Here is a 54707-nt window from a genome sequence, read left to right on the forward strand (position 1 = left end):
CATCCCTGCCGCGGCCTTTTATTTTGAACCGCATTATTTCCCATAAAAATTCAGGGGAATTTAATCCAATTTTAGAGGACCACTGGTTAGCTTGCGGCATTACCGATCCGGGCTAATGGGGGCCGCCAAATGTCTTTCAGCATACGTAATATACTTGTGGGATTTTTTCTGCTCGTCGGCATCGCGCTGGCGGGCTTCGTGGGCAATGGCATGTTGCAGTCCGTGCAGCGTGCCCGCAGCTTTTCGGAGGTGGCGCAGCTCGTTTCGCTGGACAGGCTGCTTTTCAACGCCTTGCTGAACTTTCGCAGTGAACGCGGCAACAGCGCCTCGGCGCTGACGGTCGACCCGGCGAAGACGGCCAGTACCATCGCCAGCGTGCAGGCGTCGCGCCAGAAGGTGGATGCCGCCATGGGCGCCTTTCTCGAACAGTCCGCCACGCTCGATCAGGCTGGCCTCAAGGCCCCGCTTGCCCGCGTGAAGGATGTCTACACGCAATTCCTGGAGCTGCGCAAAAAGGTTGACGCCAACGTGACCCTGCCGCTCGACCGTCGTGAAAACGGGCTGGACAAGACCGTGCTGGCGCTCGGCCAGGATTTCCTGACGGCGCTAGAAGCGGGCTCGACGGCGGTGGAAGGTGAGGTTCGTTCGCTGGACCAGAGCCTGACCGGCCTCATCCAGTTGCGGTCCTATGGCTGGTCGGCGCGAGCGCTCGGCGGCAGCGCCACCGTTGTCATCAATGCGGTCGTGGCCCAGCAGCGGCCGCTGACCCCGCAGGAAACCCAGCAGCTTGGCAATTTCGATGCCGGCGCGGCTTTTGCCTGGAAAGCCACCGGCGACCTCGTCGCGCATGAATCGACGCCGAAGGCACTGAAAGATATCTATGCCGTTGCCGACAGAACCTATTTCAAGGGTGATTTCGTCGCGCAGCGCGCAAAGCTGATCGACGATCTGAACAACGGCCGCACGCCAAACTTCACCATCGATACATGGCGCAATACCGTCACCGAAAGCCTCGATACGGTTGCGAAAATCGCCTCTGAAGCGATGGATGTTCTCAACGCCAATGCCGAAAAGGCGAGACAGGACGCCTTTATCGGCGCGATGATCTATCTCGCCGCGTTCATCCTCACACTTGGCATCTGCATTCTCTGCCTTGCCGTCATCGTCGGCCGCGTCACCCGTCCCATCAGCCGCCTGACAAATGCGATGATGGAATTGTCCACCGGCAACCTGACCATCGATGTGCCCGGCGCAAAACGCGGCGACGAGATCGGCGAGATGGCCCGCGCCGTGGAAATCTTCCGCGAGGCGGCCGTCCGCAACAGGCAGCTGGAAGCCGACGCCGTCGCCAACCGGGAGCAGGCCGAACGCGACCGGGCCGAACTGCAGCAGCGTGCGGAGGCGGAGGCCGAAGAGCGGCTCAATCAGGCGACCGGTTCGCTGGCCGGCGGTCTTCGCCGGCTTGCCTCCGGTGATATGGTCTGCGAGATCGCCACGCCGTTCGCACCGCAATTCGAGGCGTTGCGGCACGATTTCAACAGCTCCGTGCACCAGCTGCGCGAGGCGCTCAGCAGCGTCGGCCAGTCCGTGCAGACGGTGAATGGCGGCGCTCACGAGGTGTCGTCGGCCTCCGACGATCTTTCCCGCCGCACCGAGCAGCAGGCCGCTTCTCTCGAAGAAACCGCCGCTGCGCTGGAAGAGATCACCGCCAATGTTTCCGCCACCTCCAAACGAGCGAGCGACGCGCGCGACACGGTGCGTGAGGCAAGGACAAAGGCCGATCTTTCCGGCAAGGTTGTGCGCGATGCTGTCGCCGCTATGGAGCGCATCGAACATTCCTCGCGCCAGATCGGCCAGATCATCGGCGTCATCGACGAAATCGCCTTCCAGACCAACCTTCTGGCGCTGAATGCCGGCGTCGAGGCGGCACGGGCGGGCGATGCCGGCAAGGGCTTTGCCGTCGTCGCACAGGAAGTGCGCGAACTGGCGCAGCGCTCCGCCAACGCCGCCAAGGAAATCAAGCAACTCATCACCGCGTCAGCCGTTGCGGTGGGTGAAGGCGTGAAGCTGGTGGCCGATACCGGCGTCGGGCTCTCCGAGATCGAGCAGCTGGTGCTTTCCGTCAACAGCCATATGGACGCCATCGCGACCGCAGCACAGGAACAGTCGGCCGGCCTTTCCGAGGTCAACACGGCCGTCAACCACATGGATCAGGCCACACAGCAGAATGCCGCCATGGTCGAGGAAATGAATGCGGCGGGTGCCGGCCTGGCGCAGGAATGCGCCAATCTCCAGGCGCTGCTGGCACAGTTCCAGCTGGGTCAGCAGACTTCTGCCTTGCGGGAGACGGCGCGGCAGATGCAGCGTGCTGCAAATCCGGTCCACGCGCCCGTCGCACCGGTCACTTCCTCCCCCAAAGCCCGCCCGGCTGCCGCCCGTGGCAATGCGGCGCTGGCCGTGAAGGGTGACGACTGGACGGAGTTCTGAAAGCGGGGCTGTCTCAGTTCCGTCATGACGGAAGAAGAGTATCATGAAGCCCGCGCCGGAGACCGGCGCGGGCTTCACCGTTTCCGCGCATCCGGCAGCGCAGCGGCAAGCGCCCGCAGCGGCGCCGTCATGTGTTTGTCTCTCCGCATCGCCAGCGCGATCCGCCTTTCAAGCGGCGGTTCGAGCGAGCGGTGTCCGAGCCCGGACGCCGCATCTTCATGCTCCATCGCCATGCGCGGCACGATGGCAATGCCAAGGCCCGCGCCCGCCAGTTTCTTGATGGCCTCGACGCTGCCCAGTTCCATGGCGGGCTGCACGGTGCGGCCGCTCACCGAAAACCATTGATCCACCAGCCGGCGCGTATTGCCGCCCTCGTAAAGCAGCAGCGGCCGCGCCGAAAGCGTCTCGGCGTTGAGCACCGTTGCGTCAGAGACGGAACCTTGCGGGAAAACCGCGACGAGTTCGTCGAGATGGATGTCGCGAATATCGAGGCTGCGGCCACTGGCGGGCAGGGCCACCACCGCCGCATCGATGGTATTGGCCTCCAGAAGCCGGAGGATATCGTGGGTATTGCCGGTCTGCACAACGATCTCGATGCCGGGCATGGCCTGCCGGATTTTGCCCAGCACCGGCGGCAGCAGATAGATGCAGGCGGTGGCGCCCGTGCCGATTCGCAGGCTTCCTGTCGCTCCGCTGCGGTGCGGCGCAACCGTTTCGATCGCATGCGCCACCTCTTCGGATATGCGCCTTGCATGGACGAGAAAATCCCGCCCTGCCGCCGTCGGCTGCGCCCGCCTGCCGACCCGCTCGATCAGCCGCACGCCCAGTTGTTTTTCCAGAAGCTTTATATGCAGGCTGACGGCTGGCTGCGTCAGCCCGGCCTTGTCGGCGGCGGCGGAAAAACTGCCGAGATCGGCCACATCCATGAAGCTGCGCAACTGCCGCAGGTCGAGGTCCATCATCAAAGAAAACCTTATCGTTTGTATAAGATAGATAATCTTTATTTTGGCTGCGTCGCAATGCACAATGAGGATGTGAATGATCCGCAGGACAAAAGAATGACCCTTTCCACCGTTTCCAGCCTTTCAATCCGCCCCTGTGAGGAGGCAGATATTCCAGCCATCACCGAAATTTACCGGGATGCCGTATTGTATGGCCGCGCCAGCTTCGAGATCGATCCGCCTGATGTGGAGACCATGGCCGAGCGTCGCCGCCTGCTGGTGGAGGGCAACTATCCCTATCTCGTCGCGGAATGCGATGGAACGATAGCCGGATATGCCTATGCCGGCGCCTATCGCGCCCGCCCGGCCTATGGCGCGACGCTCGAGGATTCCGTTTATATCGATCCGGCCATGAAGGGCATGGGCATCGGCCGCAAACTGCTCGATGCGCTGATTGCGGAAGCCACCGCGCGCGGCTTTCGGCAGATGATCGCCGTCATCGGCGACAGCGCCAATGCGGCTTCAGTCGGCGTGCATCGCGCTGCCGGTTTCGAACTTGTCGGCACGTTCAAGTCCATCGGCTGGAAACATGGCCAATGGCTGGATACGGTGCTGATGCAGCGCTCGCTGGGCGAGGGCGATACCACGCCGCGTTTCTGAACGATCAGGGTTTCGTGGAACCGGGGATTTCCACCTTCAGCGTGTCCCCGGCAAGCTCGCTACCCAGCTCCACGGCCTTGGTTTTTTTGTCGTAAACGCAGATATGGCTGACCATCGCATCCGTACCCTTCGCTTTGCCGGTCAGGATGGCGAGACCGTAATTTTCGCTACCGACAGGATCGACCACCGCCTTGGCATCCTCGATCATGTCCTTGGCTCCGGCTAGGCAGGCTGTCTGCACATCCGCCACGAATTCCTTCCAGGCATCGTCCGAAGATGCGGCGGCCGGCAGGGCGAGGGAGGAGAGGGCGGCGGCGAGAATAAGGGGACGGATCAAAGCGCGGGTCATGGAATTTCCTTCCTGCAATCTCGGCAAAAGCGAACCGATAGGGTGGAAAACGGTACGCCGGGGTTGTGAAACAAATATGGTGGCTGCCGGTGCTGGAGGAATTTTCCCCTTTGGCGGAACATTTTGATATTTCACAGGTTGCCCAAATGGAGCTTCGCTCCTATGGTCCGCTCACACGGTTTCTAGGAGCGGTAACCCGCTGCAAAAAGGAGTAAAAACCATGGCCTTCGAACTTCCTGAACTCCCCTACGACTACGACGCGCTTGCACCCTACATGTCGCGCGAGACGCTCGAGTTCCATCACGACAAGCACCACAAGGCTTATGTCGACAACGGCAACAAGCTGGCTGCCGAAGCAGGTCTTTCCGACCTGTCGCTCGAAGAAGTCGTGAAGAAGTCCTTTGGCACCAATGCCGGTCTCTTCAACAACGCCGCGCAGCACTACAACCACGTCCATTTCTGGAAGTGGATGAAGAAGGACGGCGGCGGCAACAAGCTGCCGGGCAAGCTGGAACAGGCATTCGCCTCCGATCTCGGCGGCTACGACAAGTTCAAGGCAGATTTCATCGCTGCCGGCACCACGCAGTTCGGCTCCGGCTGGGCATGGCTCTCCGTCAAGAACGGCAAGCTTGAAATCTCCAAGACCCCGAACGGCGAAAACCCGCTGGTTCACGGCGCAGATCCGATCCTCGGCGTCGACGTCTGGGAACACTCCTATTACATCGACTACCGCAACCTGCGTCCGAAGTACCTCGAAGCCTTCGTTGATAACCTCATCAACTGGGACTACGTCCTGGAGCGTTACGAAGCCGCTGCCAAGTAAGGCTTGGCGAACGGAATTTTTCAAACACCCGGCCTTTGTGCCGGGTGTTCTGCTTTTGGCATGTCGCGCGTTGTCACAAGCCTGTCATCAGCCGGGTTTATCGCGGCGCATCATGACTGAAAAAACCACGCCTCTCTTCTCCTTCGGCATTGTCGCCGATCCCCAATATGCCGATGCCGATCCGCGCCCGGAGATGGGTCGTTATTACGCCGAGAGCCCGAAAAAGCTCGCAGACGCGATCGACGCCTTCAACCGCGAGGAATTGGCCTTCGTGGTAACGCTCGGCGATATCATCGATCGCGGCTTCGACAATTTCGACGCGATCCTTGCCGTTTACGACGGGCTTCGACACCGCTCGGTCCTGCTGCCTGGCAATCACGATTTCGCCGTCGCCGCCGAGCATTTGCCGGCTATCCACGCCCGCCTCGGCATGTCCGCCCCCTGGCATGATTTTTCCATCGGTGATATCCGCTTCGTCGTGCTTGACGGCAACGAGGTCAGCCTGTTCGCGCCGCCGCCTGGCGATCCGCGACGCGCGCTTGCCGCAGACCGGCTGAAGCGCCTCAACGATGCGGGTGCCATCAATGCGCAGGACTGGAACGCCTCGCTTGGCGACGAGCAGTTCGAATGGCTGCGGGAGGTTTTGCAAAAGGCGGATGCGGCGGGCGAAAAAGTGATCGTTCTCTGCCATTATCCTGTCTATCCGGAAAACGCCCACAACATGTGGGACGCGCCGCGTATCCTTGAGCTTCTCGGCTCCCACCCGTCAGCCGTCGCATGGTTCAACGGCCATAATCACGAGGGCAATTACGGCCTGTTGGGCAATACCCACTTCGTGAATTTCAAGGGCATGGTCGATACGCCTGACCAGAACACCTTCGCCATTGCAGACGTCTTTGCCGACCGCATAGCGATCCGCGGTTTTGGGCGTGAGGAAGACCGCATTTTGGCCCTCTAAACCGGGCCTTGGCTTCTCCAATCGGCAACTGCGTGGGGGAATACGCCGCGCCGCTTGCTTTCAGCCAATTATTCTCATTCAGCCTGCCGTCAGAGTGAGGCCCTAGAGCCGGGGGGTGACCTGCATTGTCACCTCGTCTTAGGCTTCTGTTTTCACGATGGAATTCACTGCAATGTGACTTCTTTTCGCCATCCGGAAAGGGCATCCTCGCGCCGTTCCATCTAGCGCCCGGTGTCCCGGCCGGAATCAAGGAGAGTTGCATGAAACTGAAAACCATCACGGCGGCCATGTTGTTCGGCTGTCTTTGCGCCGGAGCGGTCTACGCTGCCGGCGAAGTCGAAAAACGTGAAGGCATGATGAAGCAGATCGGTGGGGCGATGGGTTCGCTTGCCGCCATCTCCAAGGGTGAAAAGCCCTTTGACGCCGATACCGTCAAGACTGCCGTAACCACCATCGGCGCCAATGCCAAGGCTTTCCCGGACCAGTTCCCCGTCGGCTCAGAGACCGGCAGCGCGGCTGCTCCCGCCATCTGGGAAAACTTCGACGACTTCAAGGCCAAGGCCGCCAAGCTCGGCACGGATGCGGACATGGTTCTCGCCAATCTCCCCACCGATCAGGCCGGCGTCGCCACCGCCATGAAGACGCTCGGCGCCGATTGCGGCGCATGCCACCAGACTTATCGTCTGAAGAAGTAGTCGCAGCACTTTGAAAACGCCGCTTCCCGGCGGCGTTTTCTCAAGGCACGAAAGACATCTGACCGGATCAGGTGAGAATGGGGAGAGGGGCATGTCCTCCATCTGGACGAAACTCGTCGGCGGGGCCGTCGTCGCGGCCATTGGGGGCTACGGCATTTTCGCCTGGGTTACCGCGCCGCAACGGCAGGCGCCGAGCCATTGGGTGAGCCTGGGCGAACCGGATCTGGCCAATGGCGAAACGCTTTTCTGGGCGGGCGGCTGCGCAAGCTGTCATGCAGCACCCGACGCGAAGGGCGAGGCGCTGTTGACGCTTTCGGGCGGGCAGGCGCTGAAAAGCCCCTTCGGCACCTTCCATGTCCCCAATATTTCCTCCGATCCACAGCATGGCATCGGCGGCTGGACGCTGGCGGAATTCGGCGATGCGATGACGCGCGGGGTGGGCAGGAACGGCGAACATCTCTATCCGTCCTTTCCCTACGCCTCCTATGCCCGCATGACGCAGAAGGACGTCAACGATCTCTTCGGCTATCTGAAAGCCCTGCCGGCCAGCCAGAACGATGCGCCGGATCACGAGTTGCCGTTCCCCTTCAATCTGCGCATGGTGCTGGGCGGCTGGAAATTCCTTTATTTCGACCCCTCGGCGCGGCCCCGCGTCGAGCTTGCCGATGCCAATGCCGAATTGCTGCGCGGCCAGTATCTGGTGGAGGGGCCGGGCCACTGCGGCGAATGCCACACGCCGCGCAACGCGCTTGGCGGCTTCCTGAAAGACAAGTGGTTGGCCGGCGGCCCCAATCCGGAAGGCGAGGGCCGCATTCCCGACATTACCCCCGGCTCGCAAAGCATCGGCAGCTGGGCCAAAGCGGATATAGCCAGCTATCTGGAAACCGGCTTCACCCCGGAATTCGACAGCGTCGGCGGCTCGATGGTCAAGGTGCAGCAGAATATGGCGCATCTGACGGCCGAAGACCGCGATGCGATTTCCGCCTATCTGAAGGCCATACCGGCGCGGTAGGGCCTGATACCTCTCCTCCGTCATCCTCGGGCTTGACCCGAGGATCCACCACCACGCCAGCCCATGGATCCTCGGGTCAAGCCCGAGGATGACGAATGAGAGGTGGGTAAGCGCCATTGACTCCCGGCCCCGCCCATCCGATAACATGTCCGTGATGGTTCCTTCCGGGCGTTCCGGAAGGTGAAAAGGGAACACGATAGGGAGAAATCCTCATTCGTGGCTGCCCCCGCAACTGTGAGCGGAGAGCCTGAAACGAAATGCCACTGGCAAGCCATCTCGCCTCCATCAAGGGTGAGGGCGATGCCGGGAAGGTGTTTCAGGTTTTGACCCGTAAGCCAGGAGACCTGCCATCGCGGAAATATCCATGCCGGCGGGGTGTCCGGAAGAGCGGAATTTCAGGGTGGCGGGATCGACGCCTCCCTGTATCAGTCTCGTATCCCCGTGGTGAAGTATATCGCATGCGGTCCTGCGGCTTTGCCGTTCGGCCGCATCTAAAGGCGCGGGGTCGCGCCGGGAGAGGGGTCACCATGTCCACCAACCTGAATACGGCCAATTCAGCCGTTTCCGTAAAAACAGCCAGCGTCGCGCAGTCGCTGACAGCGATCGTGCTTGGCCTGTTCGTCGTCGGTTTTGTCGGCTTTTCCCATGTGGAAGCCGTTCACAATGCCGCGCATGACACGCGTCATGCCAATGCCTTCCCCTGCCATTGAGGGGAAACGGCATGTCATTTTTTCGCAATATCGTCTTCACCGCCATTCTCGTCGGTATTGTCGGCGGTTTCGCTGTTTCAGCCATGCAGGCTGTCGGCACCACGCCGCTCATCCTTCAGGCGGAAACTTTTGAAAGCGCTGGCGAAGCGCCGCACAGCCATGATGCGCCGGCGCCTGGCGTTGCGGCTCCCGCCCATGAGCACAATGACGAGGCCTGGGCGCCGGCCGATGGCTTCGAGCGCACGGCCTATACCGTCGCCGCCAATGTCTTGACCGCCATCGGTTATGCGCTGGTGCTGACCGGCCTCATGTCGCTGCGTGGTGCCGATACCGGCTGGCGCGAAGGCCTTCTCTGGGGCGTTGCGGGTTTTGCCGCCGTCATGCTGGCCCCGATGATCGGCCTGCCGCCGGAACTGCCGGGCAGCCCGGCCGCCGCCCTTGAGGCGCGCCAGATCTGGTGGCTCGCCACCGTTGCCGCAACCGCGGGCGGCATTGCGCTGATCGCGTTCCGCCGCGAACCGTGGGCAGCTCTGCTGGCGATGGTGCTGATCGTCGCGCCGCATGTGGTGGGCGCCCCCCTGCCGCCGGAAGGCGAACATGCGCTGGCGCCGCTGCCGCTGGAACGTCAGTTCATCGTTGCCGCCACCGTCACCAGCTTCGTCTTCTGGGCACTTCTCGGCACGTTGAGTGCGTTTTTCCTGAAGCGCTTCCAAGAGGCTTGAAACCATGCAGGACGCAGCGGAATGGAGTGAGGAGCTCGATGCGCTGCGTTTTGCCGTTCCCGGCCACGGCGCTTTCTGCGCCGTGCATCGCCTTGCTTTCAAGGCGCTCCTCGGGGCAACCCCGGGGCGCGAGGCGGCTCTCTCCTGTTTTCATGAACACCAGGCTGCTTTTATCGCTGCTGCGCTCAGTAAGATAAAACGCTCGAATTTGCCCGCGGGTCGCAGCCTGCATCTGAACAGCCGCGATATTCGCCGTGCTATTGCCGGTGAGGGCAGGGAGCCATCGGCGCGTGTGTGCAGGGTGTTGGATCGGGGTAATGAGTGAGGTGCAAAGACGTTCGTATTTTGCACTACCTGTGCCAGTCACAGGAATCCAGTCGACGCGCGTCTGCGCGACGAGAGGAGTCCTTTCAGCCCAAGGCCTTGGGCCGACGATATTCGCGTATGCCTCACCGATGCTCCGCCGCAAAAACCTGAAGTTCCGCCTCGGCTTCCGGACCAAAGAGGCCGAGGTGTTTCAGGATTTCCACGGCGAAACTGACCGGCGCGCTGCCGGGTGCCGTGACGATGCCACCATCGCTGACCGCTTTGGGCTGATCGCGATAATGCGCCTCACCGCGATAGGCCGGATAGGCCTTGTGGGATGCCAGTGCATTGCCGGTATGGGCGATATCGTTAAGAACACCCGTGCCGCCGAGCGCACTTGCCGCCGCGCAGATGCCGGCTACCAGCCGGCCCTTGTCGCGAAACCGGTGCACCAGCCCGCCAAGATCGACAGCATTTCCCTTTTCCCAGCTGAGACCGCCGGGAATGACGAGCGCATCGATGTCAACGGGATCGAGCGCGTCATAGGATGTGTCCGGCGTCACCTTCAGCCCGCCCATCGACGTCACCGGCCCACCATCAGGGGTGGCATAGACGATTTCGACGCCGAGATAGCTGCGAGCTGCGGCGGCAAGCAGCGCCGGCTCCCAGTCGGCAAAATCCTGCGCGAGCGCAATGGCGATCCGTGTCATGACCGTCTCCGTGGGTTGAAATCAGGCGATGGACTGCATGTAGCGCATGCCGGTAACCGGCCGCGGCGCGAAATCCATGTTTTCGTAGAAACGATGTGCCGCCACATTGCCGGTCGTGGCGCTGACGGAAAGATAGTCGCAGCCGAGACGCTTGGCGATATCGCGGGCGCGGGAAACCAGATGCTGGCCGGTGCCATGGCCGCGATGGCCGTCACGCACGAAGAGATGATGCAGCTCCAGTCCGCGTCGGCCTTCCTGCGCCCTGTAGAGCGGCAGAAGCAGGGCGTAACCGATCAGCGCGCCATCGGCTTCGGCGACGAGACCATGCACCCAGGGCAGGGCGCCGAACAGGTCGCGCTCAAGCTTCGCCGGCGTGATCGCCGCCGCATCGCCATGGTAGGAGGCAAGCAGCGTGATCATCTCGTTGAGTTCGGGCAGATCGGTCTTGCGCGCGCCGCGAATGATGACGACGGGCGGTCTTTCCAGTGTCAGGGAGCTATCTTCGGTCATTTTTTCGGTCCTTTGGTCTTATCGGTGCCGTCAGGACGTTTGAAAACAACAAAGCCGCCTGACGGCGGCTTGTTGACAATATGATCTGTCGAGCCGCCCTTAGAGGAAGGCCCAAAAATACGAGCAGGAGATGGGTGCGCGTTCGTTGATCATGGGAAATGCAATGCGCTCGAATCCGTCATCTGTCAAGCCCGGTTTTTGGCTCAATGCTCACCCTCGCACATGCCATGGTTGGAAAGCGCGCGGATGACGTAGCAATCCTCGATCGAATGGCCGTGGCAATGGGAGACGATGCGTTCGAGCTCGTGTTCCAGCTTCTTCAGGCTGGCAATCTTCTCGCGCACGTCAGCAAGATGTTCGGCGGCGATGCGATCCGCACCCTCGCACGGCATTTCCCGGTGCTGACTGAGCGCGATAAGTTCGCGAATGGCATCAATGTTGAGGCCGAGATCGCGCGCATGGCGGATGAAGGTCAGCCTTTCGAGGTCGGATTTCTCGTAACGGCGCTGGTTTCCCTCCGAACGATCCGCCTCGCGGATGAGGCCCATCTGCTCGTAATAGCGGATCGTCGGCACTTTCACGCCGGTGCGTTTCGATAGTTCACCGATGGACAGCATGGTCTTCTCCATATCTCCAGTCTCTAGAGATATGGCTTTTTCGCGCCCGGTTCAATGGCCTCAAGTGGCGTCGTTGACGCCAAGAGCATGGGCCAGCGCCTTCAGAATCTGCGATTCGAGGCTTGCCATGTCCGGCTGGGCGGAAGCGGCCACGTCAGCATTGGCGCCAGTTGCGGCGGAAGCGCCGCTGTCCATGTTCCAGAGAGCAGCGGCCAGGCTGGCGGAGGCACCGGCAAGCGGGGCTACGGCAGTGGCGACATTGCCTGCCACCGAAATGGCGCGATGGGCCGCCCGCGTCAGCTCCTGCAAAGCCTCGGTTGTGGACTGGCTCTCCCGGTTGTGCGCAGGCGCGATGCCGCGGACCGGAGAGGCGAAATTGATGCTGCTGGTTGCTGCGATAGTCGTCATGACTGTGAGTCCCCTAGTTCTGATGGGGCATTTTTAAGGTCCGAAACATTCCCGAAGATTGCGTCATGCACGCCTTGTGCAAAAATTAGACGCAATATAGTATACCCCCCTATAGTATATGAGGTGCACATGTCCCACACGATCCGCAACAAGGACAAGCTGCTGGCCCGCATCCGCCGCCTGAAAGGGCAGATGGAGGCGGTGGAACGCGCATTGGACGAGGCCAAGCCTTGCGGTGAGGTGCTGCAATTGCTCGCCTCCGTGCGCGGCGCGCTTTCAGGCCTGACGGGGGAGGTGATGCAGGAGCACCTGCACGAACATGTCGTTCATGCCGAAAATGAAGACGAGAGGGCGCGGGCGGCGGAAGAGCTGGCCCAGGTACTGAAGACCTACATCCGGTAGGTCGACGCAGGCCAGCAGAACGGAAAAAGCCGGCACAGCTGAGAAGCGCCGGTAGAGTCGAGAGAGGATTGAGCGACATGACGACGACTTCCGAGCCTTTCGCCACGGCGGAGCATCACCATATTTATCTTGGCCAGAATCATGAGCGCAATGAAAGGCGCGTCTGGATGGTCATTGCATTGACCACCGTCATGATGGTGGCGGAGATTGTCGCCGGTCACTGGTTCGGCTCCATGGCGCTGACGGCTGACGGATGGCACATGTCCACCCATGCGGGCGCGATGCTGATTTCGGCGCTCGCTTATCTCTATGCAAGGCGCGAGGCGCGCAATCCCCGCTTCAGCTTCGGCACCGGCAAGTTCGGCGATCTCGCCGGTTTCGCCAGCGCCGTCGTGCTCGCCGTGGTGGCACTGCTTATCGCGGTTGAAAGTGGCCTGCGCCTCGTCAGCCCCGTCGAGATCGATTTCAACCAGGCGATTCTCGTTGCCGTCATCGGACTTGTCGTCAATCTCGTCAGCGCTGTTCTGTTGAAGGATGACCATCACCACGATCATGGTCACGGCCACGGCTCGCATGCCCATCACGACCATGGCAGCCATGCCCACCACGATCACGGTTCGCATGCGGAGCATGGTATAAAGGGCGGGCGGGACAATAATTTGCGCGCCGCCTATCTGCATGTGCTGGCGGATGCCCTGACCTCGGTCCTTGCCATCGTTGCACTGCTGCTCGGCAAGTGGAACGGCTGGAACTTTCTCGACCCGTTGATGGGTATCGTCGGTGGTCTGGTCATCGCCCGCTGGTCATGGGGGCTCATTCGTTCCACGGCAACGACGCTTGTCGATGCGGTGCCGCTGGCGGACGACCTGCCGCAGGAAATCCGTGAAAGTGTGGAAACGGAAGAAGATCGTATCACCGACCTGCATGTCTGGCAGGTAGGCCCCGGCCACCATGCGGCCATTGTGGCAATCCATTCGCGGGCGCCGAAAGCGCCGGCCTTTTATAAGCAGAAACTTGCCGCCATACATGAACTGTCGCATGTGACGGTGGAGGTCAGCCCGGCAAGGGCCTGATTGGAATCGCCTATTCGGTATATTCCGAATAGGCGCTGCGCACCCATTCAGCTTGGGCTTCCGCCGTGTCTTCGGCGGAGGCCGCGACCGTCTCCTGATAAGCGGGCGCGCTGCCATTGCCCACGGCCCACAGAACATTGGCCAGCGACTGGGAAAGAATGGTGCTGGAAACGGTGGGGTTGCCGGGGCCGCGCTTCACGGCCTGCTCTTCCGGCGCACTTTGCGCGCTGCCAGCTTTTTCGATGTCGCGGATGCGACCCTGATAATTATATCCGCCAATATTGCTTTCGATCTGCATGTCGATGATTCCGCGTTCAAAAGTTAACGAATGGTTAACGGCGGCAACTTGTCCGAAGCTTGCGCTTGCTGCGTTGCAGCGATCGCCGAGGGTTGACAGCCGGCGAAGTAGTGCTTCGTTTTTGCATGGAGGGGGCGGGGCGTGCGAGGATGCAGCAGCCGTTTATATACGAGACGAGGCAGGATCACATGGGTGCCGAAAGGCCTGCCTCACACTCCACGTCATCCTCGCCTCAAGGGCGAGGATGACGTGGAGAGTTTTAGAACTTTATAGACAGGATCAAGCGGATCACACCGTTTCCTTCTGCACCGGAGCAACGGGCTCCGGTACCTTCTCCGGTTTATCCGTCGCCTTCACCTCCACCTCAACCGTCGCCACCGTCTCCTGCTGCGCAGGCGTCACCATGGCGGCCACCAGCGTGTCGAGACCGATGCTGCCGACCGGCTTGCCGTCCTCATCCACCACATGGGCCTGGGTTTCATTGGCCTCCGACATGTCGCGGGCAATGGTTTCCAGCGTCGCGTTCTCAGGCACGGACATGCCTTCCGGCTTGCTGTCCAGCGGCTCCATCACCGTCGTCGCCTGCAGCACGCGGCTGCGATTGACGTCGCGAACGAAGTCGGAGACGTAACCATCGGCCGGTGAAAGGATGATGCTCTGGCCGTCGCCCTGCTGCACCACTTCGCCGTCTTTCAGGATGGCAATGTGGTCGCCGAGCCGCAGAGCCTCGTCCAGATCGTGGGTGATGAACACCACGGTCTTCTTCAACTCCTGTTGCAGATCGAGCAGCATCGTCTGCATATCGACGCGGATCAGCGGATCGAGCGCCGAATAGGCTTCGTCCATCAGGAGAATATCGGCGTCATTGGCAAGCGCGCGGGCAAGGCCGACACGCTGTTGCATGCCACCGGAAAGCTGGTTCGGATAATAATCCTCGTAGCCGTCAAGGCCGACACGATTGAGCCAGTAACGGCCTTTCTCTTCGCTCTCCTTGCGCGGCATGCCCTGGATGTCCAGGCCGTAAACGCTGTTTTCCAGCACTGTGCGATGCGGCAGCAGGCCGAATTTCTGGAACACCATCGCCGTCTTGTGGCGGCGGAATTTCCTGAGCGCCGACGTGCTCATGCCGCAAATGTCTTCGCCGTCGTAGAGAACCTCACCGGCGGTCGGGTCGATCAGCCGGTTGATGTGGCGGATCAGCGTCGACTTGCCGGAACCGGAAAGCCCCATGACGACGGTGATCTTGCCGCCCGGCATGGTGATGTTGATGTTGTTGAGACCGAGTACGTGGTTGTGTTTGTCGTTCAGCTCGACCTTGTCCATGCCTCTTCGTACCGCTTCGAGATATTTCTCGGGATGCTTGCCGAAGATCTTGTAAAGGTTGCGGATTTCGATGCTTTTAGCCATGGGAGACCTCGCGGTATTTCTGCAGGCGTTTGCCGAAAGCCTGGCTCGCCCGGTCGAACATGATGGCGATGGCGACCAGAGCGAAACCGTTCAGGAAACCTACCGTGAAGAACTGGTTGTTGATGGCCTGCAGCACGTTCTTGCCGAGCCCGCCGACACCGACCATGGAGGCGACGACGACCATGGCGAGCGCCATCATGATAGTCTGGTTGATGCCGGTCATGATGGTGGGCAACGCCAGCGGCAGCTGCACATTGAACAGCTTCTGGCGGTTGGAGGAGCCGAAGGCGTCCGCCGCTTCCAGCACTTCCCGGTCCACCAGGCGAATGCCGAGGCTGGTCAGGCGGATGACGGGCGGAATGGCGTAGATCACCACTGCGATCAGGCCCGGAACCTTGCCGATGCCGAATATCACCACCACGGGGATGAGATAAACGAAGCTCGGCATGGTCTGCATCACGTCCAGCACGGGGTTGATGAGGCGCTGAAGGCGTTCCGAGCGTCCCATCAGGATGCCGAGCGGCAGGCCGATGACGATGGCGATCAGGGTGGCGATGGCGACGATGGACAGCGTTGTCATCGCGTCGCGCCAGAGGCCCACTGCGCCGATCATCAGCAGCGACGCCGCGGTACCGGCGGTGATCTTGATGCTGCGACCGGCGAAATGCACAATGGCAAGAATGACCAGCATGGTGATGATCCACGGCGTCTGAATAAACAGCCGCTCCGAGGAATTGAGGAAGAGTTGCAGCGGATGCACGACGACGTCGATTGCATCGCCGTAATTGCGCACGAGATCGCGAAAGCCGTCATCGATGGTCTTGCGTGCCACACGCATGGTTGAATTGTCGATGGCGGGGAACTTGCAGAGCATGTCCGGCAAGTAATTGCAGAGGGCCATTATTGTTGTTTTCCCTATGGGTTTTGGGGGATGGGTGGTGGAGGTTGGAGTGCGCGGGCACCCCCCTCTGTCCTGCCGGACATCTCCCCCTCAAGGGGGGAGATCGATCTGCGGCAAGGTCTCGCCCATCTCGATGGTTGAGGATGAAGCGGTGAAAGCGCGCCCAGCCGATCTCCCCCCTTGAGGGGGAGATGCCCGGCAGGGCAGAGGGGGGTAAGCGGCTTGCGCCAACCCCGCCAGCAATCACATCGAAGCCTTGATCTTCTCGACCACCTCGGCCGGCACCCACTTTGTCCAGATGTCCTCATGGTTCTCGAGGAAATATTCCGCGCCGTCCTCGTTGGTGCCCTGGTTCTCATCCATCCAGGCGAGGATTTCGGCCACCGTCTTGTTGTCCCAGCTGCGGGCCTTGATGTAGTCCAGAGTCACGCCGGCCTTGCTTTCGAAGTCCTTGGTGATGACGGTATAGACATCGGCCACCGGATAGGCGTTGACCTTGGGGTCGGCGCAGTCGACCTTCGCCGTGCATTCGTCGAAATGGGCGCGGTCTAGTTCGACGCCATCGTCCAGCTTCACCATTTCGTATTTGCCGAGAATGGCGGTGGGCGACCAGTAATAGCCGAGCCAGCCCTGCTTCTTTTCAAACGCATTGGCAATGGAGCCGTCAAGGCCAGCGGCCGAACCGGTGTCGACCAGCGTGAAGCCCTTCTTGTCGCCTTCGCGCGCCTTGTAGAGATTGGCGGTCGTCACCTGGCAGTTCCAGCCGGAGGGGCAATTATGCACGGCGCCCTTGCTGGCGTCTTCAGGCGCCGGGAACAGTTCGGGATGTTTCAGAGCATCCTCGACGGTCTTGATGTCGGGGTGTTCGTCGGCGATGAATTTCGGGATCCACCAGCCTTCGATACCGCCATCGGTGAGAATTTTCGAGGCTTCGATCAGCCGGCCTTCCTTGACGGCGGCATTAAGCGGCTCGCGCACGGCATTGACCCACAATTCGGGCGCCATGTCCGGCTGGCCCTTTTCGTTCATTGAAGCGAAGGTCGGCATGGTGTCGCCGCTGACGACATTGACCGTGCAGTCATAGCCGTTTTCCATGATGAACTTGTCGACATAAGCCGCGACGCCGGCGGATGCCCAGTTCATTTCGGCGATGGTGACGCTGCCGCACTCTTCGGCGGCATTGGCGGAATGTGCTGCACCGGCAGCGATGGTAAAGCCCGTTACGAGAATGGTCGAGGCTAGGAGTTTCTTCATGGTGTAAGACCCCCAAGTCTGATGCAGTGTTTTCAGTTGGCAAAGCGGGAGCACTGCAAAGCCCGGATTGCCAAGGGCGAACTGACATAGCGCGTGAAAAAGCCGAAAATTGACGGCAAGAAGAATAACCGCAGAACACGCTGCGGAATTGCCGCAAGAACAACGGCGAAAATGCGCATGAATATGTCAACGGTCGGCATAATACGGCCAAAAAGTGATATTGCAACGCAAAATGGCGCATCGCAGCCATGCGTTCGATTTTTGGAGCGTTTTTTATTTGGTGTAATACATGGAATATATTCTAATTTTTTAGAAATATATTACATATTTCAGTATGGCGAAATAAAAATCCCGGTGGAATCAAGTCGGAATTCAAGGAGAAAATAAAGTCGCGATTTTGTGGAAAAAATATTCGGAAAGAGGGTTTGTGAAGGTATTTTTATGCTGTTTCGGTGCGGGCGGCGGCCCTGTCGCCGCCCGACCACGGTCAGATGTCAAACAGCGTCCTCGCCGGCCACCTTCAGCGCAAAGGCATATTCGAAGGCGATTTCCTCCAGCCGCTGGAAACGCCCGGACTTGCCGCCATGGCCTGCCGCCATGTTGGTCTTTAGCAGGATGGGCGCTTCCCCTATCGTCTTTTCGCGCAGCTTCGCCACCCATTTGGTCGGTTCCCAATAGGTCACGCGCGGATCGGTGAGACCGGAAAGCGCGAGAATTGGCGGGTAGGGCTTAGCACCCACATTGTCATAGGGGCTGTAGGCGGCGATCCAGCCATATTCCTCCGCCGATTCCAGTGGGTTGCCCCATTCCGGCCATTCCGGCGGTGTCAGCGGCAAAGTGTCATCGAGCATGGTGGTCAGCACGTCCACGAAGGGAACGGCGGCGATGATGCCGGCGAATTTTTCCGGCGCCATATTGGCGACCGCCCCCATCAGCATGCCGCCGGCCGAACCGCCTTCGGCGACGATGCCCTGATAGGAGGTGAAACCTTCCTGAACGAGATGATCGGCAGCGGCGATGAAATCTTTGAAGGTGTTCTGTTTGGCTTCCATCTTGCCGGTTTCGTACCATTCGAAACCCTTGTCCTTGCCGCCGCGAATATGGGCGATGGCATAGATGAAACCACGGTCGGCGAGCGACAGCGTGGTGGTGGAAAAGGAGGCGGGGATGGTGATGCCGTAAGCGCCGTATCCGTAGAGCAGGCAGGGGGCGGAACCGTTAAGCGCCACATTCTTGCGATAGAGCAGGGACACCGGCACCAGTTCGCCGTCATGGGCAGGCGCCATGATACGGCGGGTGATGTAATCGTCCGGATTGTGGCCGGAAGGCACTTCCTGCGTCTTCAGCAGCGTGCGCTCGCGGGTCACCATGTCGTAGTCGAACAACTGGCTCGGCGTCGTCATCGAGGAATAGGAGAAGCGGATGACATCGGTGTCATATTCCGCCGCGCCATGCAGGCCGAGAGAATAGGCCTCCTCGGCAAAGGCGATGGAATGTTCCTCGCCGGTGCGGCGATCGCGGATGACGATGCGTGGCAGGCCGTCGCGGCGTTCCAGCCAGATCAGGTGGCGGGCATAGGCGTCGACGGAGAGGATGAGGCGGCCCGGCTCGTGGGGCACGACTTCTTTCCAGTTTTCCTTGCCGGGTGCGGTGACGGGCGCTTCCACGATGCGGAAATCCTTGGCGTCGCCGTCATTGGTGAGGATGAAGAACACATCGCCGCCTTCGCACATCGAATATTCGACGCCCTCTTCGCGCTCCGCCACGACAGCAGGCTCGGCGGTCAGGTCTTTCGTGGAGAGAATGCGATATTCGCTGGTCTCATGGTCGTGAATGTCGATGAAGATGAAATCGTCGAGCACGGATGCGCCGACACCCATGAAGAAGCCGGGATCCTTTTCCTCATAGACCAGCCGGTCGGCCGATTGCGGCTCGCCGATGATATGGTGGAAGACCTTGGAGGGGCGGTGGTTCTCGTCCTGCAGCGTATAAAAGAAGCTCTTGCCGTCGGGCGCCCATGCCCCGCCGCCGCCGGTATTTTCGACGACGTCGGCAAGGTCCTCGCCGGTCTCGAGGTTGCGGATGCGCAGGGTGAAATATTCCGAGCCCTTGTCATCGTAACCCCAGATGCCGTGGCTATGATCGGAAGACTGGTCGAGACCGGCAAGACGGAAATAATCCTTGCCCTCCGCTTCCTTGTCGCCGTTCAGCAGCACATGTTTTTCGCCGCCGCCGCGCGGGGTGCGGAAATAATGTGGCTGCTCGCCGCCGGTCACGAACAGGGTGCCATAGGCGTAAGGACCGTCATTGACCGGAACGGAGGAATCGTCCTGCTTGATGCGGCCCTTCATTTCGTTAAACAGCTTTTCCTGAAGCGCCTTGGTGTCGCCCATCGCTGCTTCCATATAGGCGTTTTCCGCTTCCAGATGGGCGCGGATGGCGGGGTCGAGAATGGATGTGTCCTTGAACATGGCCTGCCAGTTATCGGCCCGGAACCAGGCGTAATCGTCGGTGCGGGTAATGCCGTGATGCGTATCCTGAACGGGCCTTTTTTCGGCGGTCGGGGCGGCGGGCAGGTTCTTGAAAATCGGCAAGGGAAACTCGCTTTCCTGTAAAAAATCTTGGGCGGCACCAAGATGTAGAGCGGGCCTTGCGGCCGATCAAGTTTCAAATCTCCACAGGCGGAATGCGGCTCGGGCACAATTTTGTCAGCTTTCGATCACATTTTGGCAATATCCGGCAAATCAGCGATGATGGATGCAGGCTGCCCGGCCTGCCGCCCACCACAAGAACAAACGAAAAAACTGACAGGACCCCATGCGAAAGCTTCTTCCCGCTGCCCTTTCTGCCTTTTTCCTTGGCTTGCAGACCTTCACCCCCGCTTTTGCGATCGATGCCAGCGTCATGCGGCAGTTGAACGCGCTGGCCCCCGAGGAGCGGCTGGAACAGCGCTGCGATATCGAGGCGATGGAGCGCATCGCAACGGAGCAGAAGGGCATGAAACCCGACAAGGTCATCGCCTATACTTTCGGCGATCCGGAAGTGGGCAAGAACTCCATCAAGGCGCCCGGCGCAGTCTTCAGGAGTGCGGGCGAATGGTACAAGCTGAAATATAAGTGCCAGCTCAAGAGCGACAGTCTCAGCATCCAGTCCTTCGACTACCGTGTGGGCGACAAAATTCCCGAACAGCAGTGGAAGAAGTTGTATCTTTATGACTGAGCACGGAATTTTTCGATTTCAGGTCAGCCTTTAACCGCCGCTTTTGTTGCGGCCGTGCGGCCGGCTCTGTAACCCTGACTTCCGATCGAAGTGAGGGACATGGACATGGCGAGACGATTCAAGGGGCTTTCTGCTTTTCCGATCACGCCCGCCGATGAGGCCGGGCGGGTCGATGTCGAGGCCTTCTGCGCCCTGATCGAGCGGCTGGATGCGGCGGCGGTCGATTCCGTCGGTATTCTCGGCAGCACCGGCATCTATATGTATCTCACGCGTGAGGAGAGGCGCCGTGCCATCGAAGCGGCCGCCGCCATCCTCAAGGGCAAGCGCATATTGATGGCAGGCGTCGGCGCCTTGCGCACCGATGACGCCGTGGCGCTGGCAAAGGATGCGGAAGCCGCCGGCGCCGATGCGTTGCTGCTGGCGCCCGTGTCCTACACGCCGCTGACGCAGGAAGAGGCCTATCACCATTTCGCTGCCGTGGCGGGTGCGACGGCGCTGCCGCTCGCCATCTACAACAACCCGACGACCACGCGCTTCACCTTCAGCGACGAGCTTCTGGTGCGGCTTGCCTATATCCCCAATATCCGTGCCATCAAGATGCCGCTGCCGGCCGATTCCGATTATGCAGGCGAGCTTGCGCGGCTGCGCCCGAAGCTGGGGCAAGATTTCGCCATCGGTTACAGCGGTGACTGGGGCTGCGCTGACGCCACGCTTGCCGGCGGCGACGCCTGGTACAGCGTGGTCGCCGGCCTGCTGCCGGTTCCAGCCCTGCGGCTGATGCGGGCGGCTCAGGCCGGCAATGCGGAAGAGGTCAAGCGGATCGAAGTGGCCTTCCAGCCGCTCTGGACGCTGTTTAAGGAATTCGGCAGCATTCGCGTGGTTTACGCCGCCGCCAACATGCTGACGCTGACGGTGAGCGAACCGCCCCGGCCGATCTTGCCGCTCACCAGCGCCGAACGCCAGCGGGTGGAAGAGGCGCTGGAGGCGCTGTCTGCGCTGGAAACCGCGCCTTAATTCGGGCGCTTTGCGGGCGGATTGCCAGCTCTTCACACTCCGGAACACAAAATGCTGCGTCGCCTCTTCATCGCCACCCTGTTTTTCTCCGCCTCATCCGTCGCCTTTGCGGGAACCGGCCTTGTCGAGCCGTTGCTGAAAATGTCGCCGCAGCATGACGGCAAGGTGCGGGTGGCGATGACGCTGGACGCCTGCATGGGCAAGACCGACCACCGCATCCTCGATACGCTGGTGAGGGAGCGCATTCCCGCGACGATCTTCGTCACCGCCCGCTGGCTGAAGCATAATGGCGAGGCGCTGGCCGTGCTCATGGCGCATCCGGATTTGTTCGAGATTGAAAATCACGGCGAGAATCATGTGCCGGCAGTGGACAAGCCGGTTTCCATCTACGGCATCGCCGCCGCCGGCTCCGAAGCGGCGGTCGAGCAGGAGGTGGAGGGCGGCCGTCAGGCCATCGTCGCCGCCACCGGCCTCCAGCCGCAATGGTTCCGCGGTGCGACGGCCAAATATACCAGCTCCTCCATGGCCACCATCAACCGGCTGGGCATGCGGGTGGCCGGTTATTCCATCAATGGCGATGGCGGCTCGCTGCTGGGTGCAGCCATGACGGCGAAACACATCGCTTCGGCAAAAGATGGCGATGTCATCATCTCCCACATCAACCAGCCCACCCATGAGGCGGGCGAGGGCGTGGTGAAAGGGCTTCTGGCGCTGAAGGCGCGGGGCGTGATTTTTTCACGGCTGGACGACCCGTCCTTCGCGCCGCCGGTGAATTGATCCGCAAGGTCGCCGCCCGTTTCTTCTCCCCGCCGGGGAGAAGATGCCCGAAGGGCAGATGAGGGGGCAAGCTCCCCGCATTTTTCCACCGTCGCCCCCTCATCCGGCGCTGCGCGCCACCTTCTCCCCGGCGGGGGGAAGAAATATGCCGCACCGGCTCACCTCACTGAAAGCAGCCGTCGTCAGGGCTGAAGGATGAAGATACATCCTTCCACATCCATGCCTGTTTTTCGGCGGCGCGGGTCAAAAAATTGCGCTAGCATCCTCCCCATGATGCTGTTCAAACGCCCCGATACCGAAACGCTCTATTCCGCCCTTGTGAACAAGGACCCCGCCTATGAGGGCGTGGCCTATGTGTGTGTGACGTCGACGAAGATTTTCTGCCGCTTCACCTGCACGGCGCGAAAGCCGAAGATCGAAAACTGCCGGTTCCGCGAGACCATCGCCGAATGTCTGGAGGCGGGTTTCCGTCCCTGCAAGCGCTGCAAGCCGATGCTGTCCTATGGCTCCGCCGACGAAACCGTGACGTCGCTGCTGACGGCGCTGGAAAGCGACCCGGCGCGGCGCTGGCGCGAGGAGGATGTGGTGGCGCTCGGCCATGATCCTTCCACCGTGCGCCGCACCTTCAAGCGCCGTTTCGGCATGAGCTTTCTGGAAATCGCCAGATTGCGGCGGGTGGGCGGTGCGGCGGAGAGCCTCGCTTCCGGCGAAGCGGTGATAGGCGCCCAGATCGACGCCGGTTATGAATCCGGCAGCGGCTTCCGCGCCGCCATCAACCAGTTCTTCGGCTCTTCGCCCGTCGCGATGAAGGGCAAGGGGTTCTTGAAGGGCGACTGGATCGATACGCCGATCGGCCCGATGCTCGCCGTCGCTGACGATCACGCCCTGCATCTCCTCGAATTTGCCGACCGGCCGGCGCTCGCCGCTGAATTGAAGCGGCTGAAGACGCGCACCGGCGCGGATATGGTGCTTGGCCGAACGGCCGTGACCGGCCAGATCGAAGCGGAACTCAAGGCCTATTTCGCCGGTCATTCGGCTGCCTTCAAAACGCGTCTTGCCGGCCATGGCACACCCTTCGAGCGCGATGTCTGGCGCAACCTGCGGGAAATCCCGGCGGGCGAGATCGTCAGCTATTCCTCGCTCGCAACCGCCATGGACAGGTCATCCGCCGTACGTGCGGTCGCGCGTGCCAATGGCGCGAACCAGATCGCCATTGTTGTGCCGTGCCACCGTGTGCTGGGCGCCGATGGCAGCCTGACTGGCTATGGCGGCGGGCTGTGGCGCAAGAAATGGCTGATCGAGCACGAGCGCCGCATGGCGCAGACGCTCCGCGGCGTGCAAAAAGTTCCGCTCGCCTCCTGATGGCGCCGAAGAAGAGGCTAGTCGGGCAGGTTCGGCACCACCCGGCGGGTGGGGAAGAGTTCGCGTGTCACCGTCATGGCGATCAACGATAGCGGCAGGGCGAGCATCGCGCCGGCCGCCCCCCACATCCACGTCCAGAAGATGATCATCACGAAAACGAGGAAGGGATTGATTTCCATGTTACGGCCGACGACAGCCGGGAAGGCGAGGTTCTCCATCAACAGGTGAATGGTGAAGAAGGCGCCCGCCGGCAGCAGCGCGAGGACCATGTTGTCATGGGTGATGATGCCGGCGACGGTGAGCGATATGGTCATGAGGGTAATGCCGAGAAACGGCACGAAGCTCGAAAGGAAGGCAAAAAGACCCCACAATAGCGGCATGGAGAGGCCTCCGAGATAAGCGATCACGATCATGGTGACGCCAAGCGCGGCGTAGATCAGGCTCGCCGTGGCAAAATAGGTGCCGAGCACTTTTTCCACCGAGCCGATGATGCGGATGGTTCTAAGTCGCTGATGGCGCGCCGGGAAGGCCATGATGAGGGCCTTGCGCAGCCGCAGGCGGCTGTAGAGAAACATCAGGAGCGCCGCAAGGAAGATCAGCCCCTGCACGATCGCGGGCGTCACGTTCGCGCCAAGCAACGAGATGATTTCGCCGCTACGCGACAGCAGCGATTCCATGGACATGGAGCCCATGCTGAAGGTGGCCGCAGAAATATTCAGCCACCTCATATTTTCGAAATAGGGCAAGAAGCGATCAATGGTCCGCTCGATCAGGGCTGGGCCCTCCGATGCCAGTTGGGAGACCGGGTCCACCAGCGAATTGACCACGAAGAAAATGACGGCGGCGACGAGTGTGGACAGGATGATGGCGACGCCTGCGCCCGGGATGCCGTAGGAGGCCAGTTTCTCGGCCGAGACGCCGAGGATCATACCGACGACAACCGCCATCACAACAGGCATCAGGATCATCGACAATTCATGGATGACCGCCATGGACACGATCAGGAAAATGCCGATGATCGACCAGGCAACGAAGACATCAAGCGCCTCTCGTCCGAGCGGTTGCTGGCTGCGCGCGTCATCGCGCTGCGAAACCGAAGCCGGTGTCGCAAGTGGATCGGCCTTGTCCAGCAGCAAGGCCGCAGTGTCGGCGAGATCCGGCTTGGCGTTCTCATTCATCGAACTATCCCCCAATAAGGTGGCTAACGTCCGACAAATCCGGCGGTTCCGGGGCGGCACAAATTTCTGCCGCCCCTGTTGTGTTTATGCGGAAAGCTTCAGCCCGATGCCCCACGGATCCTTCAGCGCAATGCCGTCGCTTTGCCGCTCTGTGGCGATTTCCAGCCGGTCGAGCGCGGCAATCGCCGTCCCAAGCGCAGCCGGCTCGTTAAAGGTCAGCGAATAGCCGGAAAGACCGGTCATATTGTCCTTGCGGGCGGCCGCACCCCGGCTGTTCCAGATATTGGCGGCGACGTGGTGGTGATAGGCGCCCGACCCGAAGAAGCTCGCGCCGGGATAACGCGCCATGATCTTCAGCCCCAGCACATCCTGATAAAATTCATCCGCCTGCGGAATATTGCCCACCTGCAGATGGATATGGCCGATGGCTGTTCCTGCCGCCGCACCGGTAAAGGCCGTCTTCGGCGCGCTGTCGTAAAGCGCCTGAAGGTTGAGGCCGAGGGTGGCCATTTCCACCGTGCCGTCCTGCTGGTAGGTCCATTCGTCCGGCGAACGGTCGCGGTAGACTTCTATGCCGTTGCCTTCCGGGTCGGCAAGATAGATCGCCTCGCTGACCAGATGGTCGGACGCGCCCTGAAACTGGACATTGTTATGGGCGGCATGCGCCAGCCAATGGGCCAGATCGTTCCGGCTCGGCATCAGGAAGGCGGTGTGGAACAGGCCCGCGGCGTTGCGCGGCGCGCGTTGCGCCGTGCCGGAGGTGGAAAGTGTGAGAAGCGGCTGGCCGCCGACACCCAGCACTTCGCCGCTCGGGTTGTTTTCAAGAACGGAAAGACCGATGATCTTCCGGTAAAAATCCGAAACGCGCGGCAGATCGTGAACGACGAGATGCGCCTGGCCGACATAGGCCGGCCGCGTCAGGGCGAATTGTTTGATTTCACTCATCATGATCTCCATATTGAATCCGAAGCGCCCTGGGGCGGATCGGTCGCCGAAATTATCGGCCGACGCCGCTTTGCGGCGTTTGTCGAAGGCAAATATGGGCTGGTTTCGTCGTTCAGCAAAGATCGTCGTCTGGCGATTGACCGTCCACTATTCGTTGACAATGCCCCGCTCCTGCCCGGCTCCGGCTTTGACTTCGATCAAGGTGAAGGCCGCGCCAACGGGGAATATAAGCCTAGTCCGACACGCCAAACGGCGGATCAAGCCAAAGGAGACAGCCATGTACAAGAAGATCATCGTACCGGTAGACCTCAGCGCCACCGACAAGGGCGAAAAGATTCTCGAAAAGGCCAAGGCGCTTCTGGATCCCGATGGCGAGATCGTTCTCATCAACGTTGTCGAGGAGCTGCCGGGCTATATGGCGATCGACCTGCCGGTCGACCTGATCGAAAACGCCATCAAGGACGCCAAGACCAGGCTTTCGGATATCAAGACCAGGGCCGGTTTCAAGGGCAGCCAGGAAATCCGAAGCGGCGCGCCCGCGCGCGAAATCATCGCCGCCGCCGAGGAACACAAGGCCGACCTCATCATCATCGCGTCGCACACGCCGGATTTCAGCAATTATTTCATCGGCGCCACCGCCGACCGCGTGGTGCGCCACGCCAAATGCTCGGTGCTGGTCGACCGATAAAAGCCTGACATTTCAGGGTTGCGGGCGGGTTTTCCGTCTGGAAATGCGACGATGCAAGAAGATCGGCTGGAGGAAAAAACATGAATGTCGAAACTTACGAGAAAATCCTGCGAGACCGCCAGCGCGAGCTTTATCGCCGCCTGCACAAAATCGAGGCCGATTTCGAAGAGCCTCGCAATCCCGACGACGAGGATCGCGCCACCGAACGCAGCAATGACGAGGTGCTGGACGAACTGGGGCAGGTGGGTCAGGACGAGCTGCGCGCCATCGACGCAGCCCTCGACCGTATCGCCAGCGGCACCTTCGGCACCTGCGTCAAATGCGGCAAGAAGATTTCGGAGGATCGGCTGAAGGCGGTGCCATACACGCCGTTCTGCCAGGAATGCGCTGCGGCTTTGTGATTGCGGCTAAAAAGGATTATTGGGTGGTACGACATCACGGCAGGTTTCTTCTCCCCGCCGGGGAGAAGGTGGCCCGAAGGGTCGGATGAGGGGGCAAGCTCTCCGGATATCTCTACCCTCGCCCCCTCATCCCGCTGCCGCGACCTTCTCCCCGGCGGGGAGAAGAAACAAGCGGCGGTCGCTCGCTACACCGGTACAGGCCGAAACAAGACCTCTCCTTTCGCAACAACGCCGAACGCAATTTGATCGCCGTTAACCGGCCGCTGTCTTGTTCCTGTCTAATATTGTCTCCATGCTTTGGTGAAAGCACGCAGACGGGATTGGACGAATGAGCGAGATGTGGCGGTTCGGGCGCCAGTATGATTTTCACGAGATCGTCGCCGATGGCATCGTCCACGGTGTCGGTATCGTATTTGCGTTGGTGGGTGCCACGGCGCTGATTTTCTACGCGACCGCCTGGGGGACGCTCAGCGCGATCGCCGCCGCGTGGATTTACGGTCTCGGACTTGTCGCCTGCCTCTCCGTGTCCTTCACCTATAATATCTGGCCGCACTCAAGGGTAAAATGGTTCCTGCGCCGGCTGGATCACTCGGCAATCTTCATCCTCATAGCCGCCACCTACACGCCATTCCTGATGCGCGGCATTCACGATCCGCTGATCGCCGTCATGCTGGGGCTGATCTGGCTTGCCGCCATCTGCGGCATCCTCCTCAAATGCCTGTTTCCCGGCCGCTACGACCGGGTCGCCATTGGTCTCTATCTTGCCATGGGCTGGAGCGGCATCATGGTGGTGGAACCTTTGTCGTCGCACCTCGCCCCCGTCACGCTCTGGCTCATCGTCGCCGGCGGCGTCATCTATTCGCTCGGCGTGATTTTCCATGTCTGGGAAAAGCTGCGCTTCCAGAATGCCATCTGGCACGGTTTCGTCGTCTCGGCAGCCGCTGTCCATTATTTCGCCGTTGTCACCGCCTTCAGCCTCGTCCCGATGGCATCCTGACGCCCTTTTTTTGACGGGGTAAGCAAGGCGCTGGACATTGCGCGGCGTCATCCCTTAAGGCTCGTCAGAGGAGCAGCCGTCTTTTGCAGCCGCTCATCTAGAAATATGAGGGCGAAGCAATAATGAGCGTGGAACTGCGCGACGCGACCGTGGACGATCTCTCCGGCATCATGGCGATTTATAACGATGCGGTGGTGAACACGACCGCGATCTGGAATGAGGTCGTGGTCGATCTGGAGAACCGCAAGGAATGGTTCGCAGCCCGCACATCGCGCGGTTTTCCGGTCATCGTCGCCATCCTCGACGGCAAGGTCGCAGGCTACGCTTCTTATGGCGACTGGCGCGCTTTTGACGGTTATCGCCACACCCGCGAACATTCGGTCTATGTTCATAAGGATGCGCGCGGCCACGGCATCGGCAAAAAGCTGATGCAGGCGTTGATCGATCATGCGAGCGGCAACGACGTGCATGTGCTGATCGCCGCCATCGAGGCGGAAAACATGGCCTCCATCCGCCTGCATGAAAGCCTCGGCTTCCGGGTCGTCGGCCGGTTCTCGGAAGTCGGCACCAAGTTCGGACGCTGGCTGGATTTGACGTGTATGGAACTGAAGCTGGGCTGAAAGCTGAAGGCCAGCCATGGATCGGGCTTATGCCGCTTGTTTCTTCTCCCCGCCGGGGAGAAGTCCGCGGCAGCGGGATGAGGGGGCGAGCTCCCCGAAATACGGCAACGTTACCCCCTCATCTGACCCTTCGGGCCATCTTCTCCCCGGCGGGGAGAAGAAACTCGCGGCACGGTCTTGCCGCTCAAACCGGCTCGAACACCATCGAATGGCCGTTGATGCAATAACGCAGGCCGGTGGGCTTCGGGCCGTCCGGGAAGACGTGGCCAAGATGGCCGCCGCAATTGGCGCAACGGATTTCCGTGCGCACCATGCCGTGGCTGGCGTCGCGATGTTCCGTCACCGCGCCCGGTTTTACCGGCTCGAAATAGCTCGGCCAGCCGCAGCCGGCATCGAATTTCGTATCGGAGAGGAACAGCGGCTCGTCGCAGGCCGCGCAGCGATAGAGGCCCTTCTGGAATGTATCCCAATAGGGCCCGGTGAAGGCGCGCTCGGTGCCGTGTTCGCGCAGGATGCGATATTGTTCCGGCGTCAGCTGCTCACGCCATTCGGCATCGGTCTTTTTGATCTTGGGGGATGTCAGATCGCTCATGGAATGATCCTTTCTTTGCGTCTCAGATAGTCATCACCGCCGCCGATTGAAAGGGGAACGACGTCATAACGCGTTCGTTATGGGACGGGAGTACCGATTTGGGTTGAGAAGGGCGTGTCTATGCCTTAACTGGAAAATCGATTTGAAAGAAGAACGCCATTTATTGGCGCGCAGGGATGGGGTATATCCCGGGAGACGTGAATGACATCCGATGTCACGCCGCTGACATTCCTATCGCTTTTTCTGCCGTTTCTGGCAGCGCTCGCTGCGCCGGCCCTGGTGAAACGGTTTGGCCACAATGCGGCATGGGTTCTGGCGATTGCGCCTGCTCTCGCCTTTGCGCATTTCGCGCTGATGCTGCCGCAGATTGCGGCAGGCGGGGTGGTGACAGGCGGTTATGCCTGGGTGCCGAGCTTCAATCTCAGTTTTTCCTGGTTCATCGACGGCCTGTCGCTGACTTTCGCGTTGCTGATCACCGGCATCGGCCTGCTGATTGTGCTCTATGCTGGTGGTTATATGAAGGGCCATCCGCAGCAGGGCCGGTTCCTGTCCTTCCTGCTGCTCTTCATGGGCGCGATGCTGGGCGTCGTCGTTTCCGACAGCCTGCTGATGCTGTTCGTCTTCTGGGAACTCACCTCCATCACCTCCTTCCTGCTGATCGGCTTCGATCATGAGCGCGCCGCCTCGCGCCGCGCCGCGTTGCAGGCGCTGGTGGTGACGGGCGGCGGCGGTCTCCTGCTGCTCGCAGGGCTGATCTTCATCTGGGACATCAGCGGCATGACGCAATTGTCGATGCTGGTGCGCGGCGGCGATGTCTTGCGCGACAGCCCGTTTTATCTGGCCGCGCTGCTTCTGGTTCTCGGCGGGGCCTTCACCAAATCGGCGCAGTTTCCCTTCCATTTCTGGCTGCCCAACGCCATGGAAGCGCCCACTCCGGTTTCGGCCTATCTGCATTCGGCGACCATGGTGAAGGCGGGCGTCTATCTCTTGATGCGGCTAAACCCGGTGCTCGGCGATACCGCCGCCTGGCAGATCCTGCTGCCTTTCTTCGGCGGGCTGACCATGCTTATCGGCGCGCTGCTGGCCGTGCGCCAGACCGATCTCAAGCTGATGCTCGCCTATACCACGGTGTCGTCGCTCGGCCTTTTGGTCATGCTGACGGGCTTTGGTTCCGCCCATGCCATCGAGGCGGCGGTGCTTTATCTGGTGGCGCATTCGCTGTTCAAGGGCGCGCTGTTCATGGTCGCCGGCATCATCGATCATGAGACCGGCACCCGCGACGTCACGAAGCTCGGCGGCCTGCGAAAAGCCATGCCGATCACCTTTACAGCGGCGCTGGCGGCTGCGATTTCCATGGCCGGCCTGCCGCCCTTTTTCGGGTTTCTCGCCAAGGAAGAGATCTATTACGCGCTGGCGCATGGCAATCCGCGGGCCGTGCTGTTCACCGGCATCGCCATCCTCGGCAACGCGCTGATGTTCGCCGTCGCCTTCGCGGTGGCGCTGAAACCCTTTCTCGGCAAGCCGGTGAAGACCCCGAAACACGCGCATGAAGGCCCGCTGTTGCTCTGGCTAGGACCGGCGCTTCTGGCGCTGAAGGGGCTGACGATCGCGCTCTTTTCCGGCGTCGCGCACTTCTATGTCTCCACGCCGATGGCGAGCGCCATCGCCGGTGAAGCGCGCCCGGTGGAAATCTCGCTCATCCCGCATATTGGCGTGCCGCTCGGCCTGTCGCTGCTGACGATCGCGCTCGGCATTGCTCTCTATGCGCAGCTTTCCACCGCCCGTGGGCTGATCGACCGCACCTTCAAGGCGTTGGGGGCGGGGCCGGACAGGGGCTTTGACGTTTTCATCGACATGCTGGTGAAAGTCTCGTTCCACATCACCCGGCTCATTCAGCCGGGTAGGCTGGAGTTTTACGTTACCGCCACTTTCGCCGTCATCGCCGCCGTGCTGCTTGTGCCGCTGTTCCTTTATGGGGAGTTGCCGTCCATGCCGTCATGGCCGCACGATATGCAGGTCCATGAACTCACCTTCATCGTCATTGCCGTGGCGGGCCTCATCGCGGTGCCGACGGCGTCGAGCCGGCTCACCGCCATCATCGCGCTCGGCATTCAGGGCTTTGCGGTGGCGGTCATTTTCCTGCTGTTCGGCGCGCCTGATCTCTCCTTCACGCAATTCATGGTCGAGACGCTTTCGGTGGTCATTCTGACGCTTGTCATGACGCGGCTTCGCCTGTCGCCGTCAGACCATCGCGGCCTTGGCCAGAAGCTGATGGACGGCACCATCGCCATCGCCTGCGGAACCGGCTTCGCTTTGTTCCTGATGCGCGCGACGCAGGCGAGCTTCGACAACCGCCTGACGGACTTCTACAACACCTATTCCAAGGCCATCGCCCACGGCGCCAATGTGGTCAACGTCATCATCGTCGACTTCCGCGGCACGGATACGCTCGGTGAAATCGCCGTCGTGATGATAACGGGCCTTGCCATCCTTGCGCTGATCCGCATCCGTCCGGCCGCCGCCGTCAAGGGACCGGCCAGAACCGCGAAGAAGAAAGGAGCGCGGGTATGAACACGCTCATTCTGCGCACCGTCACTCCCGTTGTCACCAGCCTCATGGTGCTGTTTTCCATCTTCGTGCTGTTGCGCGGCCATAATGAGCCGGGCGGCGGTTTCATCGGCGGCCTGATTGCGGTCTCGGCGCTGGCGATCTACGGCATCGCCTATGGCGTGACCGCGGTTCGGCGCGCCATCGTGTTTCATCCGCTCGCCATCGCCGGGGCGGGGCTGCTTTTGTCCATGCTGTCCGGCCTCGTTTCCATGGCCGCCGGCGTGCCCTTCATGACCGGGCTCTGGGTCTATCCGAGCCTTTTCGGTGTCGAAATTCCGCTCTCCACCGTCATGTCCTTCGATATCGGTGTCTACCTTGTCGTGGTCGGCGCCATCACCTCCATCGCACTGGCGCTGGAAGAAAGGGAAAGCGACTGATGGAAGCGGTCTTCTCCATTCTCGTCGGCATCTTCTTTTCGGTGGCGATCTACCTCATGCTGTCGCGTCACAGCATCCGCATGCTGCTCGGCGTCGCCATTCTCGGCAATGCAGTGAACCTCCTGCTGTTCACTGCGGGCAGGCTGACGCGCGAAGTGCCGCCGATCATTCCGCCCGGCATGGACACGCTGCCCCCGGGTGCGGCCAATCCGCTGCCGCAGGCGCTCATCCTCACGGCAATCGTCATTTCCTTTTCTTTCTTCTGTTTCCTTCTGGTGCTGACCTGGCGTGCGTTTCAGGAATTGCAGACCGACGACACGGACGAAATGCGCACCGCAGAACCCGCAGGCGAGCCGATGCCGCCGCTCGGTTATTGAGCGGCGAGGCTGAGACAACATGGCATCTTCCACCACTTCCGCAGTCACCGATCTTTCCGCAGCGCTCGTCACGACGCCCGTGCCGCTCACCGACTGGCTGATCATTCTTCCCATCGCGCTCTGCATTGGCGCAGGCGCGGTGCTGATGATGATGCGCCACGCCATCCGCCACCACGCGACCGTCGCCATAGCGGCGCTGTTCCTGCTGGTGCTGCTCGACGCCGCGCTTTTGTGGAAGGTCGCCGCTGAAGGCCCGTTCACCATGGTGATGGGCCGCTGGCTGCCGCCCTTCGGCATTGCCTTTACCGCCGACCTGACGGGCGCGCTGCTGTCGCTTGCGGCCGCCATCGTGGCGCTTGCGGGCGCCATCCATGCTGGCGCGGATATCGATGCCAGCGGCAGGCGATACGGTTTTTATCCCTTCCTGATGCTTTTGATGGCCGGTGTCACCGGCGCGTTCCTGACCGGCGACATCTTCAATCTCTATGTCTGGTTCGAGGTGCTGCTGATCTCGTCCTTCGGTCTCATCGTGCTCGGCTCGACGCGCGAGCAGATCGACGGCGCGCTGAAATACGCCATTCTGAACCTCATCGGCACGACGCTGTTCCTGATCACGGTCGGTTATCTCTACGCCATCTTCGGCACGCTCAACATGGCCGATATAGCCCGGAAGGCGACGACGCTGCGCGACGCAGCGCCGCTGATGACGCTTGCGAGCCTGTTCGCGCTCGCCTTCGCCATGAAAGCCGCGGCCTTTCCGGTAAATTTCTGGCTGCCGGCCTCCTATCACACGCCGCGGATCGTCGTGTCCGCCCTGTTCGGCGGCCTGCTCACCAAGGTCGGCATCTATTCGCTGCTGCGCGTCATGGTCATGCTGTTTCCGGTCGAGCGGGAAGAACTCAGCATCGTCATCGCCATCTCGGCGGCGTTGACCATGGTGCTCGGGGCCATGGGCGCGCTCGCTCAGAACGATATCCGCCGCATGCTCGGCTATATCGTCATCTCGGGCATCGGTTACATGATGGCCGGTATCGCCATCGGCACGCCCTCCGGTGTGTCCGGCGCAATTTTTTACGCGCTGCACTCCATGGTGCTGATGACGGCGCTCTATCTTGCCGCCGGCCACGCCGCCCGCCTTGGCGGAGGTTTCAGCCTCACCTCACTCAGGGGCCTTTACCAGCAGGCTCCGTGGTTTTCGGCGCTGGCGCTGGCGCTGTTCTTTGCCGGTTCCGGCCTGCCGCCCTTTTCCGGCTTCTGGCCGAAGGCGGTGCTGGTCAAATCGGCGATCGATATCGGCGCGTGGTGGCTCGCCGGCTCCATCCTCGCCTCCGGCTTCATCGCCACCATCGCTTTCGGGCGAATCTTCCTTTTGTGTTTCTGGCGTCCGGTGGCGGCATCCTCAGGTCAGTCGTCCCTGCCGCAGGCGCCACCCTCGGCAGCGCCGTCTTTTACGCCGCTGGTGGGTCTGACGTTGCTGGTGGTATTCTTCGGCCTGTTTCCGGAAAGCCTGCTCAATCTCAGCCAGCAGGCGGCCGCAGGCCTCGGTGACCCGCGGGCCTATATCAACTCGGTCTTTTCCGAAGGGGGCAAACCATGAGCCTCTATGTCGTACAACTGCTTTTCGTCGCCGTATGGCTCGCTGTCACGGGCAGCGTCAGTCTGGCAAACATCCTGTTCGCCCTCGTCGTTTCGACGCTCGCGCTTGGCATCATCCGCCACCAGCTTCCCGCCGGACGTAACCACTGGCTGAGGTTCGCCCGTATGCTGTCGCTGGTGCTGCTGTTCTTCAAGGAGCTGGCGCTCTCCGCATGGAAGGTCGCCATGCTGGTGACGCGGCCGAAGCTCGACGTGCAGCCCGGCATTTTCGCCTATCCGCTGACGGTGACGACGGATTTCCAGATTACGCTGCTCGCCAACCTCATCACGCTCACGCCGGGCACGCTTTCGGTCGATGTTTCGGCGGACAGAAAAACGCTTTACGTGCACGCGATTGACTGCAGCGATGTCGAGGCCACGAAAAACGACATCCGCAACGGCTTTGAAAAAAAGATCATGGAGGCGTTTCAAATATGACGCCAGAACAGACAGTTTCATTTGCAACTATACTTGCATCGGTTGTTCTGTCGGCCGCCTTTTTGCTGACAGTATATCGGGTCGTCGTCGGCCCCACCTTGCCGGACCGTATCGTTGCGCTCGACATGCTGGTGGGCATCGCCATCGGCTTCATCGCGGTCATCGCCATCCGCACCGGCTTCAATCTTTATGTCGACATCGCCATCGCGCTCGGGCTGGTCGGTTTTCTGGCAACGGTGGCCTTCGCCCGCTTCGTATTGTCCCGGGGCCTGGACGAGCGGCGCGGGCCGACGACGGTTCTCGACGGTGAAAGGGCATCTGAAGTCGTTGAAAAAACGATGAAAAAAGGTGTTGTAGGCGGAAAGGGAAAGGGCCGGCGAGGATGAATTGGGTTGTGACTATTTTCGTTTCAGTGCTGCTGCTCTCGGGCGCCATTTTCTCGCTGATCGCGGCAATCGGACTCAATCGGCTGCCGGATGTCTATACCCGCATGCATGCGGCTTCCAAGGCGGGAACGGTGGGTTCCGGCCTGCTGCTTCTGGCGGTCGGCATCCATTCCATGGAAATATCGACGCTGGCGCGGGCGCTTGCCGGTTTCTTCTTCTTTGTCCTTACAGCGCCGGTCTCGGCGCATCTTCTTGCCATGGCCGCTCATAAGGCAGGTTATCCGCTTGCCGTTAAATCGTTAGTTGATGACATGAAGAAAATTTCAAGTTGAAAATACCCCCAATAATTGGGGGTATTCATTTTCAATTGCTACTTGGTCTAGTATTTTATTACCCGTAATTTTTTGTATTCCGATTAGACTGTTTTGAACTGAAAAATCCGCAATAGGAATTTGACTTTTGCTGTTTTGCTGTTATCCAAATTAAGTGTAAAATTGCTAGTCGCAATTTGCATCTAGCCTCTTCATAGTCGGCATAGGCATTTTATTAATGTCTAATCTATGGCCCGCCGGGCCATTGCTGCCCATGTCGCGGGCCATACGTTGAATCTCGGACCAATTCGTTTCCGGTTTTCGCTCGAAATCTAGGGGTAGGTTTCATGTTGGTTTCAACAAGGCGAAGGTGGGGCACCGGGTAACTTCACATCGCTCGATGCGGCGTTTGCCCGCGTCAGGGGATCAATAAACAGGAGATACTTAAATGACGGAAACTGCATACGGTAACGCCCAGGATCTGCTGGTCGAACTGACGGCGGATATTGTGGCTGCCTATGTTAGCAACCACGTCGTTCCGGTAACTGACCTTCCCGGTCTTATTTCGGATGTTCACACGGCGCTCAGCGGAACATCGGCGCCGGCGTCGGTGGCGGTCAATGTCGAAAAGCAGAAGCCTGCCGTCTCCGTCCGCAAGTCGGTTCAGGATGACCACATCGTCTGTTTGGAATGCGGCGGCTCGTTCAAGTCGCTCAAGCGGCATCTGACGACGCATCACAGCATGACGCCGGAAGAATATCGCGAAAAGTGGGACCTGCCGGTCGACTATCCGATGGTTGCGCCCGCCTATGCCGAAGCCCGCTCGCGGCTCGCCAAGGAAATGGGTCTCGGTCAGCGCCGCAAGGCCAGCCGTTGATTTTAACGCGGGTCTGCGGGGGGTGTTTCTTCTCCCCGTCAGGGAGAAGGTGGCCCAAAGGGTCGGATGAGGGGGCAAGTTCTCCGCATAATCTGTACCCTTACCCCCTCAACCTGCTGCCGTGACCTTCTCCCCGGCGGGGAGAAGGCGGCAGTGGGCATTCGCCCGCTCCCCATGTTTCCTTAGAAACTGTCTTTACATCACATGAATATCCAGCCGGTCCGTAGACCGGCTTTTTTATTGTCGCTTCGAATCTTGGTGAGGAAAAAAATCCTTTATAGAAGACCTCATTTCTAAAAAATATAGAACTATATCAGAGGCATGTTCTTCTTCTGCAAATTCACGCTTCCCCACGTGCTTCCTCAGGTGTATGAATTAATTCCTATTCGTAGAGGAGTTGCATATGCCGTCGGATACTGTGTTTCTGCCTGTCGCCGCGCGGCCTTGCGTGCGGGTCGGTGATCGTCCTTTTCGTCATTGGCCGTCTGCGGCGGGGCGGGAGGAGATTTCCCGTCTCTGCCGTCTGGTACGGCAGCTCACCGGCGAGATGGTGCAATTGACCGGCGACCGAACGCTGGTGCGCCGCGACAGCCGGCGCACGGAATGCCACATCCGTCAGATTGCCATGTATGTGTGCCATGTGCAGCTGGGCATTCCCATGTCGGATATCGGACCCTGTTTCGGCCGGGACAGGACGACGGTGGGCCATGCCTGCCAGGTGGTGGAGGACCGGCGTGACGAACCGGCATTCGATGAGTTCGTCGCCGCGCTGGAGCGGCTTACCGGCAATATCTTCAATGCGATGAAAGGCGCCCGGGATGAGTGAGGAAAAAAGCGCCCCGATCTCCCCCCAGAACCCACATCTCCTGCGGCTGCTGCGTTGCATCGCCGCGGGCGCGGTGGAGATGTCGCAGGAGGGTGGCGACATCGTCCTGCGCCGGGTGCGGGCAGGCCATCCTGTGTTGCGGTTTTCGGCCGCGACGGTGCGGTTTGCCATTTCTTCCGGGCTGGTCGAGCAGCGGGAAAACACCCTTTCCGCCGCGCCGCCGCTCGCTTCCTGGCTGAAACGTGCAATGGCGAAAGACCGGGATGAGGTTTTTCAGGACCAGCACCGGCATATGCAGACGGTTATTGTGGATGTCGGCGAAGGAAAGCAGCCGGCCCGGCGCAATCTCAACAGCTCTCCCCTGACCAGCCTTGCAAGGCTGAAGGAACGGGACGGTGCGGCGTTTTTCCCGGCGGATGCTCTGGGGGCGGGTGAACGCCTTGCCGCCGATTTTCATCGCGGCCATCTCAATCCGAAGGTAACAGCGACATGGGAGCCGAGAATAGCGAACCGCACCAAAGGTGAGGCGGGAGGGGCGCTCGATCTCACCGAGGCGGCAATGGCCGCAAGAACGCGGTTTTCCCGCGCGGCCGATGCGATGGGGCCTGAACTGGCGGGCGTCGCCATCGATATCTGCTGCTTCGAAAAGGGGCTGGAGACGGTGGAGCGCGAAAGGCAATGGCCGGCGCGGTCGGCAAAACTGCTGCTGCGCGCAGCACTGCTGGCGCTTGCCCGCCATTATGCGCCGCCTGCGGCCCGCGCGGGCAGGAAGGAACACCATTGGGGCGATGCGGATTATCGCCCGTCGATGACGAGGTGAAAGTCAGGCCGCCAGCAGCCGGGCTTCCTCGCGGATGCGCTTGATCATGGAGCGCAGGCCGTTGGCGCGCTGCGACGACAGATGTTCCACCAGCCCGATCCTGTCGAACACCTCAATCGCGTCGAGATCGGCGATTTCGGAGGCTCTCTTGCCGGAATAGACGGCGAGCACGATGGCGACGAGGCCGCGCACGATATGCGCATCCGAATCGCCTTCGAAGGTCAGGAGAGGGTCTTCGGCGCCATCGCTATGGCTGACGAGCCAGACCTGGCTTGCGCAGCCATGCACCTTGTTCTCGGGCGCGCGCTTGTCTTCCGGCAGATCGGGAAGCGCCTTGCCGAGTTCGATGACATAGCGATAGCGATCCTCCCAGTCGTCGAGGAAGGCGAAGTCGTCAAGGATCGTTTCGAGAGAGGCCATTTGCGCGCCGTATCATCCATCATTGCAAGGTGTTTGCTAGGATATAGGGGAAGTGCGGCCGGTTTTGAACCATGGACCATGAAAAAGCCCACGGAAAACAGGTTTCCGTGGGCAAGTCAGGCAGGCAATCGGCAGCCGGATATTTTCGGCTGCAAAAAGGGGTTGTGGCGCGCTGGCCGGCAGGGATCAGGGCGCAGGGCGCTTCTGCGGCAGGGGAATGACGGTGCCGGTCTTCAGCATGTCGGTATCCTTCGGAAATTCGACGCTGACGACCGGGGCTTCGGCCAGTTTTTCGGTCTCGGCCGCGAGTTCAGCCGCGGGAGCGGGCTTGTCGCCGGAAGCGAGCTGCTTGTCCAGCAATTCATAGGCGACCTTCGCCCCTTCCTTTGCCCTCTCGCCGAGCGCATGGAAAGTTTCGGCGCCCTTGACGCAGACATCGGGCTTTTCGATGCAGATCGCGCTGACATAACGATAGGCTTCACCGGCGGCCGAAACGGCGCTGGGAATATCGAAGGCCGAAGGTTCCTTGGCCGGATCGTTGCTGCTGCCGAAATAGGACAGCGCCACCAGCACCAGCGAAAACCAGAATGTTCCCTTGATCAGAAACCACATTGTCAGACACCCTGCCAGATGATCTTTGTTTTCTAAAGCCCCGCCCGGTTTCGGGTCATCGGCCTTTGTCCCGTTTTTCGGGCTTGTGAAGAAGCTACAGGCGACCGGCGAACAGCCGATTGCAAAAAGCGACGCAATTTAATTCAAATTGTACCTATTCTCCTCGTATCGGGACGCCTGCCGAGAATTCATTCGAATTTTAACAGTCGATGTTAAGCATAATTGCGACAGAGGCCGCACGTTCCGGGCGAAAGCGGCGCACGGCTTTGCCACAAAAGTTAACATGATGGCAAAAATGAAGCGAAATCCGTCGCTTACCCGTCATTAACCATGATTGGGAAAGCTTCGAAGAAATGCCCCGTAATGGGACTGCGCAGCATTTGACGGGCCTTTGAGGCCATTCTTTTTATCCATTCCTTAAGCCGCCGCCTTCTATTGTCGGAGCCGTTAGAACCGCCTCAGGGATTCGGTGTTGGTATTGCGTAATATGAGAGAAAAAGCGGTCGCATTGGTCGACCATGCCGCAGGCAGATGGCTTGCGCGCATGGAAGAGGACACCGAAAGGCGCGCCGGAACCGTTGCGCGCCTGCGCTGGCTGATCGCCTTCAGCGCCGTCGGTCTTGTGGTGACGCCGGCCCTTTTCAGCCTTGTCGTCAGCCCCGCCATCGCACTGCCCATTGGCGCTGCTCTGGTGCTGGCGCTGTTTCTGGCTGCCGCCGCACTTCTGATCGCCTTTTCACACTCCGCACGCGGCGCATCTTCTCATTCGGTCTCGCCGGTGCACGACGACCTTATCACGGCATCGCAGGTGCCGGGCCTCGTGTTGATGATCGGTGAGACCGGTTTCGTCGAGCACGTCTCCGGTCGAGATCTCGCGGCGTTCCCGAACGACCTCCAGGCCAGCAAGGGCCATGTCCTCGTTGAATACGTCCATGTTTCCGACCGCATCGAACTGATGCAGGCTTTCGACATGTTGCGGCAGGGGGAGGACAGGGCGACGGTGGAACTTCGCTTCGAGACCGGCGCGAAGTCGCGTCAGGCGCAATTCATGCACGGCCGCATCGAAATGACGGCCATTCGCGGTTCAACGGGCCGCCTGCGCCGTATCGTCGCCCAATTGACCGATGTTACCGATATGGTACGCCTGCGCCGCGATGTCGCCCGCAAGGCGGCCGAGGCGGAATCGGCCAATGATGCGAAATCGCGTTTTCTCGCCGCCGTCAGCCACGAGCTGCGCACGCCGCTCAACGCCGTCCTCGGTTTTTCCGATATTCTGGCCGGCGAATATTTCGGCCGGCTGGAGAACGACCGCCAGCGGGAATATGTCGGTCTCATCCGCCAGTCGGGTGCGCATCTTCTCTCTGTCGTCAACACCATGCTCGATATGAGCAAGCTGGAAGCCGGCCGTTACGAGCTGATGATGGAAAGCTTCCCGATTGCCGAGACCATCTCGTCCTGCGAGGCGATGCTCAGCCTGCAGGCGAAGGAAAAGGGTCTGACTTTGACCAGCCGCATCCAGCGCGGTGTCGGCGAAATCTCGGCCGATCAGCGCGCCATCCGGCAGGTTCTGATCAATCTTGCCGGCAACGCCATAAAATTCACCGATGCGGGTGGTGTGGTGTCGATCGACGCCGCGCGTGAGGGCGCGATGTTGAAGCTGACGGTGAGCGACACCGGCATCGGCATCGCTTCCGACAAGATCGAATTGCTGGGCCAGCCCTTCATGCAGGTTCAGAATGAATATACCCGTCGCTATGAGGGCACGGGTCTGGGATTGTCCCTGGTCAAGGGGCTTGTGGCACTGCATGGCGGCACTTTCGCCATCGCCAGCAAGCCCGGCGAGGGAACGGTCGTAACGATCACCCTGCCTGCCGACGGTTCGGGCATGGCGGGTGGCGGCGAAAGCGCCGAAGCCGAAAGCATGGTGGAATTTCCGCCCCGCATCCGGCAGCTCGGCGATATGGCCGCAATGATGAAAAAGGATGGTGACAATGGCCCCGCGAAAGCGAAAACCGCCTAAGAAAACAACGGCCCAGATTGGCGCCGGGCTTGTTTCCTTGGTGGTTTCTGCCATCGGGCGAGAAATCCTGCGCCGTCCGAAACTGGTGGGCGGCTCAGGCGCCTTTGCGGTCGTCTTCGGTTTTGTCGCCGCCAATGCGCTCTGGTATCAGCCGGGCGTGCACCCATCGCCTTTCCTGCGCACGCGTGACGCGGAAAACCCAAATGGCATTGCCGGTTATCGCCCGGCCGAGCATCTCGGCGTGCAGGGCAATGTCACCACCTTCCGCATAGAACGACCGGCGGAGACGCAAAACGCGCAGCAAGCGACGGCCGAAACGCCGGCGCAATCCGTCGCAGAAAGCCAGAAGCCGCAGCAGATCGTTGCCGATATTCAGACAGAACTGAAGAAACGCGGGCTTTACGAAGGCGAGGCGGATGGCCGCATGGGCCCACGCACCGCCGCCGCCATCATGTTCTTCGAGGAAACGCTCGGCATGGAACAGACCGGCGAGCCGACGACCCGGGTGCTGGCGGCGCTGAAGATCGATGGCGCGACCGTTGCCGCGATCCCGAAAGACCGGCCTTCCGACACCAGCGGCGGTGGAGTGGAAATCGACCCGGTCGCGGCCGCCATCCGCAAGGCGGAGAAGCCGCAGGTAAAGGCCGAACCCGTTTCCCTTAATAGCACGTCCAAGCCTGCCAGCCGGGATCTCATAGCCAGGATACAGCAGGGGCTGATCAACATCGCTTATGCCGATGTGAAAGTGGACGGTGTGGCCGGCCAGCAGACCCGTAATGCTATCAGGGCGTTTGAAAAACATTATCGCCTGCCGGAAACCGGCGAGCCGAGTGAGGTCGTGCTGAAGAAGCTGAAGTCGATCGGGGCGCTTTAGATTTGAGCTTCCGGAGGGTTGACGACGGACCGAAGGTGCTTGGGGCTTTACCCCCCTCTGCCCTGCCGGGCATCTCCCCCTCAAGGGGGGAGATCGATATGCGGCAAGGTCTCGCCCATCCCGACGCTTGAGAATGGAGCAGTGAAAGAGCCTCCTGCCGATCTCCCCCCTTGAGGGGGAGATGCCCGGCAGGGCAGAGGGGGGTGAAGCCCCGCGCACCATCGCCCCTTAAATTCAACATTGCGAAGCACGCCCACCATTTCCATCGAAAGCAACCCCATGCGCCTCAAATCCGAAATGTTCGTCTCAGCCCTCATCCGCCGCGTCTTCGCCGCCGGCGGATTTGCGGCTGTCGAAAAGAAGGGGGCGGAGGAGGCGGGGGCGATCTTTATCCGCCAGCGCCTGCGTGATGGCCGCGAGAACCTCTATGGGCCCGCGCCGCAAAGTTTTGCCGATGATGAGGACATCCGCGCCGAGCGCCGTTTCGAAACGCGTCTTGCGGGTGCGGATGGCGAGGAAAGTGCCGCTCTTCTTGAGAGGGAACGACGCTTCGACAGCGACCTGTGGGTGGTGGAGATCGAAACCGATGAGATCGGGAGCCTGCTGACGCTGGTTGATGGGCCGAAGGCCTAGAATTGGCCGGCGATGGCCCGCCTCTTCAATCCGTGAAGGCGCAAGGCCAGACCTGATTATCCTTGCGTCCCGGTTCTTTGCGCAGACGGTGTGTTGTGGCCCGGTCGTTCGCGGCCATGCGTATAGCTGTCGGCCCGCCGCCAGCTTTCCAGCCGCTCTTCGCATTCCACGATGTCGAGACCGTCGAGCAGGGCTTCGGCACGGTTCATATCGCCTGCGGCGGCGGAAAGATGCGGATAGAAACATTGCAGCACGAAAGCCGCCTCGGAGAATTCCATGCCAAGGCCGGTCAGCGTCGTTGCCAGCTGCGCGCCTGATATATCGAGCATGATGCGCTCCGACAGCCAGTAGCTGGAGGAGAGAGAATCCGCCAGCGTCACCGCGAATTGCCGGGCGTTGCGCTCGCGGGCGAAACGCACCAGCAGCGCTTCCTGCACCTCGCTCAGCCGGCGAAGGCCGAGAACGTCGCTTTCCGGGCGGTTGAGGTGATGCGCCATCTGCTTGATCCGCTGGCGCATTTCCTCTTCGAGCGCGGAGGCGGCGGCGATGTTGTCCGTCTTTTCTTCCGCTTTCGGCTCTTCAGGGCTTTCCGCCGCCTGCGGTTCGGCAGCCGTCGTCTGTTCATCCGGCCGCTTCAGATCTTCGGCGTGACGCAGCCCGACAAGCGCGTCGATGACGGTGGGGGAAAGGTCCTCGCGGCGCACGATGGCGCGCGCATGCGCCGCCCCTTGCGTGCGGGCAATGGTGATCAGCGTGTCGTCATCGAGGCATTTGGAGGAAATGAGGAATGGCGCTGCAAGCGAAATCGGCTGGCAGGCGATGAAGAAGGCGACAGCCGAAGGCACGCTCGGATGCTGCGAGAGCGCGGCGATCGCCTCCCGCTTGGCTTCATCGGTGGAGGCGTTGAAAAGCGGCATGAAAAGTTCGGCGAACTGCCGAAGGTCCGTTTTTGACGGATGCGAAACATTCTCGAAATTCGTCACGGTGGCCATCAGCACCACATCTTTCTTCCTCACGGCTCTTGGCCTCTCAAGTTCTCGAAACCGGTCGGTCAACGCACTACCCAACAAACGCAAACACAATATCGGCTCAAATTAGAGCAAATGCGTTGACGCCCTGTTAACTATGGGGGGTGGCAAGAGAGAATCCGCATCTTTCAACAAGGAAATTTTAAAACCTTGATGACGGACGCAGGACCGTGGAACTTTACCGCATCGCCTTTGTTTTCAAGGCGGGCAGCTCCGGCCGGAATAAGTTGGGGTCCGGCAATTAAGGTTAACGGATCATTAACCTCTGTCTGTTTGTAATTTCATGGGCAGTATTAGGATTCCATGTTATTCTTATCGACGGAATAAATGAGAAAATGGCATGTGAAGCCTGAATCTGCGCACGGTCCGCTTATAAGAATCGCCTTGGATTTTTGGATCGTGCGAAAACCAGTCTGTGGACTGGCCTATGCGCAATGTGATGGTGATGACATTCCCGACGCAAGACGAGGCTTGCGCGGTTCCCATGGGCAACATTGACAATCATGTCCCGAAGAGGAGATGAGCATGGCAGAGATTATTCCAATCGGCGACGCCCGACGAAACCTGCGCCCCGCCGGCGCGGTGGCAACCGTGATCGGCCCGGCGAAAGTCGTGCTGTTTACCGGCGTGCGCTATGAAAAACGCGATACCGAGCCGACCGGAAAAGTCGCGCGCAAGGGCAAATCCGCAGCGGAAACTGCCCTCAAATCCTGACTGCGCACGACAACCGACGTTATTTCCACGCCGTCGGCTGGCATTTCGCCTCGTTCAGGAACCGTTCCGCCTCTTCGCCGAAACTCGGCTGCGGGACCATGGTCCGCAACACCACATACCCTTTCGTCTGATCCGATTCCGCCAGAATGGCCTGCGAAAGCGCGGGTGGTTGCGCCTTGCGGATGGCGGCGATCTGCACCGCATCCGCCACCAGAATATCCATCACCCCGCCGGCGGACGTGCGGTCATTCATGCTGAAAACCTCATTCGAGGCCTTGTCGTAAACCGCGACCGACCAGAAGGGCACGGCCCCGATGGCAGTCAGCCTGACCGGCTTGTCCTCGATATCGAAGGTGCAGACCGCGACCCGCATGAAGGGATCGCCGCTGCCAAGCGTCTTTTTCTCCGTCGTCTCTTCGAGCAGATGAAACTGATGCGGCTTTCCTTCCGCCACCGCGCGCGTATAGGCGTCGCGATTGCTGAAATGCGGTATCGCCAGAAGAATGATGACATGCAGCACGGCTGCGCCGACGAGACCGGTGAGGATGGCGAGCAGAACCCTAAGCATTGCCACACCCCAGCTTGCGGATTTGCGGCATGGAGATGTCGATCAGGCCGGAACTGCCCGCAACGGGCGTGTCGAGCAGGGTCATGACCAGCCTGAAGGTCTGGCCCTGCGGCACCGACAGCCAGTTATAGGTCTGGGCGTCAGCGGCGATGGTGATGTCGACGCCGCCATCGGCGCTGCGCAAAAGCGTGCGGGAATTCAGCGCGAAGGGCCGCCCCGCATCTTCCGCCAGCACATTGCCCTGCTGATCGGCGGTGTAAATCGTCCAGAACCGTGCGGGCGGCACGGCGCCCGCCAGCCGGTAGCGGCACTCGCCGCTCAGGCGTTGCCCATCGCTGTCGACGGAGGCGGTGAAGGCCAGCCCTTCCGCGGTTCCGTAAAGCAGCTTGCCGGCGTCGGCGCGGTGCGATTTGGCGTAAGGATCGGCCTCGATCGTCTGCGCCACGGGAAAGGCGTCCCAGGAGCCGACGCGGATCGATCCAAAGCCGGATGTCGCCTCAAGGGCTGCCAGCGTTGCGGCAATACCGCCGCCAAAGGCGATCAGAAGGGCGATGCCGACAAGGAATGGAACTCGGAACACGCTGTTTTCCCGTTTTTGAACAGGTCGAGGACTATCACTGATTCCCTGTTTGGAAAATGGCGCGGCTTGTTTAGTCTTCGTGAAAATGATCACAACCGGGGATATTCCATCATGTCGCGACAATCCGCAATCGACCGTGCCGCCGCCTGTTTTGACGATGGCGGCTTCGAGCGGGATTTGTCGCGACGCGTTTTGCGACGGACCGAAAGCCAGAATGAGGAGCAGGGCGAGGAACTGACGCTTTATCTGGAACAGGAAATGCTGCCCGCATTCGCCGCCATGGGTTTTTCCTGCACCATCCTGCGCGATCCGGCTGCGGATTTGCCGTTTCTGATCGCCGAGCGTTTCGAGGGCGACACGCTACCGACCGTGCTGGGATACGGCCACGGGGATGTGGTGCGCGGTCAGGACGAGGGCTGGGCCGAGGGCCTTTCGCCCTTTGTGATGTCTGAACGCAATGGCAGGTGGTATGGGCGCGGCACGGCCGACAACAAGGGACAGCATTCCGTCAATATGGCGGCGTTGAAGGCCGTGCTCGAGACACGCGGCAGGCTTGGTTTCAACGCCAAATATCTGATCGAGATGGGCGAGGAGAGGGGATCTCCCGGCCTGAGGGAGATTTGCCGGAACCATGGCGAGCGGCTGAAAGCCGATCTTCTGATCGCCTCCGACGGCCCGCGCCTGAATGCGGAACGGCCGACGGTTTTTCTCGGCGCGCGCGGCGGCATCACCTTCGATCTGGTGATCGAGGCGCGTGAGGGCGGCCATCATTCCGGCAATTGGGGCGGGGCGCTCTCCAATCCCGGCGTGCAGCTGGCCCATGCCGTCGCAAGTCTCGTCGGCCCGACCGGCCAGATCCGCGTGACGGAACTGGTGCCGGAGGAATTGCCGAAAGCGGTGCGTGAGGCTCTTGCCGATTGTGAAATCGATGGCGGGCCGGACGGCCCGAAGATCGATCCGGACTGGGGCGAGCCCGGCCTTTCCACCGCCGAGCGGGTGTTCGGCTGGTGCGCGCTGGAAGTGCTGGCTTTCGAGACCGGCAATCCGCGTGCGCCGGTCAACGCCATTCCGCCTCGGGCGTGGGCGCGGCTGCAATTGCGCTTCGTTGTCGGTATCGATCCGGAGGCGGTTCTGCCCGCCGTGCGGCGTCATCTCGACCGGCAGGGTTTTGCCATGGTGAAAATCGCGCCTGCCGGCGACGAGATTTTCCGCGCGACCCGGCTCGATCCGCAGGATCCATGGGTGGATTTCACGCTGCGCTCCATTGCCCGCACCACGGGCAGAAAACCGGCGCTTCTGCCCAATCTCGGCGGTTCGCTGCCCAACGATATCTTTGCCGATATCCTCAAACTGCGCACCATCTGGGTGCCTCATTCCTATCCCGGCTGCTCGCAGCATGCGCCGAACGAACATTTGCCGAAGGAGATGGTACGCGAGGCGCTTACCCTTATGGCCGGGCTCTATTGGGATATCGGAGCCGGCGACACGCCGCCGCTTTAGGCGCCCATGACAAGCTTGAAGGCGATGGCCCACATGGTGACGGCGATGACGCCTTCAAGAATGCGCCAGGCGGAGGGTTTTTCAAAGATTGGCCGCAGCCAGCGCGCGCCGTAACCAAGTGAAAAGAAGAACACCAGCGAACCGGTGGCCGCGCCTGCCGCGAAGGTTTTTTCGAAGCCGGGAAACTGCGTTGAAATGGTGCCGAGCAGCACGACGGTATCAAGATAGACATGCGGATTGAGAAAGGTCAGCGCGAGACAAATGGCCAAAGTCTGCCACAGGCTCGCCTCCCGCCGCTCCGACACCGAAAGCGCCGCGGAAGAGCGCAGCGCCGAATGCAGGCTTTTGGCGCCATACCAGACAAGGAAAGCGGCCCCCGCATACCGCATGATGGGATCGAGCGCCGGCATGATGGCGCTGATCCGCTGAAAGCCGAACACGCCCACCGTAATCAACAGCGCATCGGCAAGGGCGCAGGTGGTGCAGACGGCAAACACATGCGAACGCGCCAGCCCTTGTTTCAGCACAAACGCATTCTGCGCGCCGATGGCGACGATGAGGCTGAGGCCCATCGTCAGGCCGGTGAAGAAAATCTGGATGTCCATGCGCGTCGCGGCCCCTGCCTCTGTCCATTGTGGAATGGCCAGGGGCGTTGCTCCCGGCCGAGTGCTTGGATATTTCCGCCAGATGGTTTAATCCAGTTAAATAAACTCAATCCAGATAAGCTGAGCTAATGACGTACTTCTCTCTTCAACGTCTCGATTTTCCGCCACGTTGCCATCTCTCCACCGTCATTCCTGTTCCCCGGAACAAGAATGAGGGAAGGAGAGGCCGTCGCCTATGGCTTCCAAGGCCATCACGCCACCTCCAAACCCCGCATGAGGTGCCGTAATGCTCGACTATCCCTCCATGCGGGCCGTGGCGCTCGTGGCCCAGACCGGCAGTTTCGAAAAGGCGGCGCAGGTGCTGTGCGTCACGCCATCGGCCGTCTCCCAGCGCATCAAGCAACTGGAGGAGCGGCTGGGCGTGGTGCTGATCGTGCGCGGCAACCCCTGCGTGGCAACGGAAAAGGGCGAATGGCTCTGCCGTCACATGGATCATGTCGGCATGCTGGAAAGCGAATTGTTCCGACAGCTTCCGGTGCTGGCGGAAGCCGGCGCAGCGCAGGAGCGCGTGACGCTCAACATCGCCACAAACGCCGACAGCCTCGGCACATGGTTTCTGGATGCGGTTTCGAAATTCACCGGCGGCAGCGATTATCTCGTCAATATCGCGGTGGACGATCAGGACCACACGGTGGAATGGCTGCGCGGCGGCAGGGTGCTCGCCGCTGTCACGGCCCATGCCAAGCCCGTGCAGGGCTGCCGGGTAACGCCGCTCGGCGTGTTGCGCTATCATGCCACCGCCAGCCCGGATTTCATGGCCCGCCATTTCGCCGGAGGTGTTACGCCCGCCGCCCTTGCCCGCGCGCCCGGGCTCACCTTCAACCAGAAGGACAGGCTGCAGGCGAGTTGGGTCAGGAAGGTGCTGGGCGAGGAAATCGCCTATCCCACCCACTGGCTGCCTTCGACGGACGGTTTCGTGAAGGCGAGCCTTTCCGGCATGGGCTGGGGGCTCAATCCGGTGCAGCTTGTGGGGGATCACCTCAAGACGGGCAGGCTGGTGGAGGTCGTTCCCGGCACGCCGCTCGATATTCCGCTTTACTGGCAGGTCAACCGGCTCGCGGCGGAGCGGCTGGGGGTGTTGACGTTGCATGTGGTGGAGACGGCGAGGGGAGTGTTGTTGCGATAAGTTGCGGTTTGGAGAAGCGGTGGCGATGGAGTGCATGGCTTTACCCCCCTCTGCCCTGCCGGGCATCTCCCCCTCAAGGGGGGGATCGACGCGCGGATAGGTCTCGCCCATCTCAACGTTTACGAATGAAGTGGCGGTAGCGCCTCCTGCCGATCTCCCCCCTTGAGGGGGAGATGCCCGGCAGGGCAGAGGGGGGTGAACCTCACCGCCGTGCCGCATCCTCCTTGCCCTCGCGCAACGACGCATCCGCCACCTTCTGCGTCGTCACACTCAAGGCCGAAGCGTCCTTCATCTTCCTGGCGATGGAGCGGATCACACGCGTTGCCTCGGCCGAGAGCGAGCGTGGGCGGGTGAGGGCCGGCAAAGCGGGGGTGCTGGCGGCTGCGGCCGCCACTTGCGCCGAAGGTTGCGGGCGCGCACCTGTCGGCAACGGGTTCTGGATGCCGGGAATGGGGCGCAGCTCCATGCCCTGATGGGCATAGTCCATCAGCCGCTTGAAAGTCATGGCCGGAAGCGCGCCTCCCGTCATATTGTTCATCGGCGTGAAATCGTCGTTCCCGAACCAGACGGCCGTGGTGTAATTGCCGGTGAAACCCACATACCAGGCATCGCGATAGGCCTGCGAGGTGCCGGTCTTGCCGCCGGAAACGATGCCGTTATCCAGCGCGCCGCGCCGGGCCGTGCCCATGACCGGAATGGTCACCAGCATCTGGTTCATCTTCGAATTCGCGTCTTCGGAAAGCACCCGTTTGGCGGGCGCTTCGTTGTGGCTGAAATCGTAGAGGACATTGCCCTCGTAATCCAGCACCTGCTCGATGCCGTGGCGGCGCGACTGCATGCCGTCGGCAGGGAAAACGGCATAGGCGGTGGCCTGATCGAGCACCGTGACTTCCGATGTCCCGAGCGGAATCGTCTTGTCGCTGCGCAGCGGCGTGGCGACACCCATGGCCTTGGCGGTATCGACGATCACCTGCGTGCCGAGCACGTCCTTGGCAAGACGCACGGGCACGGTGTTGTAGGATTTGGCGAGCGCCATCTGCAGCGTCACCTTGCCGGCATAGGAGCGGCCGTAATTCTGCGGCGACCAGCCGCGCCAGGTCACCGGCGCGTCGGAGATCAGCGTCTCCGGCTTCATGCCCTTTTCCATGGCGGCCGAGTAGGTGTAGACCTTGAAGGAGGAGCCCGGCTGGCGCAGCGCCGCCGTGGCGCGGTTGAACTGGCTTTCGCCATAGTCGCGCCCGCCGACCATGGCGCGCACGCCGCCGCCGTTCTCGATCATCACCATCGCGCCCTGCTTGACGCGGTAACCTTCGCCGAATTCGCGCAGGCCCATTTCCATCGCCTGTTCGGCCGCCTGCTGCAGGCCGGTATCGATTGTGGTGCGCACGACCACGGTGTGGTCCCTGAACTTGCCTTCGGCGGCCAGCCGCTGCACCTCGTCAAAGGCCCAGTCGAGGAAATAATCAGGCGCCTTCACATCGGCGCGGTCGATGACGGTGGCCGGGTTGCGCCGCGCGCCGATCACCTGCCCCTCGGTCATCAACCCGCTCTGCACCAGGTTGGAAAGCACGGTGTTGGCGCGGGCACGGGCGGCGGGCAGGTTGACATGCGGCGCATATTTGGCCGGGGCCTTGAACAGGCCAGCCAGAATGGCGGATTCGGCGAGCGTCACGTCGGTAAGATTCTTGCCGAAATAAAACTGCGCCGCCGCAGCAGCACCAAAGGTGCCGCCGCCCATATAGGCGCGGTCGAGATAAAGGCTGAGGATTTCCTTCTTCGACATGTTGGTCTCGAGCCACAGCGCGAGGAAGGCTTCCTTGATCTTGCGCTCCAGCGAGCGCTCATTGGTCAGGAACAGGTTCTTGGCAAGCTGCTGCGTCAGCGTCGAGCCGCCCTGCACCACGCCGCCGGCGCGGGCGTTTTCGCTCATGGCGCGGGCAAGGCCGATGAAATCGATGCCGAAATGGTCGAAGAAACGCCGGTCCTCGGTCGCCAGAACCGCCTTGATGAAATGATCCGGCATCTGGTCGATCGGAACGGAATCCTCGTGGATGATGCCGCGGTGGCCGATGGTGTTGCCGTAACGGTCTAGGAAGGTGACGGCGAAGTCGCCGCGATACCGCCAGTCCTTCTTGGTTTCCTCGAAGGCCGGCATGGCGAGCGCCAGAAGCACGACGGACCCCGCCGTTCCGAACGTCAGTGCGTCGCAGGTCAGGTTGACGAGAAGCTTCTTCCAGCCCCGCACATGCAGCTTGCGCGAGGCGATGGTGACGTCTTCCCAGAAATCCACCAGCCTTGCCGCAGCCGTCCACAGGCCGGAGTCGATGAAGCTATCGATCCGGAGCAGGATGTGCCGTTTTTTACGGCCTTTTTTTTCGTTTTTTTCTTCCTGCACCTGGCGATGTTTTCCTGTTCAACGCAACGCGATCATCGATATTCTGCGCTTCAACCCATTCCCGACGCAAAACCGTGGCATGGTTGTGTCGGAAGTGCTTGACGCGGCGGCCTTTCGCGGGCCAATGACCCCCAGCCGCCTGCCAATATGCTAAAATATCGTACAAACCAGCCCTTGGCGATACGATATAAAGGATTAGGGACCGGTTAAACACTCCCGTCCAAGAGATCAAAATGAAACGGAAATGTTAACGATGAATGACGCGCCGTTCTGGAAAACCAAATCACTCACGGAGATGACCGGCGAGGAATGGGAAAGCCTGTGCGACGGCTGCGGCCTGTGCTGTCTGAACAAGCTGGAAGACTGGGACACCGGCGAAGTCGTGTTCACCTCGGTCCGCTGCGTGCTGCTCGACGGCGAGAGCTGTCGATGCTCCGATTACGAAAACCGCCGCGCCACGGTGCCGGACTGTATTCAGCTCGACCTGAAGAAGGTGCATGAGATCGGCTGGCTGCCGCCAACCTGTGCCTATGCGCTGGTGCGCGACGGCAAGGATCTCTACTGGTGGCATTATCTCGTCTCCGGCGATACGCAAACGGTGCATCAGGCCGGCATTTCCGCCCGCGGCCGCACCGTCAGCGAGGCCGATGTGGATGTTGACGACTTCGAGGATTATGTGGTCGACTGGCCCCTGACAGTGGGTGAGACGGTCGGCGAGAGGGCGGGCGAAAAGGAACGGACCTGACGGAAAACGTCAATTTTTGTTTGGTCCTATTCCTGCCCCATCCGTCTCCTAAAGGCATGTCATCCGAAAGCGTGTCACGGTTTCGGGGTACGACTTGTCTGAAAACAAAGACAGCTTCCGGCCATTCCGGCAAATGATCCGCAGAAGCGGACGAGGGACATCGAAACGCATGCGCTACCGGCTGCCCGCCATCGTTCTTTCATGCCTTGCCCTTCCGGGGCTCCTGCCGTTTTCCGCTGACGCCCAGCAACAGCCACAGGCCTTCGAATGCACGCTGGTCACGTCCATCGAGACCGGTGCCATCATCAACCAGCAGGGCGCCTGCGACCAGCGCGTGGCGCCGGCCTCCACCTTCAAGGTGCCGCTGGCGCTGATCGGTTACGACGCCGGCATCCTTCAGGATGAAAAGACGCCCGCCTGGGACTGGAAACCCGGCACGGAGGCGCGCGCCTCCGACCGCAAGACGGTCGATCCCTCCATATGGGAACAGGATTCGGTCCTGTGGTATTCGCGTGAGATCACCCGCCGTCTCGGTCCGGAAAAATTCGCCGCCTATGTGAAGCGTCTCGGTTACGGCAATGCCGATGTTTCCGGTGAGCCGGGCAAGAATAACGGCCTGACCCATTCCTGGCTCGGATCGTCGCTGACGGTCTCGCCGGTGGAACAGGTCGGCTTCCTGCGCCGCCTTCTGGCCGGCAATCTGCCGGTTTCGCGCGATGCGCAGGCGAAGACCAGGGCAATCGTGCCGGTCTTCGATGGGCCGGAAAGCTGGGCCGTGCACGGCAAGACCGGAACCGGCTACATGCGCGACGAAAAGGGCAATCCCGACCGCAACCGTCCCTTCGGCTGGTTCGTCGGCTGGGCGGAGCGCGAAGGCCAGCACATCGTCTTTGCGAGACTGCGCGTTTCCGACAAACCGTCAAACGAGCCACTCGGCCCCGCCGTGCGCGATGCCTTCCTGCGCGATATTCCCCGGCTGGCCGTGCACCGATAGCGAGATCGACCTCAATATCTTTCGGATTGCGCGTTTACCTGAAAAGCTCGGCGTGCGTTCCTGCGCGGGTGAAGATGAGAAGGTTCTGCTTCTCATCAAGTTTATAGATCAACAGAAAGTCCCCGCCGACATGGCATTCGCGATGATCGTGCCATTCTCCGGTCAGTTCATGGTCACGAAACTGCGCCGGTAATGGCGCTTCGCCGGCGATGAGAAGGAGCATGATCTCCTTCAGTTTCACCATGTCATAGCGCCCGGAATTGTTCAGCCGTTGCCAGTCCTTGATAAATTGCCTGGTGAAATCCGAACTACGCGGCAGCACCGTTCGTTTCGATGCCGCGTCTTTTCCGTGACCTTTTTCATCCGTCACCGTTTGTTACCATCAAGGGCGTCGAACAGGGCTTCCGCCGTGCCGAAACGATTGCGCCTGGCAGCCGCGATGGCGCGCGCTTCTTCAATCGCGGCGAGCGTTTCAGCGTTCGGTTGCGTCAGTTCTATCGGCAGTGCTTTTTCTCGGGCAATGCGCGTCAGCATCATTCGCATGACATCGGAAACAGTCAGCCCCAGACTGTCGAGCACGGCAGTCGCGTCATCCTTGAGCGCCTGATCAATGCGCGCTCTCACATAAGCATTTGCGGTCATGCCGACCTCCTTTTATAAAAAGCTGTATGTAGCTCAAATGAGCATCAAATTCAACGAGTGTATTGCTGCCCCTTCGTATTCTCCTTTGCCGCGCGGGCGACGACAACAAGCCCGGCCGCACTCACGATTGTGTGTTCGACAAAAAGTTTCCGCTTCCCTTGACCTTCCCATCATGGGAATCTCTACATAGGGTCTCGAAAGGGGATTTCCCATGAACGAGACAGTCAAACACGCCCATCGACATGAACCGGTTTCCATTCCCGTGGAGGGCATGACCTGCGCTTCCTGCGTGCGTCGGGTGGAAACGGCCGCGGCCAAGGTGCCGGGTGTCATGTCGAGTTCCGTGAACTTCGCCACGAAGAAGCTCACCGTCGAGCCGGCCGAAGGTTTTTCGGCCAGAACGCTTGATGCCGCCATCAAGAAGATCGGTTACGACATCGCGCCGGAGCGTCACGAATTCGCGGTGGAAGGCTTGCGGGGCGAGGCTGAGGCCGGGCGGCTGAAGGCCGTTCTGGAAGCGGTCGCCACCACAATCGTCGTCAAGGTCGATGCGGCCTCCGGCAAGGCCTCCGTGGAAACGATTGGCGGCCGACGTGAACGGGATACGCTGGTGGAAACGGCAAAGCTCGCCGGTTTTGCGCTGAAGACGCCGGGACCGCGCGACAATTCCGCCCATCAAGGTCACGGCCAGCACCACGGACATCATCAGGGCCACGGTCAGATGGCGGCGGGCGAGACTGGCGGCCACGACCATATGCAGCATGCGGGCGAAGAGGGCGCGCTGAAACGCGACCTGACGATTGCCGCGATCCTGACCGCGCCGCTTTTCGTGCTGGAAATGGGCGGCCATCTCTATGAGCCGCTGCATCACTGGCTGATGGGCATCATCGAGACGCAGAACCTCTATTACATCTATTTCGTGTTGGCGACGGCGGTGATCTTCGGGCCGGGCCTGCGCTTTCTCAAGACCGGTTTTCCGGCCCTGCTGCGCGGTGCGCCGGAAATGAATTCGCTTGTGGCGCTGGGCGTCACGGCGGCTTACGCCTATTCCGTCGTGGCGACTTTCGCGCCCGATCTGCTGCCGGCGGAGGCGCAGTTCGTCTATTATGAAGCGGCAACCGTCATCGTGACGCTGATCCTGACCGGACGGCTTCTCGAAGCCCGCGCCAGCGGCCGCACGGGAGACGCCATCCGCAAGCTGATGAGCCTGCAGGCGAAGACTGCCCGCGTAGAGCGCGACGGCGCCACCATCGATATTTCCCCTGACGATCTGGTGATGGGCGATATCGTCGTCATCCGTCCCGGCGAGAGGCTGGCGGTGGATGGCGAAGTCGTCGAAGGCTCGTCCTATGTCGATGAGTCCATGATATCGGGCGAACCCGTGCCGGTGGAAAAGAAGATCGGTGCAACGGTTGTCGGAGGCACTATAAACAAAACAGGTGCTTTCAAGTTCAAGGCGACCAAGGTGGGCGCGGATACCATGCTGTCGCAGATCATC

Annotated in this window: 61 protein-coding genes and 1 riboswitch (1 of these 62 cut by a window edge); of the genes, 38 read left to right on the top strand and 23 right to left on the bottom strand. The window is 60.8% G+C overall.

Annotated elements, in window-relative coordinates; all coding sequences use genetic code 11:
- The first annotated feature begins 129 nt into the window (after nt 1–129).
- Nucleotides 130–2487 (top strand): methyl-accepting chemotaxis protein, encoded by a 2358-nt coding sequence (locus tag PL597_RS10340; protein WP_271365095.1) that lies wholly within the window; start codon nt 130–132, stop codon nt 2485–2487.
- Nucleotides 2488–2561: 74 nt separating this feature from the next.
- Here the strand turns inward: PL597_RS10340 and PL597_RS10345 are convergent, their stop codons facing one another.
- Complete coding sequence (locus tag PL597_RS10345) at nt 2562–3449, bottom strand: LysR family transcriptional regulator (RefSeq protein ID WP_142912405.1); 888 nt, start codon at nt 3447–3449, stop codon at nt 2562–2564.
- Nucleotides 3450–3545: 96 nt separating this feature from the next.
- Between PL597_RS10345 and PL597_RS10350 the strand changes: the two genes are divergently transcribed.
- Nucleotides 3546–4088, top strand: a complete 543-nt coding sequence (locus PL597_RS10350) for a GNAT family N-acetyltransferase (RefSeq protein WP_271365096.1) — start codon at nt 3546–3548, stop codon at nt 4086–4088.
- Nucleotides 4089–4092: 4 nt separating this feature from the next.
- Here the strand turns inward: PL597_RS10350 and PL597_RS10355 are convergent, their stop codons facing one another.
- Nucleotides 4093–4437 carry a hypothetical protein gene (locus tag PL597_RS10355; protein ID WP_271365097.1) on the bottom strand — a complete coding sequence of 115 codons (345 nt, stop codon included), beginning with the start codon at nt 4435–4437 and terminating at the stop codon, nt 4093–4095.
- A 220-nt stretch (nt 4438–4657) separates the two neighbouring features.
- On the opposite strand from PL597_RS10355, the gene PL597_RS10360 reads away from it, so the two are divergent.
- The 7 genes from PL597_RS10360 to PL597_RS10390 all read left to right on the top strand — a co-directional run bounded on the left by PL597_RS10360 (nt 4658) and on the right by PL597_RS10390 (nt 9682).
- Complete coding sequence (locus PL597_RS10360; protein WP_010971217.1) at nt 4658–5260, top strand: superoxide dismutase; 603 nt, start codon at nt 4658–4660, stop codon at nt 5258–5260.
- 112 nt (nt 5261–5372) lie between these two features.
- Entirely contained in the window at nt 5373–6218 is an 846-nt protein-coding gene (locus PL597_RS10365) for a metallophosphoesterase (protein WP_077982730.1), read from the top strand.
- A gap of 260 nt (nt 6219–6478) precedes the next feature.
- Nucleotides 6479–6913, top strand: coding sequence for a c-type cytochrome (locus tag PL597_RS10370; protein WP_162520410.1), 435 nt, complete (start codon nt 6479–6481; stop codon nt 6911–6913).
- Nucleotides 6914–7004: 91 nt separating this feature from the next.
- Nucleotides 7005–7925, top strand: coding sequence for a cytochrome c (locus PL597_RS10375; protein WP_271365099.1), 921 nt, complete (start codon nt 7005–7007; stop codon nt 7923–7925).
- Nucleotides 7926–8063: 138 nt separating this feature from the next.
- A riboswitch (cobalamin riboswitch) is annotated at nt 8064–8291 on the top strand.
- Between the two features lie 161 nt (nt 8292–8452).
- Nucleotides 8453–8635, top strand: coding sequence for a CbtB domain-containing protein (locus tag PL597_RS10380; RefSeq protein ID WP_010971223.1), 183 nt, complete (start codon nt 8453–8455; stop codon nt 8633–8635).
- 11 nt (nt 8636–8646) lie between these two features.
- A complete protein-coding gene (locus tag PL597_RS10385) occupies nt 8647–9357 on the top strand; it encodes a CbtA family protein (RefSeq protein WP_271365100.1) in 711 nt (236 codons plus the stop codon).
- Between the two features lie 4 nt (nt 9358–9361).
- Nucleotides 9362–9682 carry a hypothetical protein gene (locus PL597_RS10390; RefSeq protein ID WP_271365102.1) on the top strand — a complete coding sequence of 107 codons (321 nt, stop codon included), beginning with the start codon at nt 9362–9364 and terminating at the stop codon, nt 9680–9682.
- 124 nt (nt 9683–9806) lie between these two features.
- Here PL597_RS10390 and PL597_RS10395 read toward each other — a convergent pair whose 3' ends face one another.
- From PL597_RS10395 to PL597_RS10410, 4 genes are all read right to left on the bottom strand, one after another.
- Nucleotides 9807–10373, bottom strand: a complete 567-nt coding sequence (locus PL597_RS10395) for a type 1 glutamine amidotransferase family protein (RefSeq protein WP_271365105.1) — start codon at nt 10371–10373, stop codon at nt 9807–9809.
- Nucleotides 10374–10394: 21 nt separating this feature from the next.
- Nucleotides 10395–10883, bottom strand: a complete 489-nt coding sequence (locus PL597_RS10400) for a GNAT family N-acetyltransferase (protein WP_077982725.1) — start codon at nt 10881–10883, stop codon at nt 10395–10397.
- A gap of 203 nt (nt 10884–11086) precedes the next feature.
- The gene (locus PL597_RS10405) at nt 11087–11500 is read right to left on the bottom strand and encodes a MerR family transcriptional regulator (protein ID WP_077983013.1); all 414 of its coding nucleotides are present in this window, start codon (nt 11498–11500) and stop codon (nt 11087–11089) included.
- Between the two features lie 60 nt (nt 11501–11560).
- The gene (locus PL597_RS10410; RefSeq protein ID WP_162520411.1) at nt 11561–11908 is read right to left on the bottom strand and encodes a hypothetical protein; all 348 of its coding nucleotides are present in this window, start codon (nt 11906–11908) and stop codon (nt 11561–11563) included.
- 129 nt (nt 11909–12037) lie between these two features.
- Between PL597_RS10410 and dmeR the strand changes: the two genes are divergently transcribed.
- Complete coding sequence (gene dmeR / locus PL597_RS10415; protein ID WP_077982723.1) at nt 12038–12310, top strand: Ni(II)/Co(II)-sensing transcriptional repressor DmeR; 273 nt, start codon at nt 12038–12040, stop codon at nt 12308–12310.
- 77 nt (nt 12311–12387) lie between these two features.
- Nucleotides 12388–13383 (top strand): CDF family Co(II)/Ni(II) efflux transporter DmeF, encoded by a 996-nt coding sequence (gene dmeF / locus PL597_RS10420; protein WP_271365106.1) that lies wholly within the window; start codon nt 12388–12390, stop codon nt 13381–13383.
- 10 nt (nt 13384–13393) lie between these two features.
- Here dmeF and PL597_RS10425 read toward each other — a convergent pair whose 3' ends face one another.
- The 5 genes from PL597_RS10425 to PL597_RS10445 form a co-directional block, all read right to left on the bottom strand.
- Complete coding sequence (locus PL597_RS10425; protein WP_077982721.1) at nt 13394–13681, bottom strand: hypothetical protein; 288 nt, start codon at nt 13679–13681, stop codon at nt 13394–13396.
- A gap of 288 nt (nt 13682–13969) precedes the next feature.
- Nucleotides 13970–15088, bottom strand: a complete 1119-nt coding sequence (locus PL597_RS10430; RefSeq protein WP_137409947.1) for a quaternary amine ABC transporter ATP-binding protein — start codon at nt 15086–15088, stop codon at nt 13970–13972.
- Nucleotides 15081–15989, bottom strand: coding sequence for an ABC transporter permease (locus PL597_RS10435; protein ID WP_077982719.1), 909 nt, complete (start codon nt 15987–15989; stop codon nt 15081–15083). The genes PL597_RS10430 and PL597_RS10435 overlap by 8 nt, the downstream gene beginning before the upstream one ends.
- Nucleotides 15990–16232: 243 nt before the next feature.
- A complete protein-coding gene (locus PL597_RS10440) occupies nt 16233–17243 on the bottom strand; it encodes an ABC transporter substrate-binding protein (RefSeq protein ID WP_173988386.1) in 1011 nt (336 codons plus the stop codon).
- A 494-nt stretch (nt 17244–17737) separates the two neighbouring features.
- Entirely contained in the window at nt 17738–19837 is a 2100-nt protein-coding gene (locus PL597_RS10445) for a S9 family peptidase (RefSeq protein ID WP_271365108.1), read from the bottom strand.
- Nucleotides 19838–20060: 223 nt separating this feature from the next.
- Here PL597_RS10445 and PL597_RS10450 point away from each other — a divergent pair, with 223 nt between their 5' ends.
- The 4 genes from PL597_RS10450 (at nt 20061) to PL597_RS10465 (ending at nt 23615) form a co-directional block, all read left to right on the top strand.
- Nucleotides 20061–20462 carry a DUF930 domain-containing protein gene (locus PL597_RS10450; RefSeq protein ID WP_077982716.1) on the top strand — a complete coding sequence of 134 codons (402 nt, stop codon included), beginning with the start codon at nt 20061–20063 and terminating at the stop codon, nt 20460–20462.
- Between the two features lie 105 nt (nt 20463–20567).
- The gene (locus PL597_RS10455; RefSeq protein WP_271365109.1) at nt 20568–21476 is read left to right on the top strand and encodes a dihydrodipicolinate synthase family protein; all 909 of its coding nucleotides are present in this window, start codon (nt 20568–20570) and stop codon (nt 21474–21476) included.
- Nucleotides 21477–21527: 51 nt separating this feature from the next.
- Nucleotides 21528–22253 carry a polysaccharide deacetylase family protein gene (locus PL597_RS10460; protein WP_269825854.1) on the top strand — a complete coding sequence of 242 codons (726 nt, stop codon included), beginning with the start codon at nt 21528–21530 and terminating at the stop codon, nt 22251–22253.
- A 270-nt stretch (nt 22254–22523) separates the two neighbouring features.
- Entirely contained in the window at nt 22524–23615 is a 1092-nt protein-coding gene (locus tag PL597_RS10465) for a bifunctional transcriptional activator/DNA repair enzyme AdaA (protein ID WP_165691181.1), read from the top strand.
- A gap of 17 nt (nt 23616–23632) precedes the next feature.
- Here the strand turns inward: PL597_RS10465 and PL597_RS10470 are convergent, their stop codons facing one another.
- Nucleotides 23633–24793 (bottom strand): AI-2E family transporter, encoded by a 1161-nt coding sequence (locus tag PL597_RS10470; protein WP_077982713.1) that lies wholly within the window; start codon nt 24791–24793, stop codon nt 23633–23635.
- Nucleotides 24794–24877: 84 nt separating this feature from the next.
- Entirely contained in the window at nt 24878–25738 is an 861-nt protein-coding gene (locus PL597_RS10475; protein ID WP_271365110.1) for a VOC family protein, read from the bottom strand.
- 277 nt (nt 25739–26015) lie between these two features.
- Here PL597_RS10475 and PL597_RS10480 point away from each other — a divergent pair, with 277 nt between their 5' ends.
- The 4 genes from PL597_RS10480 to PL597_RS10495 all read left to right on the top strand — a co-directional run bounded on the left by PL597_RS10480 (nt 26016) and on the right by PL597_RS10495 (nt 28444).
- Nucleotides 26016–26426 carry a universal stress protein gene (locus PL597_RS10480; RefSeq protein WP_077982712.1) on the top strand — a complete coding sequence of 137 codons (411 nt, stop codon included), beginning with the start codon at nt 26016–26018 and terminating at the stop codon, nt 26424–26426.
- 80 nt (nt 26427–26506) lie between these two features.
- Nucleotides 26507–26827 carry a TraR/DksA family transcriptional regulator gene (locus tag PL597_RS10485; RefSeq protein WP_077982711.1) on the top strand — a complete coding sequence of 107 codons (321 nt, stop codon included), beginning with the start codon at nt 26507–26509 and terminating at the stop codon, nt 26825–26827.
- 328 nt (nt 26828–27155) lie between these two features.
- Nucleotides 27156–27824: a PAQR family membrane homeostasis protein TrhA gene (trhA, locus tag PL597_RS10490; protein WP_077982710.1), complete on the top strand. Its 669-nt coding sequence runs from the start codon at nt 27156–27158 to the stop codon at nt 27822–27824.
- 122 nt (nt 27825–27946) lie between these two features.
- On the top strand, nt 27947–28444 hold the full coding sequence (locus tag PL597_RS10495; RefSeq protein ID WP_271365111.1) for a GNAT family N-acetyltransferase: 498 nt from the start codon (nt 27947–27949) through the stop codon (nt 28442–28444).
- Between the two features lie 184 nt (nt 28445–28628).
- Here the strand turns inward: PL597_RS10495 and msrB are convergent, their stop codons facing one another.
- Nucleotides 28629–29036 (bottom strand): peptide-methionine (R)-S-oxide reductase MsrB, encoded by a 408-nt coding sequence (gene msrB / locus PL597_RS10500; RefSeq protein ID WP_077982708.1) that lies wholly within the window; start codon nt 29034–29036, stop codon nt 28629–28631.
- Nucleotides 29037–29237: 201 nt separating this feature from the next.
- Here msrB and PL597_RS10505 point away from each other — a divergent pair, with 201 nt between their 5' ends.
- The 10 genes from PL597_RS10505 to PL597_RS10550 all read left to right on the top strand — a co-directional run bounded on the left by PL597_RS10505 (nt 29238) and on the right by PL597_RS10550 (nt 37693).
- Complete coding sequence (locus PL597_RS10505; protein WP_271365112.1) at nt 29238–31607, top strand: putative monovalent cation/H+ antiporter subunit A; 2370 nt, start codon at nt 29238–29240, stop codon at nt 31605–31607.
- On the top strand, nt 31604–32023 hold the full coding sequence (locus PL597_RS10510) for a Na(+)/H(+) antiporter subunit B (protein WP_077982706.1): 420 nt from the start codon (nt 31604–31606) through the stop codon (nt 32021–32023). Before PL597_RS10505 ends, PL597_RS10510 begins: the two co-directional genes overlap by 4 nt.
- Nucleotides 32023–32400 (top strand): Na+/H+ antiporter subunit C, encoded by a 378-nt coding sequence (locus PL597_RS10515; protein ID WP_077982705.1) that lies wholly within the window; start codon nt 32023–32025, stop codon nt 32398–32400. The genes PL597_RS10510 and PL597_RS10515 overlap by 1 nt, the downstream gene beginning before the upstream one ends.
- Before the next feature lie 19 nt (nt 32401–32419).
- A complete protein-coding gene (locus tag PL597_RS10520) occupies nt 32420–33997 on the top strand; it encodes a Na+/H+ antiporter subunit D (protein WP_077982704.1) in 1578 nt (525 codons plus the stop codon).
- On the top strand, nt 33994–34473 hold the full coding sequence (locus PL597_RS10525; RefSeq protein ID WP_077982703.1) for a Na+/H+ antiporter subunit E: 480 nt from the start codon (nt 33994–33996) through the stop codon (nt 34471–34473). Before PL597_RS10520 ends, PL597_RS10525 begins: the two co-directional genes overlap by 4 nt.
- Complete coding sequence (locus PL597_RS10530; protein WP_271365113.1) at nt 34470–34859, top strand: cation:proton antiporter; 390 nt, start codon at nt 34470–34472, stop codon at nt 34857–34859. The genes PL597_RS10525 and PL597_RS10530 overlap by 4 nt, the downstream gene beginning before the upstream one ends.
- Nucleotides 34856–35191 (top strand): monovalent cation/H(+) antiporter subunit G, encoded by a 336-nt coding sequence (gene mnhG / locus PL597_RS10535; protein WP_271365114.1) that lies wholly within the window; start codon nt 34856–34858, stop codon nt 35189–35191. The genes PL597_RS10530 and mnhG overlap by 4 nt, the downstream gene beginning before the upstream one ends.
- Before the next feature lie 427 nt (nt 35192–35618).
- Complete coding sequence (gene ros / locus PL597_RS10540; RefSeq protein ID WP_003497181.1) at nt 35619–36047, top strand: MucR family transcriptional regulator Ros; 429 nt, start codon at nt 35619–35621, stop codon at nt 36045–36047.
- Nucleotides 36048–36450: 403 nt separating this feature from the next.
- Nucleotides 36451–36873 (top strand): helix-turn-helix domain-containing protein, encoded by a 423-nt coding sequence (locus PL597_RS10545; RefSeq protein ID WP_271365115.1) that lies wholly within the window; start codon nt 36451–36453, stop codon nt 36871–36873.
- Entirely contained in the window at nt 36866–37693 is an 828-nt protein-coding gene (locus tag PL597_RS10550; protein WP_077982699.1) for a DUF6456 domain-containing protein, read from the top strand. The genes PL597_RS10545 and PL597_RS10550 overlap by 8 nt, the downstream gene beginning before the upstream one ends.
- A gap of 3 nt (nt 37694–37696) precedes the next feature.
- Here the strand turns inward: PL597_RS10550 and PL597_RS10555 are convergent, their stop codons facing one another.
- Both PL597_RS10555 and PL597_RS10560 read right to left on the bottom strand, forming a co-directional pair.
- A complete protein-coding gene (locus PL597_RS10555; protein ID WP_077982698.1) occupies nt 37697–38113 on the bottom strand; it encodes a SufE family protein in 417 nt (138 codons plus the stop codon).
- A 186-nt stretch (nt 38114–38299) separates the two neighbouring features.
- A complete protein-coding gene (locus PL597_RS10560; RefSeq protein ID WP_173988422.1) occupies nt 38300–38725 on the bottom strand; it encodes a DUF5330 domain-containing protein in 426 nt (141 codons plus the stop codon).
- Between the two features lie 487 nt (nt 38726–39212).
- Between PL597_RS10560 and PL597_RS10565 the strand changes: the two genes are divergently transcribed.
- The 3 genes from PL597_RS10565 to PL597_RS10575 all read left to right on the top strand — a co-directional run bounded on the left by PL597_RS10565 (nt 39213) and on the right by PL597_RS10575 (nt 42252).
- On the top strand, nt 39213–40745 hold the full coding sequence (locus PL597_RS10565; protein ID WP_142912617.1) for a sensor histidine kinase: 1533 nt from the start codon (nt 39213–39215) through the stop codon (nt 40743–40745).
- Nucleotides 40717–41619, top strand: a complete 903-nt coding sequence (locus PL597_RS10570) for a peptidoglycan-binding domain-containing protein (RefSeq protein ID WP_271365117.1) — start codon at nt 40717–40719, stop codon at nt 41617–41619. Before PL597_RS10565 ends, PL597_RS10570 begins: the two co-directional genes overlap by 29 nt.
- A gap of 279 nt (nt 41620–41898) precedes the next feature.
- Complete coding sequence (locus PL597_RS10575) at nt 41899–42252, top strand: DUF1491 family protein (RefSeq protein ID WP_173988424.1); 354 nt, start codon at nt 41899–41901, stop codon at nt 42250–42252.
- Nucleotides 42253–42308: 56 nt separating this feature from the next.
- Here the strand turns inward: PL597_RS10575 and PL597_RS10580 are convergent, their stop codons facing one another.
- A complete protein-coding gene (locus PL597_RS10580) occupies nt 42309–43244 on the bottom strand; it encodes a DUF2336 domain-containing protein (protein ID WP_202048193.1) in 936 nt (311 codons plus the stop codon).
- Between the two features lie 561 nt (nt 43245–43805).
- On the opposite strand from PL597_RS10580, the gene PL597_RS10585 reads away from it, so the two are divergent.
- Entirely contained in the window at nt 43806–43994 is a 189-nt protein-coding gene (locus tag PL597_RS10585; RefSeq protein ID WP_162854287.1) for a hypothetical protein, read from the top strand.
- Between the two features lie 19 nt (nt 43995–44013).
- On the opposite strand, the gene PL597_RS10590 is transcribed toward PL597_RS10585, so the two are convergent.
- Nucleotides 44014–44562, bottom strand: a complete 549-nt coding sequence (locus PL597_RS10590) for a DUF1254 domain-containing protein (protein ID WP_173988425.1) — start codon at nt 44560–44562, stop codon at nt 44014–44016.
- Nucleotides 44555–45142 carry a DUF1214 domain-containing protein gene (locus PL597_RS10595; protein ID WP_077982691.1) on the bottom strand — a complete coding sequence of 196 codons (588 nt, stop codon included), beginning with the start codon at nt 45140–45142 and terminating at the stop codon, nt 44555–44557. Before PL597_RS10595 ends, PL597_RS10590 begins: the two co-directional genes overlap by 8 nt.
- A 111-nt stretch (nt 45143–45253) precedes the next feature.
- Here PL597_RS10595 and PL597_RS10600 point away from each other — a divergent pair, with 111 nt between their 5' ends.
- Complete coding sequence (locus tag PL597_RS10600; protein ID WP_271365118.1) at nt 45254–46642, top strand: M20 family metallopeptidase; 1389 nt, start codon at nt 45254–45256, stop codon at nt 46640–46642.
- Here PL597_RS10600 and PL597_RS10605 read toward each other — a convergent pair.
- Nucleotides 46639–47247, bottom strand: a complete 609-nt coding sequence (locus tag PL597_RS10605; RefSeq protein WP_271365119.1) for a LysE/ArgO family amino acid transporter — start codon at nt 47245–47247, stop codon at nt 46639–46641. The genes PL597_RS10600 and PL597_RS10605 overlap by 4 nt on opposite strands.
- A gap of 286 nt (nt 47248–47533) precedes the next feature.
- Between PL597_RS10605 and PL597_RS10610 the strand changes: the two genes are divergently transcribed.
- On the top strand, nt 47534–48433 hold the full coding sequence (locus tag PL597_RS10610) for a LysR family transcriptional regulator ArgP (protein WP_271365120.1): 900 nt from the start codon (nt 47534–47536) through the stop codon (nt 48431–48433).
- Between the two features lie 202 nt (nt 48434–48635).
- Here PL597_RS10610 and PL597_RS10615 read toward each other — a convergent pair whose 3' ends face one another.
- A complete protein-coding gene (locus PL597_RS10615) occupies nt 48636–50828 on the bottom strand; it encodes a transglycosylase domain-containing protein (protein ID WP_136903022.1) in 2193 nt (730 codons plus the stop codon).
- Nucleotides 50829–51081: 253 nt separating this feature from the next.
- Here PL597_RS10615 and PL597_RS10620 point away from each other — a divergent pair, with 253 nt between their 5' ends.
- Entirely contained in the window at nt 51082–51573 is a 492-nt protein-coding gene (locus PL597_RS10620) for a YcgN family cysteine cluster protein (protein WP_077982686.1), read from the top strand.
- 169 nt (nt 51574–51742) lie between these two features.
- Nucleotides 51743–52567 (top strand): class D beta-lactamase, encoded by an 825-nt coding sequence (gene blaOXA, locus PL597_RS10625; RefSeq protein ID WP_077982685.1) that lies wholly within the window; start codon nt 51743–51745, stop codon nt 52565–52567.
- A 34-nt stretch (nt 52568–52601) separates the two neighbouring features.
- Here blaOXA and PL597_RS10630 read toward each other — a convergent pair whose 3' ends face one another.
- Both PL597_RS10630 and PL597_RS10635 read right to left on the bottom strand, forming a co-directional pair.
- Nucleotides 52602–52937: a type II toxin-antitoxin system YafQ family toxin gene (locus PL597_RS10630; protein WP_269835190.1), complete on the bottom strand. Its 336-nt coding sequence runs from the start codon at nt 52935–52937 to the stop codon at nt 52602–52604.
- The gene (locus tag PL597_RS10635; protein WP_077982683.1) at nt 52934–53209 is read right to left on the bottom strand and encodes a type II toxin-antitoxin system RelB/DinJ family antitoxin; all 276 of its coding nucleotides are present in this window, start codon (nt 53207–53209) and stop codon (nt 52934–52936) included. The genes PL597_RS10630 and PL597_RS10635 overlap by 4 nt, the downstream gene beginning before the upstream one ends.
- A gap of 211 nt (nt 53210–53420) precedes the next feature.
- Between PL597_RS10635 and PL597_RS10640 the strand changes: the two genes are divergently transcribed.
- Nucleotides 53421–54707, top strand: the 5' portion of a protein-coding gene (locus PL597_RS10640) for a heavy metal translocating P-type ATPase (RefSeq protein ID WP_271365122.1). It continues 1296 nt past the right edge of the window; the window shows 1287 of its 2583 coding nt (coding positions 1–1287); its start codon is at nt 53421–53423; its stop codon lies off the right edge, out of view.

It is taken from the genome of Agrobacterium sp. ST15.13.013, from assembly GCF_027956525.1.
Taxonomy (GTDB): domain Bacteria; phylum Pseudomonadota; class Alphaproteobacteria; order Rhizobiales; family Rhizobiaceae; genus Agrobacterium; species Agrobacterium salinitolerans.

Coding starts and splice junctions, on each gene's coding strand:
- PL597_RS10635 (WP_077982683.1), bottom strand. CDS start 53,209: ATGACCGCAAATGCTTATGTGAGAGCGCGCATTGATCAGGCGCTCAAG.
- PL597_RS10610 (WP_271365120.1), top strand. CDS start 47,534: ATGCTCGACTATCCCTCCATGCGGGCCGTGGCGCTCGTGGCCCAGACC.
- PL597_RS10495 (WP_271365111.1), top strand. CDS start 27,947: ATGAGCGTGGAACTGCGCGACGCGACCGTGGACGATCTCTCCGGCATC.
- PL597_RS10450 (WP_077982716.1), top strand. CDS start 20,061: ATGCGAAAGCTTCTTCCCGCTGCCCTTTCTGCCTTTTTCCTTGGCTTG.
- PL597_RS10560 (WP_173988422.1), bottom strand. CDS start 38,725: ATGTGGTTTCTGATCAAGGGAACATTCTGGTTTTCGCTGGTGCTGGTG.
- PL597_RS10580 (WP_202048193.1), bottom strand. CDS start 43,244: ATGGCCACCGTGACGAATTTCGAGAATGTTTCGCATCCGTCAAAAACG.
- PL597_RS10565 (WP_142912617.1), top strand. CDS start 39,213: ATGAGAGAAAAAGCGGTCGCATTGGTCGACCATGCCGCAGGCAGATGG.
- PL597_RS10510 (WP_077982706.1), top strand. CDS start 31,604: ATGAACACGCTCATTCTGCGCACCGTCACTCCCGTTGTCACCAGCCTC.
- PL597_RS10380 (WP_010971223.1), top strand. CDS start 8,453: ATGTCCACCAACCTGAATACGGCCAATTCAGCCGTTTCCGTAAAAACA.
- msrB (WP_077982708.1), bottom strand. CDS start 29,036: ATGAGCGATCTGACATCCCCCAAGATCAAAAAGACCGATGCCGAATGG.
- blaOXA (WP_077982685.1), top strand. CDS start 51,743: ATGCGCTACCGGCTGCCCGCCATCGTTCTTTCATGCCTTGCCCTTCCG.
- PL597_RS10590 (WP_173988425.1), bottom strand. CDS start 44,562: ATGCTTAGGGTTCTGCTCGCCATCCTCACCGGTCTCGTCGGCGCAGCC.
- PL597_RS10460 (WP_269825854.1), top strand. CDS start 21,528: ATGCTGCGTCGCCTCTTCATCGCCACCCTGTTTTTCTCCGCCTCATCC.
- PL597_RS10600 (WP_271365118.1), top strand. CDS start 45,254: ATGTCGCGACAATCCGCAATCGACCGTGCCGCCGCCTGTTTTGACGAT.
- PL597_RS10620 (WP_077982686.1), top strand. CDS start 51,082: ATGAATGACGCGCCGTTCTGGAAAACCAAATCACTCACGGAGATGACC.
- PL597_RS10455 (WP_271365109.1), top strand. CDS start 20,568: ATGGCGAGACGATTCAAGGGGCTTTCTGCTTTTCCGATCACGCCCGCC.
- PL597_RS10410 (WP_162520411.1), bottom strand. CDS start 11,908: ATGACGACTATCGCAGCAACCAGCAGCATCAATTTCGCCTCTCCGGTC.
- ros (WP_003497181.1), top strand. CDS start 35,619: ATGACGGAAACTGCATACGGTAACGCCCAGGATCTGCTGGTCGAACTG.
- PL597_RS10360 (WP_010971217.1), top strand. CDS start 4,658: ATGGCCTTCGAACTTCCTGAACTCCCCTACGACTACGACGCGCTTGCA.
- PL597_RS10390 (WP_271365102.1), top strand. CDS start 9,362: ATGCAGGACGCAGCGGAATGGAGTGAGGAGCTCGATGCGCTGCGTTTT.
- PL597_RS10355 (WP_271365097.1), bottom strand. CDS start 4,437: ATGACCCGCGCTTTGATCCGTCCCCTTATTCTCGCCGCCGCCCTCTCC.
- PL597_RS10395 (WP_271365105.1), bottom strand. CDS start 10,373: ATGACACGGATCGCCATTGCGCTCGCGCAGGATTTTGCCGACTGGGAG.
- dmeF (WP_271365106.1), top strand. CDS start 12,388: ATGACGACGACTTCCGAGCCTTTCGCCACGGCGGAGCATCACCATATT.
- PL597_RS10480 (WP_077982712.1), top strand. CDS start 26,016: ATGTACAAGAAGATCATCGTACCGGTAGACCTCAGCGCCACCGACAAG.
- PL597_RS10530 (WP_271365113.1), top strand. CDS start 34,470: ATGACGCCAGAACAGACAGTTTCATTTGCAACTATACTTGCATCGGTT.
- PL597_RS10425 (WP_077982721.1), bottom strand. CDS start 13,681: ATGCAGATCGAAAGCAATATTGGCGGATATAATTATCAGGGTCGCATC.
- PL597_RS10440 (WP_173988386.1), bottom strand. CDS start 17,243: ATGAAGAAACTCCTAGCCTCGACCATTCTCGTAACGGGCTTTACCATC.
- PL597_RS10435 (WP_077982719.1), bottom strand. CDS start 15,989: ATGGCCCTCTGCAATTACTTGCCGGACATGCTCTGCAAGTTCCCCGCC.
- dmeR (WP_077982723.1), top strand. CDS start 12,038: ATGTCCCACACGATCCGCAACAAGGACAAGCTGCTGGCCCGCATCCGC.
- PL597_RS10385 (WP_271365100.1), top strand. CDS start 8,647: ATGTCATTTTTTCGCAATATCGTCTTCACCGCCATTCTCGTCGGTATT.
- PL597_RS10545 (WP_271365115.1), top strand. CDS start 36,451: ATGCCGTCGGATACTGTGTTTCTGCCTGTCGCCGCGCGGCCTTGCGTG.
- PL597_RS10375 (WP_271365099.1), top strand. CDS start 7,005: ATGTCCTCCATCTGGACGAAACTCGTCGGCGGGGCCGTCGTCGCGGCC.
- PL597_RS10575 (WP_173988424.1), top strand. CDS start 41,899: ATGCGCCTCAAATCCGAAATGTTCGTCTCAGCCCTCATCCGCCGCGTC.
- PL597_RS10515 (WP_077982705.1), top strand. CDS start 32,023: ATGGAAGCGGTCTTCTCCATTCTCGTCGGCATCTTCTTTTCGGTGGCG.
- PL597_RS10520 (WP_077982704.1), top strand. CDS start 32,420: ATGGCATCTTCCACCACTTCCGCAGTCACCGATCTTTCCGCAGCGCTC.
- PL597_RS10365 (WP_077982730.1), top strand. CDS start 5,373: ATGACTGAAAAAACCACGCCTCTCTTCTCCTTCGGCATTGTCGCCGAT.
- PL597_RS10585 (WP_162854287.1), top strand. CDS start 43,806: ATGGCAGAGATTATTCCAATCGGCGACGCCCGACGAAACCTGCGCCCC.
- PL597_RS10505 (WP_271365112.1), top strand. CDS start 29,238: ATGACATCCGATGTCACGCCGCTGACATTCCTATCGCTTTTTCTGCCG.
- PL597_RS10430 (WP_137409947.1), bottom strand. CDS start 15,088: ATGGCTAAAAGCATCGAAATCCGCAACCTTTACAAGATCTTCGGCAAG.
- trhA (WP_077982710.1), top strand. CDS start 27,156: ATGAGCGAGATGTGGCGGTTCGGGCGCCAGTATGATTTTCACGAGATC.
- PL597_RS10340 (WP_271365095.1), top strand. CDS start 130: ATGTCTTTCAGCATACGTAATATACTTGTGGGATTTTTTCTGCTCGTC.
- mnhG (WP_271365114.1), top strand. CDS start 34,856: ATGAATTGGGTTGTGACTATTTTCGTTTCAGTGCTGCTGCTCTCGGGC.
- PL597_RS10465 (WP_165691181.1), top strand. CDS start 22,524: ATGATGCTGTTCAAACGCCCCGATACCGAAACGCTCTATTCCGCCCTT.
- PL597_RS10605 (WP_271365119.1), bottom strand. CDS start 47,247: ATGGACATCCAGATTTTCTTCACCGGCCTGACGATGGGCCTCAGCCTC.
- PL597_RS10350 (WP_271365096.1), top strand. CDS start 3,546: ATGACCCTTTCCACCGTTTCCAGCCTTTCAATCCGCCCCTGTGAGGAG.
- PL597_RS10345 (WP_142912405.1), bottom strand. CDS start 3,449: ATGATGGACCTCGACCTGCGGCAGTTGCGCAGCTTCATGGATGTGGCC.
- PL597_RS10570 (WP_271365117.1), top strand. CDS start 40,717: ATGGCCCCGCGAAAGCGAAAACCGCCTAAGAAAACAACGGCCCAGATT.
- PL597_RS10370 (WP_162520410.1), top strand. CDS start 6,479: ATGAAACTGAAAACCATCACGGCGGCCATGTTGTTCGGCTGTCTTTGC.
- PL597_RS10400 (WP_077982725.1), bottom strand. CDS start 10,883: ATGACCGAAGATAGCTCCCTGACACTGGAAAGACCGCCCGTCGTCATC.
- PL597_RS10485 (WP_077982711.1), top strand. CDS start 26,507: ATGAATGTCGAAACTTACGAGAAAATCCTGCGAGACCGCCAGCGCGAG.
- PL597_RS10555 (WP_077982698.1), bottom strand. CDS start 38,113: ATGGCCTCTCTCGAAACGATCCTTGACGACTTCGCCTTCCTCGACGAC.
- PL597_RS10470 (WP_077982713.1), bottom strand. CDS start 24,793: ATGAATGAGAACGCCAAGCCGGATCTCGCCGACACTGCGGCCTTGCTG.
- PL597_RS10550 (WP_077982699.1), top strand. CDS start 36,866: ATGAGTGAGGAAAAAAGCGCCCCGATCTCCCCCCAGAACCCACATCTC.
- PL597_RS10405 (WP_077983013.1), bottom strand. CDS start 11,500: ATGCTGTCCATCGGTGAACTATCGAAACGCACCGGCGTGAAAGTGCCG.
- PL597_RS10475 (WP_271365110.1), bottom strand. CDS start 25,738: ATGAGTGAAATCAAACAATTCGCCCTGACGCGGCCGGCCTATGTCGGC.
- PL597_RS10525 (WP_077982703.1), top strand. CDS start 33,994: ATGAGCCTCTATGTCGTACAACTGCTTTTCGTCGCCGTATGGCTCGCT.